59 protein-coding genes (2 of these 59 only partly in view) are annotated in these 56435 nt (G+C 65.4%); 34 read left to right on the top strand and 25 right to left on the bottom strand.

All coding sequences use genetic code 11. The annotated features are described in order from the left end of the window. On the top strand, window positions 1-858 hold the 3' portion of the coding sequence (locus ACTJKO_RS00705) for a hypothetical protein (protein ID WP_440684643.1). The gene continues 648 nt to the left of window position 1, outside the view; only the last 858 of its 1506 coding nucleotides appear in the window; the start codon falls outside the window, past its left edge; the stop codon is at window positions 856-858. A 363-nt stretch (window positions 859-1221) separates the two neighbouring features. On the opposite strand, the gene ACTJKO_RS00700 is transcribed toward ACTJKO_RS00705, so the two are convergent. From ACTJKO_RS00700 to ACTJKO_RS00690, 3 genes are read right to left on the bottom strand one after another with little or no spacing between them, the layout of a single operon-like run. Beyond that, window positions 1222-2646 (bottom strand): MFS transporter, encoded by a 1425-nt coding sequence (locus tag ACTJKO_RS00700; RefSeq protein WP_440684641.1) that lies wholly within the window; start codon window positions 2644-2646, stop codon window positions 1222-1224. A 36-nt stretch (window positions 2647-2682) separates the two neighbouring features. Then, window positions 2683-3393, bottom strand: a complete 711-nt coding sequence (locus ACTJKO_RS00695; protein ID WP_440684639.1) for an NAD(P)H-dependent oxidoreductase — start codon at window positions 3391-3393, stop codon at window positions 2683-2685. 39 nt (window positions 3394-3432) lie between these two features. Further along, complete coding sequence (locus ACTJKO_RS00690) at window positions 3433-3777, bottom strand: ArsR/SmtB family transcription factor (RefSeq protein WP_440684637.1); 345 nt, start codon at window positions 3775-3777, stop codon at window positions 3433-3435. 218 nt (window positions 3778-3995) lie between these two features. Between ACTJKO_RS00690 and ACTJKO_RS00685 the strand changes: the two genes are divergently transcribed. The 8 genes from ACTJKO_RS00685 to ACTJKO_RS00650 all read left to right on the top strand — a co-directional run bounded on the left by ACTJKO_RS00685 (window position 3996) and on the right by ACTJKO_RS00650 (window position 13807). Then, window positions 3996-4316 carry an HIRAN domain-containing protein gene (locus tag ACTJKO_RS00685; RefSeq protein ID WP_440685192.1) on the top strand — a complete coding sequence of 107 codons (321 nt, stop codon included), beginning with the start codon at window positions 3996-3998 and terminating at the stop codon, window positions 4314-4316. A gap of 285 nt (window positions 4317-4601) precedes the next feature. Then, window positions 4602-6341 carry a DUF4209 domain-containing protein gene (locus tag ACTJKO_RS00680; protein ID WP_440684635.1) on the top strand — a complete coding sequence of 580 codons (1740 nt, stop codon included), beginning with the start codon at window positions 4602-4604 and terminating at the stop codon, window positions 6339-6341. A gap of 663 nt (window positions 6342-7004) precedes the next feature. Beyond that, window positions 7005-8186 (top strand): AAA family ATPase, encoded by a 1182-nt coding sequence (locus ACTJKO_RS00675; protein ID WP_440684633.1) that lies wholly within the window; start codon window positions 7005-7007, stop codon window positions 8184-8186. Then, the gene (locus ACTJKO_RS00670) at window positions 8183-9082 is read left to right on the top strand and encodes a hypothetical protein (RefSeq protein WP_440684631.1); all 900 of its coding nucleotides are present in this window, start codon (window positions 8183-8185) and stop codon (window positions 9080-9082) included. The genes ACTJKO_RS00675 and ACTJKO_RS00670 overlap by 4 nt, the downstream gene beginning before the upstream one ends. Before the next feature lie 3054 nt (window positions 9083-12136). Beyond that, window positions 12137-12721, top strand: a complete 585-nt coding sequence (locus tag ACTJKO_RS00665; RefSeq protein WP_440684629.1) for a hypothetical protein — start codon at window positions 12137-12139, stop codon at window positions 12719-12721. Then, entirely contained in the window at window positions 12718-13326 is a 609-nt protein-coding gene (locus ACTJKO_RS00660; protein WP_440684627.1) for a hypothetical protein, read from the top strand. The genes ACTJKO_RS00665 and ACTJKO_RS00660 overlap by 4 nt, the downstream gene beginning before the upstream one ends. Then, the gene (locus ACTJKO_RS00655) at window positions 13323-13490 is read left to right on the top strand and encodes a hypothetical protein (protein ID WP_440684625.1); all 168 of its coding nucleotides are present in this window, start codon (window positions 13323-13325) and stop codon (window positions 13488-13490) included. The genes ACTJKO_RS00660 and ACTJKO_RS00655 overlap by 4 nt, the downstream gene beginning before the upstream one ends. Continuing rightward, complete coding sequence (locus tag ACTJKO_RS00650; RefSeq protein ID WP_440684623.1) at window positions 13484-13807, top strand: hypothetical protein; 324 nt, start codon at window positions 13484-13486, stop codon at window positions 13805-13807. The genes ACTJKO_RS00655 and ACTJKO_RS00650 overlap by 7 nt, the downstream gene beginning before the upstream one ends. Window positions 13808-14073: 266 nt before the next feature. On the opposite strand, the gene ACTJKO_RS00645 is transcribed toward ACTJKO_RS00650, so the two are convergent. Continuing rightward, window positions 14074-14319, bottom strand: a complete 246-nt coding sequence (locus ACTJKO_RS00645; protein ID WP_440684622.1) for a hypothetical protein — start codon at window positions 14317-14319, stop codon at window positions 14074-14076. Between the two features lie 209 nt (window positions 14320-14528). Between ACTJKO_RS00645 and ACTJKO_RS00640 the strand changes: the two genes are divergently transcribed. Next, window positions 14529-14786, top strand: coding sequence for a hypothetical protein (locus ACTJKO_RS00640; RefSeq protein WP_440684620.1), 258 nt, complete (start codon window positions 14529-14531; stop codon window positions 14784-14786). A gap of 556 nt (window positions 14787-15342) precedes the next feature. On the opposite strand, the gene ACTJKO_RS00635 is transcribed toward ACTJKO_RS00640, so the two are convergent. The 3 genes from ACTJKO_RS00635 to ACTJKO_RS00625 are packed head-to-tail and all read right to left on the bottom strand — an operon-like array spanning window position 15343 to window position 17194. Beyond that, complete coding sequence (locus ACTJKO_RS00635; protein WP_440684618.1) at window positions 15343-16020, bottom strand: hypothetical protein; 678 nt, start codon at window positions 16018-16020, stop codon at window positions 15343-15345. Then, entirely contained in the window at window positions 16017-16709 is a 693-nt protein-coding gene (locus ACTJKO_RS00630; RefSeq protein ID WP_440684616.1) for a hypothetical protein, read from the bottom strand. Before ACTJKO_RS00630 ends, ACTJKO_RS00635 begins: the two co-directional genes overlap by 4 nt. After that, window positions 16706-17194, bottom strand: coding sequence for a hypothetical protein (locus tag ACTJKO_RS00625; RefSeq protein WP_440684614.1), 489 nt, complete (start codon window positions 17192-17194; stop codon window positions 16706-16708). The genes ACTJKO_RS00630 and ACTJKO_RS00625 overlap by 4 nt, the downstream gene beginning before the upstream one ends. Window positions 17195-17491: 297 nt before the next feature. Here ACTJKO_RS00625 and ACTJKO_RS00620 point away from each other — a divergent pair, with 297 nt between their 5' ends. Continuing rightward, window positions 17492-17860 (top strand): hypothetical protein, encoded by a 369-nt coding sequence (locus ACTJKO_RS00620; RefSeq protein WP_440684612.1) that lies wholly within the window; start codon window positions 17492-17494, stop codon window positions 17858-17860. A 38-nt stretch (window positions 17861-17898) separates the two neighbouring features. Here the strand turns inward: ACTJKO_RS00620 and ACTJKO_RS00615 are convergent, their stop codons facing one another. Then, a complete protein-coding gene (locus ACTJKO_RS00615) occupies window positions 17899-18519 on the bottom strand; it encodes a hypothetical protein (protein ID WP_440684610.1) in 621 nt (206 codons plus the stop codon). Window positions 18520-19114: 595 nt separating this feature from the next. Between ACTJKO_RS00615 and ACTJKO_RS00610 the strand changes: the two genes are divergently transcribed. The 5 genes from ACTJKO_RS00610 (at window position 19115) to ACTJKO_RS00590 (ending at window position 24578) form a co-directional block, all read left to right on the top strand. After that, entirely contained in the window at window positions 19115-20056 is a 942-nt protein-coding gene (locus tag ACTJKO_RS00610; RefSeq protein ID WP_440684609.1) for a hypothetical protein, read from the top strand. Window positions 20057-20068: 12 nt separating this feature from the next. Then, window positions 20069-21187: a hypothetical protein gene (locus ACTJKO_RS00605; RefSeq protein WP_440684607.1), complete on the top strand. Its 1119-nt coding sequence runs from the start codon at window positions 20069-20071 to the stop codon at window positions 21185-21187. A 529-nt stretch (window positions 21188-21716) separates the two neighbouring features. Further along, complete coding sequence (locus ACTJKO_RS00600) at window positions 21717-23246, top strand: exonuclease domain-containing protein (protein WP_440684605.1); 1530 nt, start codon at window positions 21717-21719, stop codon at window positions 23244-23246. A gap of 275 nt (window positions 23247-23521) precedes the next feature. Next, complete coding sequence (locus tag ACTJKO_RS00595) at window positions 23522-24175, top strand: hypothetical protein (RefSeq protein WP_440684603.1); 654 nt, start codon at window positions 23522-23524, stop codon at window positions 24173-24175. A 148-nt stretch (window positions 24176-24323) separates the two neighbouring features. Then, the gene (locus ACTJKO_RS00590) at window positions 24324-24578 is read left to right on the top strand and encodes a DUF3892 domain-containing protein (protein ID WP_440684601.1); all 255 of its coding nucleotides are present in this window, start codon (window positions 24324-24326) and stop codon (window positions 24576-24578) included. Window positions 24579-24829: 251 nt separating this feature from the next. Here ACTJKO_RS00590 and ACTJKO_RS00585 read toward each other — a convergent pair whose 3' ends face one another. The 3 genes from ACTJKO_RS00585 to ACTJKO_RS00575 all read right to left on the bottom strand — a co-directional run bounded on the left by ACTJKO_RS00585 (window position 24830) and on the right by ACTJKO_RS00575 (window position 26976). Further along, window positions 24830-25309: a hypothetical protein gene (locus ACTJKO_RS00585; RefSeq protein WP_440684599.1), complete on the bottom strand. Its 480-nt coding sequence runs from the start codon at window positions 25307-25309 to the stop codon at window positions 24830-24832. A gap of 36 nt (window positions 25310-25345) precedes the next feature. Beyond that, a complete protein-coding gene (locus ACTJKO_RS00580; RefSeq protein ID WP_440684597.1) occupies window positions 25346-26161 on the bottom strand; it encodes a hypothetical protein in 816 nt (271 codons plus the stop codon). A gap of 110 nt (window positions 26162-26271) precedes the next feature. After that, window positions 26272-26976, bottom strand: a complete 705-nt coding sequence (locus tag ACTJKO_RS00575) for a helix-turn-helix domain-containing protein (protein WP_440684595.1) — start codon at window positions 26974-26976, stop codon at window positions 26272-26274. A 90-nt stretch (window positions 26977-27066) separates the two neighbouring features. On the opposite strand from ACTJKO_RS00575, the gene ACTJKO_RS00570 reads away from it, so the two are divergent. After that, the gene (locus ACTJKO_RS00570; protein WP_440684593.1) at window positions 27067-27399 is read left to right on the top strand and encodes a hypothetical protein; all 333 of its coding nucleotides are present in this window, start codon (window positions 27067-27069) and stop codon (window positions 27397-27399) included. Window positions 27400-27613: 214 nt separating this feature from the next. Here the strand turns inward: ACTJKO_RS00570 and ACTJKO_RS00565 are convergent, their stop codons facing one another. After that, complete coding sequence (locus tag ACTJKO_RS00565) at window positions 27614-28123, bottom strand: hypothetical protein (protein WP_440684591.1); 510 nt, start codon at window positions 28121-28123, stop codon at window positions 27614-27616. Between the two features lie 98 nt (window positions 28124-28221). Between ACTJKO_RS00565 and ACTJKO_RS00560 the strand changes: the two genes are divergently transcribed. After that, complete coding sequence (locus ACTJKO_RS00560; RefSeq protein WP_440684589.1) at window positions 28222-28920, top strand: hypothetical protein; 699 nt, start codon at window positions 28222-28224, stop codon at window positions 28918-28920. 372 nt (window positions 28921-29292) lie between these two features. Here ACTJKO_RS00560 and ACTJKO_RS00555 read toward each other — a convergent pair whose 3' ends face one another. Beyond that, window positions 29293-29529, bottom strand: coding sequence for a hypothetical protein (locus ACTJKO_RS00555; RefSeq protein WP_440684587.1), 237 nt, complete (start codon window positions 29527-29529; stop codon window positions 29293-29295). A gap of 212 nt (window positions 29530-29741) precedes the next feature. Between ACTJKO_RS00555 and ACTJKO_RS00550 the strand changes: the two genes are divergently transcribed. Genes ACTJKO_RS00550 through ACTJKO_RS00520 form a run of 7 tightly spaced genes read left to right on the top strand, consistent with a single transcriptional unit; the run spans window position 29742 to window position 34103 of the window. Then, entirely contained in the window at window positions 29742-30323 is a 582-nt protein-coding gene (locus ACTJKO_RS00550) for a hypothetical protein (protein ID WP_440684585.1), read from the top strand. Then, window positions 30316-30633: a hypothetical protein gene (locus tag ACTJKO_RS00545; protein ID WP_440684583.1), complete on the top strand. Its 318-nt coding sequence runs from the start codon at window positions 30316-30318 to the stop codon at window positions 30631-30633. The genes ACTJKO_RS00550 and ACTJKO_RS00545 overlap by 8 nt, the downstream gene beginning before the upstream one ends. A 10-nt stretch (window positions 30634-30643) precedes the next feature. After that, window positions 30644-31639, top strand: a complete 996-nt coding sequence (locus tag ACTJKO_RS00540) for a hypothetical protein (protein ID WP_440684581.1) — start codon at window positions 30644-30646, stop codon at window positions 31637-31639. A gap of 13 nt (window positions 31640-31652) precedes the next feature. Further along, window positions 31653-31931 (top strand): hypothetical protein, encoded by a 279-nt coding sequence (locus ACTJKO_RS00535; RefSeq protein ID WP_440684579.1) that lies wholly within the window; start codon window positions 31653-31655, stop codon window positions 31929-31931. Between the two features lie 53 nt (window positions 31932-31984). Beyond that, the gene (locus ACTJKO_RS00530) at window positions 31985-32836 is read left to right on the top strand and encodes an antitoxin VbhA family protein (protein ID WP_440684577.1); all 852 of its coding nucleotides are present in this window, start codon (window positions 31985-31987) and stop codon (window positions 32834-32836) included. Beyond that, on the top strand, window positions 32824-33078 hold the full coding sequence (locus ACTJKO_RS00525) for a hypothetical protein (RefSeq protein WP_440684576.1): 255 nt from the start codon (window positions 32824-32826) through the stop codon (window positions 33076-33078). Before ACTJKO_RS00530 ends, ACTJKO_RS00525 begins: the two co-directional genes overlap by 13 nt. Then, entirely contained in the window at window positions 33078-34103 is a 1026-nt protein-coding gene (locus ACTJKO_RS00520) for a hypothetical protein (RefSeq protein ID WP_440684574.1), read from the top strand. Before ACTJKO_RS00525 ends, ACTJKO_RS00520 begins: the two co-directional genes overlap by 1 nt. 69 nt (window positions 34104-34172) lie before the next feature. On the opposite strand, the gene ACTJKO_RS00515 is transcribed toward ACTJKO_RS00520, so the two are convergent. After that, window positions 34173-35042, bottom strand: a complete 870-nt coding sequence (locus ACTJKO_RS00515; protein WP_440684572.1) for a hypothetical protein — start codon at window positions 35040-35042, stop codon at window positions 34173-34175. Further along, window positions 35039-36487: an RHS repeat-associated core domain-containing protein gene (locus ACTJKO_RS00510; protein ID WP_440684570.1), complete on the bottom strand. Its 1449-nt coding sequence runs from the start codon at window positions 36485-36487 to the stop codon at window positions 35039-35041. The genes ACTJKO_RS00515 and ACTJKO_RS00510 overlap by 4 nt, the downstream gene beginning before the upstream one ends. Window positions 36488-36597: 110 nt before the next feature. On the opposite strand from ACTJKO_RS00510, the gene ACTJKO_RS00505 reads away from it, so the two are divergent. Then, window positions 36598-37760 (top strand): IS3 family transposase gene (locus tag ACTJKO_RS00505; protein WP_440684568.1). Its coding sequence is split into 2 segments (ribosomal slippage): window positions 36598-36877 and window positions 36877-37760, totalling 1164 coding nucleotides; the frame shifts between segments, so codons are not numbered across the junction. 248 nt (window positions 37761-38008) lie between these two features. On the opposite strand, the gene ACTJKO_RS00500 is transcribed toward ACTJKO_RS00505, so the two are convergent. After that, window positions 38009-41158: an RHS repeat domain-containing protein gene (locus tag ACTJKO_RS00500; RefSeq protein ID WP_440684566.1), complete on the bottom strand. Its 3150-nt coding sequence runs from the start codon at window positions 41156-41158 to the stop codon at window positions 38009-38011. On the opposite strand from ACTJKO_RS00500, the gene ACTJKO_RS00495 reads away from it, so the two are divergent. The 3 genes from ACTJKO_RS00495 to ACTJKO_RS00485 all read left to right on the top strand — a co-directional run bounded on the left by ACTJKO_RS00495 (window position 41130) and on the right by ACTJKO_RS00485 (window position 43047). Then, window positions 41130-41333 carry a hypothetical protein gene (locus ACTJKO_RS00495; RefSeq protein WP_440684564.1) on the top strand — a complete coding sequence of 68 codons (204 nt, stop codon included), beginning with the start codon at window positions 41130-41132 and terminating at the stop codon, window positions 41331-41333. The two genes, ACTJKO_RS00500 and ACTJKO_RS00495, sit on opposite strands and share 29 nt — an antisense overlap. A gap of 39 nt (window positions 41334-41372) precedes the next feature. Then, window positions 41373-41807, top strand: coding sequence for a hypothetical protein (locus ACTJKO_RS00490; protein ID WP_440684562.1), 435 nt, complete (start codon window positions 41373-41375; stop codon window positions 41805-41807). A 973-nt stretch (window positions 41808-42780) separates the two neighbouring features. Then, a complete protein-coding gene (locus ACTJKO_RS00485) occupies window positions 42781-43047 on the top strand; it encodes a LuxR C-terminal-related transcriptional regulator (protein WP_440684560.1) in 267 nt (88 codons plus the stop codon). A gap of 185 nt (window positions 43048-43232) precedes the next feature. Here the strand turns inward: ACTJKO_RS00485 and ACTJKO_RS00480 are convergent, their stop codons facing one another. The 3 genes from ACTJKO_RS00480 to ACTJKO_RS00470 all read right to left on the bottom strand — a co-directional run bounded on the left by ACTJKO_RS00480 (window position 43233) and on the right by ACTJKO_RS00470 (window position 45579). Next, complete coding sequence (locus ACTJKO_RS00480) at window positions 43233-43511, bottom strand: hypothetical protein (RefSeq protein WP_440684558.1); 279 nt, start codon at window positions 43509-43511, stop codon at window positions 43233-43235. Between the two features lie 443 nt (window positions 43512-43954). Continuing rightward, entirely contained in the window at window positions 43955-44614 is a 660-nt protein-coding gene (locus ACTJKO_RS00475; RefSeq protein WP_440684556.1) for a response regulator transcription factor, read from the bottom strand. Next, on the bottom strand, window positions 44611-45579 hold the full coding sequence (locus tag ACTJKO_RS00470; RefSeq protein WP_440684554.1) for a sensor histidine kinase: 969 nt from the start codon (window positions 45577-45579) through the stop codon (window positions 44611-44613). Before ACTJKO_RS00470 ends, ACTJKO_RS00475 begins: the two co-directional genes overlap by 4 nt. 356 nt (window positions 45580-45935) lie before the next feature. Here ACTJKO_RS00470 and ACTJKO_RS00465 point away from each other — a divergent pair, with 356 nt between their 5' ends. The 3 genes from ACTJKO_RS00465 (at window position 45936) to ACTJKO_RS00455 (ending at window position 48247) form a co-directional block, all read left to right on the top strand. Beyond that, the gene (locus ACTJKO_RS00465; RefSeq protein ID WP_440684552.1) at window positions 45936-46736 is read left to right on the top strand and encodes a COG4705 family protein; all 801 of its coding nucleotides are present in this window, start codon (window positions 45936-45938) and stop codon (window positions 46734-46736) included. Window positions 46737-46829: 93 nt separating this feature from the next. Next, window positions 46830-47480: a DedA family protein gene (locus tag ACTJKO_RS00460; protein ID WP_440684550.1), complete on the top strand. Its 651-nt coding sequence runs from the start codon at window positions 46830-46832 to the stop codon at window positions 47478-47480. Between the two features lie 17 nt (window positions 47481-47497). Further along, a complete protein-coding gene (locus tag ACTJKO_RS00455) occupies window positions 47498-48247 on the top strand; it encodes a COG4705 family protein (RefSeq protein WP_440684548.1) in 750 nt (249 codons plus the stop codon). 40 nt (window positions 48248-48287) lie between these two features. Here the strand turns inward: ACTJKO_RS00455 and ACTJKO_RS00450 are convergent, their stop codons facing one another. Together ACTJKO_RS00450 and ACTJKO_RS00445 are read right to left on the bottom strand one after the other, a co-directional pair. Continuing rightward, window positions 48288-49247: a helix-turn-helix domain-containing protein gene (locus ACTJKO_RS00450; protein WP_440684546.1), complete on the bottom strand. Its 960-nt coding sequence runs from the start codon at window positions 49245-49247 to the stop codon at window positions 48288-48290. Window positions 49248-49688: 441 nt separating this feature from the next. Then, the gene (locus tag ACTJKO_RS00445; protein WP_440684544.1) at window positions 49689-50189 is read right to left on the bottom strand and encodes a hypothetical protein; all 501 of its coding nucleotides are present in this window, start codon (window positions 50187-50189) and stop codon (window positions 49689-49691) included. A gap of 506 nt (window positions 50190-50695) precedes the next feature. Here ACTJKO_RS00445 and ACTJKO_RS00440 point away from each other — a divergent pair. Then, the gene (locus tag ACTJKO_RS00440; protein ID WP_440684542.1) at window positions 50696-51805 is read left to right on the top strand and encodes a fatty acid desaturase family protein; all 1110 of its coding nucleotides are present in this window, start codon (window positions 50696-50698) and stop codon (window positions 51803-51805) included. 717 nt (window positions 51806-52522) lie between these two features. On the opposite strand, the gene ACTJKO_RS00435 is transcribed toward ACTJKO_RS00440, so the two are convergent. The 4 genes from ACTJKO_RS00435 to ACTJKO_RS00420 form a co-directional block, all read right to left on the bottom strand. After that, window positions 52523-52837: a hypothetical protein gene (locus tag ACTJKO_RS00435; RefSeq protein WP_440684540.1), complete on the bottom strand. Its 315-nt coding sequence runs from the start codon at window positions 52835-52837 to the stop codon at window positions 52523-52525. 457 nt (window positions 52838-53294) lie between these two features. Further along, entirely contained in the window at window positions 53295-53825 is a 531-nt protein-coding gene (locus ACTJKO_RS00430; protein WP_440684538.1) for a sigma-70 family RNA polymerase sigma factor, read from the bottom strand. 337 nt (window positions 53826-54162) lie between these two features. Then, the gene (locus ACTJKO_RS00425; protein WP_440684536.1) at window positions 54163-54753 is read right to left on the bottom strand and encodes a TetR/AcrR family transcriptional regulator; all 591 of its coding nucleotides are present in this window, start codon (window positions 54751-54753) and stop codon (window positions 54163-54165) included. 332 nt (window positions 54754-55085) lie between these two features. Next, window positions 55086-55301, bottom strand: coding sequence for a hypothetical protein (locus ACTJKO_RS00420; protein ID WP_440684535.1), 216 nt, complete (start codon window positions 55299-55301; stop codon window positions 55086-55088). Between the two features lie 277 nt (window positions 55302-55578). Between ACTJKO_RS00420 and ACTJKO_RS00415 the strand changes: the two genes are divergently transcribed. After that, window positions 55579-56435, top strand: the 5' portion of a protein-coding gene (locus tag ACTJKO_RS00415; RefSeq protein ID WP_440684533.1) for a helix-turn-helix domain-containing protein. The gene runs 97 nt beyond the window's last position; the window shows 857 of its 954 coding nt (coding positions 1-857); the start codon lies at window positions 55579-55581; its stop codon lies off the right edge, out of view.

Below are 56435 nucleotides of genomic sequence, written 5' to 3'. Positions count from 1 at the left end.
GGTACGCTCCTGTCGGTCATCGCTCTGCTCGACTACACCGAGTACATCTTCGACGGTGACCGCGACTACATGGCCGAGGTCCTCGAGTACCTGACCCGCGCCGACGAGATCGGCAACTGGCCGGAGTTCCACAACCACATCACGACGCCCTGGAAGAAGGTCTACCCGCTCCTGACCATGCTCAACGCCGTGGCCATGTGCGGGCGCGCCGAGTACCTGTACCGACCCATCGACGCACTCGCCGAGGTCACGGCACTCATGGACCAGATCCCGTGGGAGATCCGGGTCCACATGGAGCAGTACGCCGTCATCGCGCTGCACAACCTCGGCCGGTTGGGCGATCAGGTCCCGGACCTCGACGCCCTGCTCGCCGACATGGTCGCGGTCTTCGACCAGATCGACCCGGGCGAGAACTACTCACCGCGTGGCAATGCCTTCCCGTACGTCATCGAGGTCGCCATGATGACCGGCCGGATGCACCTCGTTCCCGACACCGCGCTCAAGCGGATGGCGGACTCCTTCCCGGACCTGATCCGCACCGAGCACGACGTCGCGAACCGCGCGTTCCCCGTCAGCTACGTCGTCAACATCCTCGGCGAGATCGGCCGACCCGAGTACGCCTTCGGGCCACGAGCACGGTACGAGGGAGCGTCGGCCGTCGAATGGTTCGTCGACAACCTCTCCGACGGCGGTGTCGTCGAAGGAGACCGCATCACCATGTTCGACCATGCGCTGATCAGCTCCGCGCTCCGCCTCCGCGGCGCGCACGCACCGGAGACGGCGCTGTACCAGTCCTTCCGGTTCCCGTTCAACGACCGCAACCCGGCACGAGAGGTGGAGCCCGCGCTCGCGGACTGATCAGCCTCCCCGGTCCACGACAGGGCGCCCCGTCAGCTTCTCGGCCGACGGGGCGCCCTGCTGCGTGTGCTGTTCGACCGGCTGCTCCTGAGCGCTCCGTCCGTCACGCCGGCGCACGCGACGTCCTCCCACTGGCCGGTGCAGGTCTCCGGGAGGGGTGCCCGCTCGAGCGGACGCGCAGCCTGCCGACGCCTTCGGGAGGATCCCGCTCCCGCTGCGCAGGCCCCGTCGCCGGACGGACAGCTCGGAGTTGGACGGTCGACGACGGTACCGGTGGCCGCGAGGGCCATCGTCTCGCGAACCCGGGACCAACACAGAGGCGCCCTCGNTCGCGAGGGCGCCTCGTGGGTGGAGGCCCCGCTGTCACACGTCTCGGGTGGCTGCGGGTGCGGCTGGCAGCCTCAGCAGCAGACCGACGACGACGGCGCCCGCGATGCAGAGCGCGGCGTCCACGCCGATCGACGCCTGGATGCCGGGCAGCAAGGTCGCACCGGCGAAGGCGGTGACGATGGCGGAGAGCACCGGGGTGCCGAGGGTGATCCCCACCTGCTGGCTCATGGTGATGAGCCCCGTCGCGAGCCCCTGCTGTTCGACCGGCACGCCAGCGGTCGAGGTGACGGTGTAGCCCACGATGGCGACGAGGTTCGCAGCACCGCCGATGAAGGACACGACGAGCAGCGGAACCACCCAGGCGGAGCTGTCACTGACGAACGCCAACGGCAGGGTCGCTGCACCTTGGACGACGAAGCCGATGACGATCGCACGCTTCGAGTTGGTCCGGCCGATGACCCGGGGGCCGAGGAAGCCGCCGAGGACGGTTCCGACGCCGAGGAACGCGAAGATCAGACCGGCGACGACGGCGCTGAACCCGAGGATCTCCTGCAGGTAGAGCGTCAACGGGAACACCAGGGCCGTCTCGGTGGCGAACGCGAGGAGTCCCGCGAAGTTCCCCCAAGCGACGTTGCTCCGCCGCAGCAGCGCGGGCGAGACGAGCGGTTCCTTCACCCGTGATTCGATGGCGATGAACGTCGCGAACAGGACGGCTGCGACGGCGATGGGCCCCCACGCGGCCGGTGTCCCCCAACCGGATTCGCCCGCGGTGGTGATGCCGAAGACGAGCGCGACGAGCGCGACGGTGACGACGATCGCGCCCGGGAAGTCGAGCTTCGGACGGCGGCCGATGGCTCGGTCGGTGAGGACGACCGGGGCGACCGCGAGCACGAACACGGCGACGATGACGTTGATGAAGAACGCCCACCGCCAGCTGACGAGCCCGGTCAGGACACCGCCGAGCGCAGCACCGGTGGTGAACCCAGCCGCCATCAGTGCGCCGCTGAGTCCGAGCACCCGAGCCCGAGCGGGTCCTTCCGCGAACATCGTCGTGAGCAGGGCGAGTGCGGCTGGAGTGACCATCGCGGTGGCGAGTCCTTGCCCGATGCGAGCTGCGATGAGAACCGTCGGATCGCCGGCGACACCCGCAACGAGCGAGGCGACACCGAGGAGCACGATGCCGATGAGGAACAAGCGCTTGCGACCGAACAGGTCCGCGACCCGCCCGAAGAAGAGGGTGAAACCGGCCGCGCAGAGCGAGAACGCGGTGATGATCCACTGCAGGTTCGCTGTCGTGAACCCCAGGTCACGGCCGATGTGCGGCAGGGCGACGTTGAGGACGGAGAAGTCGACGGCGAGGGTGAAGTTGGCGGTGAGGAGCACGGCGACGGCGAAGCGCTGCCGCCTGCTCGTCCGGACGGGGACTGGTGGAGCGTCGGTGAGTTCGTTGGCAGTCATGGTCGTTCTCCTGTTCTGTGGAAGGCTGCGGGAGGCTCAGCGCACGTCGGCCAAGCGCTGCGACCGGTTCGTCGAGGCGAGCGGCCGGGCGTCGAGTCCGGTCACCGCAGCGTGGACGTCGTCGAGGGCCGCTCTGCGAGCCGCGTCGTCGAGGTGCGCGGGGCCGAACGTCACGATCGGTTCGAGTGCGTCGTACCCGACGAACTCGAGGACGCCGCGGTTGATCGGGAAGAGGAACTGGTCGAGGCCACCGAACGCGCCGTCGGGCGTGAACGCGGCGGCGGGCCCACCCGTGGTGGTGAGGACGACGGCGCGTCGTCCCCGGAGCGCGGCCGTTTCGTACAGCCCGGCGTCACCGCCGCTGACCGCGCCCATCGCGAAGACCCGATCGAGCCACCCCTTCAGGATCGCTGGGAAGGAGAACCACCACAGCGGGAAGGACAGCACGAGCAGGTCGGCGCGGAACACCGCCTCGAGGTCCGTGCGGACATCGTCGGCGAGGGTGCCGGCCCGGAAGGCGTCCCACTGCTCGCGCTGCGGTTTGAACGGCCCGTCGAAGGGGGTGAACTCGCTGCGGTCGAGGATAGGCCCCCAGTCCTTCGCGTACAGGTCGATGTACTCGACGTCGTAGCCGGAGGACCGCAGTGCGTCGACCGCGATCCGTGCTTGCGCGCTGGAGAACGACGCCGGTTCGGGGTGGGCGTGCACGACGAGCGCCGTGCGTCGAGGTCTCTGATGAGTGCTCACGCGCCCATCATATTGATGAATCGCGTTCTGTCGATACGTTTACGCTCTGTCGAGCGCTTGCGACGCGATCGCATCCGCGACACGACGCAGCAGCACCTCGTTGCGCTTGTAGTGCGTCCACTTCCCGATGCGCGTCGAGGTCACCAGGCCAGCGCGTTCGAGCGTGCCCATGTAGGACGAGATCGTCGACTGCGAAAGTCCGGTGCGGTCCTGGATGTGGCTCGCGCAGATGCCGACCTCGACGCGGTCGGCGATCGGGTCGTAGTCGGCGAACTCGACCTCGGGGTCACGGAGCCACTCCATGATCTGCAGCCGCGTCGGGTTCGCCAGCGCCTTCAACGCGTCCACGAGCTCGACCCGGGAGATGTCGGCCTTGTCGTCCACTGCGTCACAACCCTTCGCTACCGTCGCACCACTATATGTCGATGCGTCCGCGCAGAGGCCCAGTCGCCGGCGAGCGAGTCCGCAGGGGAACCGATCGATGGAACATGGCTAGGAGCTCTAGTGAACGCGCGCTGTGAGCGGACGAGCGGAAGCACCGAGCAACTTCCCCTGGTTCGTCGAGGGCCGTTCCGGCTTACCTCGACGAGCAACTCCCCCGCATTGACTCGCGCGAACTGCCGTCGTCGCTGTTCCGCATCGTCGGAACGGCGTACTGGCTGCGCGACGACGAACGGGCTCGATATGGCGGTCAGGAATACGAATTCGCACGTGAACCCGAGAACGAGAATGACGAGAATGCCGTCGCTGTCTACGGCCAAGGGCGGAAGGTCGGGCATCGCAGCGCCGCGAAAGCCGCCGCACTTGCTTCAGATCTGGACCGGCTCGGCCCTGCATCCTTCGTCGTGCCCGGCGATACGAGCATGAAGATGTGGGTCAACATCCCGCGGGTGCCCGGGCTCGGGGCGTTCCAGCGAAGCTAGCTTTCACCGCTAGAGAGCGCATGGAGCTACTGGTAGCCCTCGGGATGCTGTCGGCTCGGTAAGCCTACGAGAGCGACCTGTTGGTCGACTATCGTCCATACTCGATCGGGGTCAGCTTCCCGAGACCGTGTCGGCGTCGCTTCCGGTGGTGCCCTCAATCCAGGTGATGATCGCCACTCAGCGCTCTCCGGGGCTCGACTAGCGTTTCCGGTTAGCAGTTCGCGATCCCGCTGTCGTGCGACGGCTTGCCACGTCGCTGTCGGAGCCTCTCCGTAGGGTTGGAGGGTGACTGAGGACCATTCCGACCGGATCGACGCTGTCGTCGCTGACACGAGCGACTATCACGACATCGCGATGCTGCTGCAGGACGCCGCTGATGACGATCGGTTGGTGCTGCTGCTCGCAGACGTCATGCAGATGATGTTTGCCGCCGGTGTCGACGGTGAACGGTTCATTCCGTTCGCGACGTTCACGGACGGGTCCGCGACGTTATCGCCGAGTCGCATCACCGAGGACGACATCGCTCTCCTGCGGACAGTGCGGTCCGCAAATGCTGCCGTGGAGGCGCGCGTCGCGGATGTGTTGTGGGGGCGAGTCCGGGGAGCGGAACGCGTCGCGCAGGCTCACCGCGCCGTCGATGCGTACATCCGACTGGCGGAGACGACCGAATGGCATGACGCCGCCACGTACCTGCGCCGGGCGCAGGAAATCGCTTCCCGATTCCGAGGCGCCGATGACAATGCACGTGAAGACCGAATTCAGACGATTCTGCGGACTGCCCTCAACAAAGCCGGCACCGTCCGCCAACTGATCGGTGCAAGCAGTCTGCTCCGTACCGGTACCGTCGATCAGCCGCTGCGGACAGAAGCGGTCGAAGCATTGACGGCAGCGTCCGCGTCGGCAGAACACGAGGAGGACTTCCCGCTTGCCCGAGATGTAGCGTCTGAGCTTCGAGCGTGGCTGCCTTCTGAAGATCCCGCCCGTCACGACATCACATCCCGTATCGCCGACTTGTGGGTGCTGGAGGCCGACTCCCGCTTCGATGGGATCACCGGTAGCGCACTTGTCGCCGCGTCGTTCGTTGAGAACGCAATCCAGACGTTGCGGTCCATCCCACGACGTCATCGTCTCCGCGTCGATGCCGAGAATAGGATCGAAAATCTGCGCCGAAAGATGGGCAACCTGAACGAAGCGGCGATGGATGAGATGACGGCGGTCGAGTCGGACCCGGTCGACCTCAGCGGAGCGGCAGCGGAAGCGAAAGCACGCGTCTCTGGTTTCGAGGCGCTCGAGGCGCTTGCGCAGTTCGGGTACTTGTTCCCGCTCGCCGATAATGCAACCGATCGTGCCCAAGCGGAACGCATCGTGGCAGGCTCCTTCTCGAGCCTGCTCTCCACGACCACATTCACTCGTGATGGCCGCGTCGCGGACAAGTCATCCACCGAGGATGCGGTTGACCGGCAGATGGGGCAGGACGGACAACTGCGTCGGCATCTGTACACCGTCGGGATGATTCTGCCGGCGTTGCACCAGCTGCGGCAGGAGCATTCTCTGTCGCTGCCCCACTTCCATCGCATCGCGCTCGCGTCTGCTGTGGTTCCACCTGGCCAGGAGCAACTAGTCGCTGCGGGTCTGCACGCTGGATGGAATCTCGACATGGGTGTCGCCGTGCACCTGCTGGTGCCACGGTTGGAGGCGATCGTCCGCCACCACCTACAAAGCGCCGATGTATCGACCACGGAGTTGAAGCCGGACGGCCGAGAACAGGAACTCAGCCTGCCAGCGCTATTGAGCAAGGCTGAGACCGCCGAGGTGTTCGGGGACCGTGTCGTATATGAGTTGGAGGGTCTGTTCGCGGGACGGTTCGGCGCGAACCTGCGCCACGATGTCGCTCACGGTCTGGTCGACGACACGACCGCTGGCACAGTGCTCTCGGTGTACGCGTGGTGGCTGGTGTTGCGCCTCGTGCTCACACCGTTCTTCAATCAGCTTGTCGCTACGCCCCCACCAGAATCGGCGACTTGAACCGGCAGGGCCAATTTGAGGTGACTGTGTTGCTCGCGGTCGGAGGCGTCCGCCCGGACCTGGGATGCTAACGCGCCGACGACGGAAAGTGGTCGTACCGGTGGTGCGGTTAGAGTGAGCCTCCGTAAGCTCTGGGCGGATTAAGGGTCGGCAGCGCGCTCCACGAGGCGCAGCTGCTCTGTTCTTGACCGCGGGGCTGGAACCGCTTGAACCTTACCCGGGGGTTGACGCGCCCCGGCGGAGCCTGCATCTGCGATGCGGCGGAGAGACGTCGCCGACGTACACGAACGTTAAGGCCGGGAGCCGCGGATGCAACGCGTGCTTCAGGCGAGAGCTCGCGGAGCAGCTCCGGATGCCTGAGGCGGACGCGCTCGTGATCATGCTGGAGAAGGGGCTCGACCGGCAACCTGTGCCCTTAGGGTCCGGGTTCGTAGTGACCTCTCGCACCAGCGACTGGTCGTCCGGGACCGTCCTGAAGTGCCACGGCGCCGGCAACAGCTCACCATCTCTCAGCGACCGGCGCTCCGAGCAGCTTGCTCGCGTCTGACGAGCGCCCTCCTGGCTAATCACCAGAGTACGCAAAGGCTTCAAGCGCACTACCACTCGAGGCTCGAACCGAATAGGCTGCTTTCGACTCCGCCGACTCACTTTCGAGGAATCCCTTTGACGACAATTCGTGAGATTCGTATTTCAAATCTAGCCGGGCGCTCAGAGGAACTTCATGAGTTTCTAAGACCAGACGTCAATGTGTTCTGGGGCCTGAATGGAACCGGCAAAACTACTCTACTCAAAATCCTCCATGCAGCGCTGCGGAACGAGACTGCCACGCTGAAGCACCTACCCTTCAGCCGCGCGGAGATTCGCTTCTATTCCGAACATCGTGACGCGGATATAGTCCGAACCTACGACAAGACCGGGTTGAGCATCGAGTCGAACGATCAGCCGACATTGTGGACGTCATCCTTCACCGAGCTCGACGCTGACGACGACAGAGTCAACGGCCAGCTAACTCCGGACTCAGGGTGGGATACGAAGTGGCTTGTTGAAGGGGATGAGAGCACGCCCCTCGACCGGACCTTCAAGCACGCCTACCTGCCGATCTCTCGCATGCTTGGTGACCGTCAAGGATTCCGGCAGCACGAGGACAACGACCAACGTTTCGCCCGCCACGTGAACCAAGTATGGAGTGCGTACAGCTCGAAGAGCCTAGCTAGCGTTCGCGATACGCAGCAATACGGCCTGGCGGAGATTCTCGCGATTCTCTTCAACGGCTCGCCCGCTACACCACTGGCTCAGCAGGAAGAATCACAACCGGATCCGGAGGCGGCAGCCGCGTATCGTCTGGTCTCGGACTTTATGTGGGACCAACAGCTCGTCCTTCCACTCGGCCAAGAGGACTTCACCGCCCGTTACGAGCACAGTGACAGCCACCGCTTGGTTGTAAGCAAGATTCGCGAGATCATGGCTGAAGTCGATGAGATTCTCGCTCCACAACGGGAGCTACAGGCAGTCATCGACGACTCATACATCGGAAATAAACATCTCGTGCTCTCGCGGAGCGAGACAGTCAGACGCAACATCGGCATCGAAATCAATCGAGAGACAATTCCCCTCGGGGCACTGTCATCTGGGGAAAAGCAGCTTTTGCAGATCTTGCTTGAGACTCTAGCAGTTGAAGAGTCGACCATCATCATCGACGAGCCCGAGCTATCTCTTCACCCCGACTGGCAGCGCGGCCTCGTCGCCTCCATGCGCCGAGTGAACAGCCGAGCACAGTTCATTCTCGCAACTCATTCACCCGACCTCCAAGTCGACGTCGACGACGAGTCGATCTTCGAGCTGTGACTAAATTGAAGCGCGACGCCGCATTCTGGGCGCGACGCATGCGGATGAGCCGTGTCCGGACGTGGGCGATTATTGAGGGCACCCATCACGACGCACCGTACTACGAAAGCGCATTGGTCTCTGGCGCAAAAACAACTACCACAGTTCTCGAAGCCGAAGATATTCTAGTAGACGGCATCGCGGCCGGCGGGAAGGTGCACGCGTTGAAGGTTTTCAGCGAACTCGATCGCCTGAACGCTCTCCAACAAGAAAATCGTCAAACAAAGATCGACGTTATTGTGTTTGTGGATCGCGACGACGATGCCTTTTTGAACCGCATGATTACTCATCCGAATCTGCACTACACGCTGAACGCAGATGTTGAATCTGACATTGTTTCGGCGGCCGACCTGCAAACGGCGGTGGCGCACAGCTATTCCATTCCTAGAGCGGACGGAGTCAAGTTCACGCCGTCGGCTCCGCATGAAAGCCTTGCGAGCCGGTGGGCTGAATGGATTATCCTGCGCTTGGCGTCCGCCGCCTGCGAGTGGTCGGACACTCGCTTTGCTCAGCCATCACAGGTAAACGTTCCGCGGTTTAGTGACACCGTCGACACGGATGTGGTCAATAGAATCAGTGACCGCGTGCGCAAAGCCTCGACGCAATGGGACACGGAGTACAGTAGAGCGCGGGCGTTCTTAGAAAGCGAACAGCGAGTAGGCCGGCATGGAGCGCACGTCAAGGGAAAATGGCTCGCGCCCTTCATTCTTCATGAAGTCGAAAAAGCAATGCGCCCGTTTCGCGCCATAAATCAGGTAAAGAGTTCGACGCTACTGGTCAGTTGCCTCGGAACCATCGATTTCGAGCGGCTGTGGGCTGCTCGGTTTGCGCGATTGGACGTGCTCCTCACGCGGTAGTTTTGATTGGTTCGTTTATCACGGACTGCGTCATCACCATGCTTTAGCTCGTCGCTGCGTATTGGCATCCCGCCGGCCGGGCCGCTTCTTCGCCGAGTCGGAGTCGGTGACGGAGTCGGACAGGGCCGAGATGGTGCTGCCGTTTCCCCTTGCTGCTCGAACCCTCCGGGAGGCCTACATCTGCGGAGGTTGACCAGTGGTGGCACCTCTCGCAGGTCTCGCACGGCGCCCTCCGGGCGAGCGGGTCGCTGGGTGACCTGATCGCGGCGCGGAGCCGTGCCGAGCTTTCAGACGTGTCCGCGCCTGACCCCGATCAGATGCTCGCGTTCTTCGGCGCGCAGGTGGAGGGGCTGCTGCTGCTCTCGGACAGCGTGGGAAGGCCTGATGACCTGTTCGCATGGTGCTTCACGACTCGCGGTGCTACGGAGCGTCCTCGGGCGCTTTGTCGTCCCCGCTTCGCGCAGCCTGACCCCTACCGAGATGTCGTGAACAACCTCACGGCGGTCCTCGCTTGGGCGCAGTAGCACGAACCTGACGACACCACCGAAGTTCGGCCCGGGATGGCGCGTGCAGACGTCGACGCTGTTGTCTCGACGCCGTCGTCCAACCGCGACGCCAAGCGCGCGGGGGCCGGCATCAGAGTTGTCAACGTCGGGGCGACGTACGGCGCGCCGAGCCGGGGAGGACGAGCCTGCCAGCCAGGTCAGGCCGCACATCCAACGGGCGCACTGGCGACGCCAGCGTTTCGGGTCCAGCCTGAGAGGGAGCAAGCAAATCCGCATCGCTCCGGTACTGGTGAACGATCACCGGGTCGACATCGCTCCTCGTGAGTACCGACTTCGACCGCGCGAGGTGACCCACAGCGCGATGACCGAGGCAACGGGTAGCTGGGGTCGGAACTCGATGAACAGCGGCCGGCTCGCCGAGAAGGCGCCAGCGAGCGCGTGGGCCCCGATGCTGGATAGCGGGACCTTCGTGATGGAAGTGGGTCAGAACGGCAGCCACGCCTAGGGCGGAACGCCGCCCCTAGGCGCCGAGCTCGACACCCTTCCGCTCGGCTTCGTGGGGCAGCAGGTCCATGCCGGGGCGTCGGAAGGGGAAAAGCGCGGCGACGCAACGACGAGCGTTGGGAACCCAGGACCACGCCCGTACAGTTGATGATTTCTTCCTCGTAAACGCGCCCTCTTGGCCCAGCCCGCCGAGACCGCGCCGAAGACTCCCTCGACGCCGCCTAGTCTCCTTGCCCATGAGCACACCAAGTGAATCTCGCAACTCACCGAACCCGCAGTGTACGTGCGCGCCCACTCCCCACAGCGCAGCTGAGGACGAGCTCCTGGCCGCCATCCGCGCGCTCGGTGCCGAAGGCGACTACCTCGTCCGCGGCCTCGCAACCGTGATCAGAAGCATGCCGCCGATCCCGCCCAGATCACGTCAGTCAGTGCACGCCAAGGCGCAAGTCGACACCGGGGCTATGACAGCCGAAGCCGTGGCTGCCGCTGAAGACAGGCTTGCGATGGGCGGGCTCCAGCTCGTGCAAGTAGCCGGTTGGATCGTGAGCGCTTGGGAGACGGTGTCGCTGGATACGGCATCCACGTTCCTGCACAGGACGCCACACGACATCGTCCAGGCCGCGGATCGAAACGAGCTCCTGATGGTCGAGCTTGGCGGTGAACGACGGCGTCCGAGAGCACATCGGACATATGACGTTCGGCCCGTGGACCGGTCAGTGGCGCGACAACGTCCTCATCGAGCGACGGAGCCATCGAGCCGGGCTCTGAACCCCGTCACCTCTGGTCCGGCTCGCTCTGATCGCCGGCGGAGTCGTCCTCGTCGAACACCCGGCAGTCGACGGATGCCACTCGCGTACCATGACACCCTCATCCGGGGTCGTCCGCACTGCGTCGTGCCAGGGCAGGCAATCCGGGCACGGCCAGATCGTCTTGCCATCCGGCGCGTAGTCGAAGGGCAAGACCGGGGCGGAGTCGGTGACGCGACGCTTCTCGGCCACTGCACGGCTCACTTCCTGCGGCGACCTCACACCGCCGCTCGCTCGAATCGTAGGCGACGCGCGGTCCGGCAGCGTCGGATGCACCTTCGCGACAACCTACGCCTCACCACGACAACTTGGCCTTCGCGATCGACGCTGCACCCGCTCACATGCTCAGCTGCATGTCACTTCAAGGGTCACGATCCACGCCAGTGATAGTGCCCCTTATCCGAAACTTCCGGAGCCCCCCTCGGATGCCCGCAGACCGGCCACCACGCCCGCAAACCGTCATCGTCGCGGCCGACTTGTCCCCACTCAGCGAGGGGACGGTTCGCCCCGGTTGGACCAGGAGGACAACGCGCGCGACGCGCCCGCCTGCCGACGCACCCTCGCTGCGAAGGACCGAGGACGACCCATGGGAGACGGAGGCCGTCGACATCCATCGCGAGTCTGACGACCTCAGCCATGCTGAGGAGTTGGTCGCGACGTCAACCCTGCCGTCGCGGGCATGCACCGAGACTGCAAAAGGTCTCGTAGCGGGATGGCGCACTCTTGGAAACGATGCGACGCTAGCGGCATGGCGTCCTCGACTCCCAGCTTTACGCGCTCCACGCCGCCGGCGCCGGTGCCGCCCGGATCTTTGCCGACCAGATCGGCGGCAAGCTCGACACGCGCCCCGGCCTCGCAGTCGCGCTCGGCGACCTCCCCGACCGCGAGGACGACGTCCTGGTGGTCGACCAACATCGACAGGCTCGGCCGGTCCGTCCAGGGTCTGGTGCGCGTCGATTACGAAATTAGGTCGCGCGCATTCCAGTTCCGTTCGCTGCGAGCGGCCATTGACACCACCGGCGTCGGCGTCGGCCATGTCGCGCGCCGCATTATCGGCCGATGCACTCACGAGGGCCTAGCGGCCGCGCGCGTCCGATGACCGCCAAGTGGGTCGACACCGCCGTCGAGCTTCGCCCCAAGGGGCGAACACCACAGCAGATTGAATCGACGCCCGGTGTCAGCCGATCGACTGTCTCTCCAGCGATCAGCGAAGTGCGTGGAGCAGCGGAGGCGAGTGTATGACCGGGCACGACGTCCACTCATTTGGCGTACCGGTGTCCAACCCTGACATGTTCTGGTTCGGCACCCTTGACGACGTCCACTGGTTCGCGGACCCTGCCGACGATCGCTACGCCGACGATGTGGAACTGCGTTGGGACCGCATGGTCGATCCTCTCGCGTCCGTCACCGAGGCGCTCCGGGCAGGCGACTGGACGGCTCACCCGGACGGAGGCTTCGTCATTGCCGTCGTGATCTCCGGGCTCAGCGTTGAGGAGGAGTCCGTTATCGTCTCGCTGTTCTCCGGGCATCCGATCCAGGCTGACCCGTGGGACACCGAACTGACCGATGGACGGCATCGAACGTGGGGCTTCTGGTCCTACGACCCGGGGCTCGTTCTGCCTTTCGAGTCGAGGTTGCTCGGCGACGAAAAGATCGTTGGCGATCCGGAATACACTCCACCCCATCTCACGGCGCCGCTTCGCACCGACCACCGCGACGAAGCATCGGAACAACTTCCTCAACTCCCAACGGGCGTCGTGGAGCGATCACCGCGATACGTCGCCGCCCTGACGCGACTGGCACGCTCCGAGGACGTTTCGTGACTGACTGGGCCAACCTGCTCTCAGGGGTGGTCGGCGGTCTCGTCGGCGCCAGCGGCGCCGTCGCGACAACGCTCATCACTACCCGGAGCGATCGCGCCGCTCGCAAGGCCGACCGTGACGAGGACCGGACGGATCGCGACGCCGTACGTACGCAGGAGCGCGCAGCGCGCCGCCTCGATCAGGGCCGCACAGCCGCCCGCGACGCGCTCGCGATCACATCCAAGTTCTTCACCAACACCGTCGATCGGCCGGGCCCCAACCACGGGGACAGCTTCATCGGCTACAGCGGGTGGGATGAGATCCGGCGCATCGACGATCTCGCCGAGCTCATCGACAGCGAAGACGTCCGCGGCGCGGTCAGGTCAATCGTGCGTGCTATCGGCACCGCCGGGTACGTAACGATGTTGATCCGCGAGTACGACGACCCCGAACAGTGGGATCTAACCCGACGTCGAGAGCGGGACCTGCTGCTGCTGATGCGCCGGACCCTCGGTTCGTATCTTCGCGACGAGGAAGACCAGTACGCCAACTTCCGCGCAGAAGCGACCAAGGAAGAAGCAGCGGGCGTCAAGGCGTACGACCAGGTTCAAGGGGCTGGAGCATGACGGCCCCGACCGACTACCGCGCCATCATCCGGCGGCTTCTTGCAATCTGGGACACGGAGACGAACCGCACGACGATTGAGCTCCGGGCGGACATCGACTTTCAGGTCACGGTCCTCGTGCGCGCCTTGCCGCCCACGCTGCTGACTGCGGCCGGGGCGTGCTAACGCTCTACGAGACGAGCCAACCGGTCGCGGCCGTCCCGGTGATCAGGTCGCTGATGGCGGACGCAGTCACGGCGGGATGGGTCCTCGTCGTGCCGGATGGCTGGAAAGCCCTCGTCAGCGAGGGAAGCCGTACACGGGCTGCCGTGCTCGGAGACGCGTTGGCGGCGAACGCACAGTGCCCTGATGCCGCCTCGGAGGCTCGTCGTCAGGAGTACGCCGAGCAGGTCAAGGCCTTGGGCGCAGCACCGCCTAGCTACAAGCGGTTCGAGCAGCGGCTCCGCGCACTCGAGGGGACCGAAAACATGTACATGGTGTAGCGGTACCTCAGCGGGCTCAGCCACGCGAGTGCGGAAACGGTCGACCTCTATACGGCCCCCAATCCGGGCTCTCCGCTACAGGTCAGGTACCGCCGACAGGCTGCGCACACCATGGCAGCTAACCTCTTGATCTCCGCCGTGAGCTCGTTGCTGCATGCACTCATTGCGTGGGATATGACACAGGTTGGCCGCACACACCGAGACTCACTCGACGTGGTTGCGAGCGAGCTCGATGTGAGCAATGAGTGGCGCCCGAAGACATCTAGCTAGCACCTGGGCGGCCGCATACTCACCGGCCGACCTCGGCGCGGACGCGCGCTCGCTTCCTGCTCGAGGAGACGGATCCGTTTCTGCGCTTCCCGCAGCTCGGCCTGCTCGACCGCTTTCACCGACGGGGACGCTGACGACCCGTTGCCCTCGATCCGCAAGCCGCAGCCACCGGGCCAGTTCTCGCGCTTCCGGGCAACCGCGACCACGTCGCGGTGAAACTCGTACGGATACGCCTTCACCATGACGCACATCCTTCAGCAGGAGCCGATGCCCCTACTTGTCAGGAGCCAAGCAAACCTGCACCAGTCCCTGCAGATGGAATGACAAGCGCGCGGTCGCTTTTCTTACCTGAGCAGAGTAGGCGACAGGCACCGCGTTTCGGGACAAATGCCAGATCCCTTCGGAACGACGGGCCCCTCGGTAGACTGGGCCCGTACGAAACGGAGCCCCGATGCGCCAGGTCACCCGCTTCCAGGCCTTCACAATGTCGCGCACCGCAAAGCAGCGCGAGACCGCGTCTGCACACTCCGCCGTCGAGATCCGGCGCGCTATCACCCGCGCTGACGCTGCGCTCGGCGCGGCCGGCCATCAGGTCACCGACGAGGAAACCCGGGAGCTCGGCCGACAGATCGCCGCCGGGACGGTGTCCGGCGACGAAGCAGCGGCTCGCATCATCGAGAAGTTGCGCGCGACTCACCATCGAGGTTGAACAGCTAACGCCAGTAGAGCCTGCGACCCGAAGTGCGGTTGCTCACACCTGCTGCGAGAAGATCCGTTACCGCCTGGTTACCGGAGGAGCTTACAGGATGAAGCGGAAGAGCCCCAGATCCCGTTGTAACGGGGATCTGGGGCTCTTTGCGTTGGCGGGCCGTTTGTGTTTCTCCAAAAGCCCTGTTCAGGGACGAGTGGCGGGGGTCTTGAACCTGGGTTTCCCCCGAGGAGGATCCCGTTTTCCCGCGGGCGGATGAGATGCGGATGGGCGAGCGAGGCGACGCCAACCTGTGACACATGCGGGCCGGAGGGGCTGGTGTGCGATTGCGATCGGTGGGAGGGCGGCCCTGGCCGCGGTTTCGCCGGGTCTCGGCCGGCTGAACGCGACAGTCACCTGAACGAGACCGGTATCCCGATGCTTGGCTTACACGCAGCGCCACCCTGCGATGAGCCCGTCGACCGCGCTGAATGCAGCCCCGGCCTGGACCGCAACTGTTGGCGCGGACCGTTGACTTCGGGCAGAGCTCTCATCGGCCTGAATTGGCTCGCCGACCTCAGTCGCCGAGCAGCGGCTCCACGGCGTCGAGCACGGAAGCTACGTCCGACGATCGAAGCTCGTCCACAAGGAAGATCTTGCTGCCGATTCCGTTCAGCGACGTACCTACGACGAGCCCTCTTTTGCGGTCAGCGATCCAGAACCGGTCATGGAAGTCTTCGGAGTAAGCGACCACGAGTCGTGATCCGGATGACTCGGCTGTCAGGCGTGAGAGGACGGCTTCTTCAACCCAGGAGTGGCTTGCTTGTGCGCTGACGATCATTCGGACGACCATCGATGAGGTGAGGAGCGGCGTAATCAGCCGCGCGACGGTCTCGGCGTATTCAGCAGCGTTGTGGCGGCGGGAATACGTGAATAGGTAGGGATCTACGATGAGCAGTTCGTGTTCTGGTTTGAGCTTGACAAGTCGCGCTTTGAGGAACTCCTCGGCGTCTCGTGGCGGTGCTTTCGGAGAGATGTCTTCCGCGGCGACCATCATTCGCATGAAGGCACTCGGCCCGCGATCGGCGAGGGTTGACTGCACTTGTTCAAGTGTGAAGCTGAGTGGGCGGCGCGCGAAGAGCAGCCGGTACCCGAGCTCATCCGCCGCCTGCGACAGACGCAGCACGTCTTGGTGCGTCGGACTCGGCCTGAGGATGAACTGATTCTCTTCATCGGGGTACGGGTGGTCGGTCATGACCGTTCTTCCCTCGCGCGCTCCCGAAGCGCTTCCAGCTGCGCTCGACGAGCGTTGTCTCGGGCATCGCCGTCGCGGGTGAACACTGCGAGGCCTCCACGTGCGCTTTCGGTCCACTTCTTGAGCTCGCTCCGGATGTCACGAAGCGCTTGAGCTGCGTCGTGGATGGACCTGACCTCAACCCAACGGCGCGTCTTGTAGACACTCCAGTCGAGAACTACGTCAGAAGTTCTCGACTCATGGCCGATGCCTTCGTACGTGAGCTGTCCCGTGAGCCGATCCGGGAGATCTGTGTCGCGGCGGTCGTTCGAGCTGTCCCACACCGTCCGCCACTCCTGGCCGGGAGCAAGGACCGGGATGACGTCAGGAAGCGCGACCGGCTCCGACTCCGCAGTTCCCGGATCGGGCGAGCGTTGCGGCCAAGGGTCCAGCGCGATTCTGACGTTGGTGGCGCTGGTCTGTCCGTAGTTGCGGATTACCAGATCGATGAGTAGTTGGGTCGCGCCGCTGGGCTCCGTGTACATGACGACGTACGGCTGCGCCCGTTCGGTCTCGAGAGCCGCAGCTTGAGTACGCGCGGCTTTCGCCTCGAGAATCTGCCCGCGAGCGAAGAGCAGGGCGACGAGTGCCACCGCGAAGGTCGCGACCGCAGCACCCGCGCCGATCCAGTCAGTCAGGGACGGGCTCATCTCGCTCCTCCGGAGGCATCCGACTCATGGTTCCCAAAAACCGGGAAGGCGCCCTCCTGCTTCGCTCGCTTCGCCACCGACCAGTCATGGAGAACATGAGTGAGCACCAGACCGCTCCGTGACGGCATCGGCTTGACGTCGCGTTGCCATACCCGCAATACCCGAGCTCGCGGCGTCTGAAACGACACATCCGGCAACGAGGCGAGATCATCATCCGGCTCAAGAAGGTCGCCCTCGACTTCGACCAGGTATAGCCATCCCCAACCCTGTGTGACTCCGTCGAAGCTCCACCCACCCGCAAATACCTGGGCAAGCTCCCGGTCTTTGGTCACGTACACGCGATCTCGCCGTTGCAGTATCGGGCCCTCGACCTGCTCTATGGCGGAAACATCCGCCCTGGTGTACTGGAGTCCGGTCTCCGTCGGAGGAAGAATCAGTTCACCTGGCTCTCGCCCAGGCGCTCCTCCATGCCAGAGTTCGTTCACGCTGCCAGCTTTCCATAGTCGATGGTGTCCACTAATGCCTGCAGCTCCAGCTCGACTCCGTTGCCCGCATCGCGGCCAACGCCCGGGGCTAGCGGTGCCGATATCAAAGCATAGTGGGAGCGTACGCGGCAGACGTTAACTGCCGGTCCGCTACAGTCCCAAGCTGCGAGAGTGAGAACAGGCCACCCTCTCGGGCTCACCCATCGGCGCTGCTTGTCGAAACCATAAGCATCCCCGACGCAGAGGCGGCGTGGGTGAGCGACGATCGATTCGTCGGTTTCCCGCTACGCTGCCTGCATGCGCGTTATCGACATCTCAAAGCGTCGTGTGCAGGTCCTTCTCGACACGGCAGCTCGCTACGAAGCAGTCAACGATGCCCGGAGTCATGCCGAGAACGAGAACCCGACCATCTTTGATCCGAACAACAATCTCGGTGCCATTGTTTGTGATGCGTGGCGCATCGAGACTCGCTTCGCTGTCGACGCGTTGAGTGCCTATTACAGCGCGTTGACGGAGGAGTCCAATCGGTGTGGAGCGCCCGTTCCGCCAATCTCTGCGGTCATCGAGGGGATGAGACAGTCCGTCACTGGCTCTTTGTCTACCGACATCGACGTTGAGGCGTTGCTTGAGCGACTCCGCGAATTGCCGGCCCTGCGAAGCGTCTGAACCGACTGATGACCAACGACGCTTTGCGGCCGTGACCCTCACTCGACCTTGACGAAGCCGGCAGCGGAGGCCACGTCGGTCACCTCCTGAAGGCGCCACGGGGAGACGAACATGCATTCCGCGCTTTGCACCTCTTCAATGAGACGCGATCGTCCGCCGCTCCGGGCGCGTGACACAACAAGGTTGAGCGAAGCGAAGTGTGGGATAGCTTGTTTGCTGACGAGCCATCCGCGCGCCTCCGCCTCGAATGCGGGCAGCATGTCCGGTGCCATCCGTGACTGCGAGAAGCTACCCAGCCTGGCTTGCCCTTCGCTCCCCCGGACGTCGGAGATCGAGTACGGATCGAACCAACCTCGGTTCCACAGTTGGGTGGCGACCTCGCGAAAGCGGCGCCCTTCATCCCAGGTTAGGTCGAGATCGCGGAGCGGATCTGTCACGAGAAGGCACGCATCGCCGCACGCAGCTTGCGCCGCTTCAAGCATCGCAACCCAGTCCTTCTCGCGCACGAAGGTTGTCAACTCAAGGACGGTGCGGAAGACGCCGGCCGCGTCTCGGTAGCACGTCGTTGACCGGATACGCCCATGGGGATGCCCCGGGTCAAAAAGCGGAACGTTGAGAGCGAAGGGCGTCGGGGTCGCGGTGGCAGCGTGCTCGGTCACTCTAATGCTTATGCGGCGAATCCGTGAGGTGGAAGCTGACATTGCGCCGCAGAGTTGCTCCTGAGATGACGTCATCGTTGACGCTGCAGCCTCTTGACTGCCACGAGTACTGCTCGAGTCGCTCCGGGTGGGTCGGTTCCGCAAGAAGCGCGACCTAGCCCAGTCCCGGGTACCGAGCTGGTGCAACGCCGTCGTGAGAAACCGTCGGGCCCCTCGCAGTCGAGCGGCCTTCCGCGACTTGTCAAGCGACACGCCGTCCCAAGTTGACGCTGCCGAGGGCGGCCGCGTACTGTAGGACGCAATTCCCACCAACCGTGGGAACCAACAACTGCATACGCCGTCGGCCCCGTCGGGGCTCGATCAAACCACAGACATGCACGACCCGCTGGCAGCAATCCCGGCGGGGATCCTGCTTGTCGGCCTCAGCACTCGCGTCTGACGCGTCAACTGAGGCTGTCACCCCACGGGGATCCTTGGAGGCGTCGCTTCGCGACGATGGCAAGGGTGTGGTCACTGGAAAGATCTGCAGTCGGCGACTTTTCAACGGATACCTCCTCATTCTGTGAGGGGGTATCTCAGTATTAGGAGTCGCCTCATGGAACCGCAGCCCATCGCTGTTGACCGCGCTGCAACGTTCTCCCACCTGGTCACCACTGTCACCGAGTTGTTCACGGGGGCACCCGGCACGTCCGCCGCGCATTTGAAGAGCGTGCTGACCGCCGGTTTTCCGACGTTCCCGGACGACCAGCGTCGACTCGGTTACAAGAAGTTCATCGACTTCCTTGACGCGGCCGAGCAGGAACAGCTCGTCCGCATCACTCGGGTCGGTGACAATCGTCATCCGTTCGTCAGCCCGTGGGACTCCGCTGCGGCGACGCCCGTTACCCGCGAGGATCCGCCGCGTGAGCATCAGCGGGTGCGTGGGGCGGTGTGGCCCATCGTTGTCGATTGGGAACCGTCCTACGTGCGACTTTGGGACAGCGTTGCATCGCGGGCGTTCATGTACCCGGCTGCCGAAGACGGGTCACCCGCGTGGGTTAGCGATCCCGATCGATTCGTCGCAGTCGAACCGGTGACGCAGGAGATGCAGTTCGAGTGGATGCGCGAGTTCGCGCGTTCGCTGCCGGCGACGGAAACCGACCAGTTGCTGCCGACGATTGGCTTGAATGCGGCGCGCGGCGCGTTCCGAAAGGTGTTGACGGCGCTCGGGCGAGATCGTGCGTGGGCATCCGAGCTGCAGGCGCGAGTCGGCGACCACGTGCGACGCTGGGCGGTCCGCAACGAGGTCAACCCTGGAGCGGTGCTGGAACGCCGGCGGAGTCCTGAAAGCAGAAAGGCCTCCGCTTCTGCGCCGCAAGTCGTCGGAGCTGCTCCGAGCGTGGACGGGCTGCAACCTGCCGAGCAGCCGACACATGACGCGCCCGGTGGTGACATTGTGAGCGATCTTCGTGCGAGACTGCACTCCGTCATCGACCAGATGAGTGCCACTGAACTGTCCGCGATCCCGATTCCGGCGGTCTATCTCATCCAGAAGTGAGAGACCACCCGAATGGGCAAGAAGCCACACAGATCGCTCAGCGATCACGCCCGTGACTACCTCACGGCGCAAGACCTAACTGGTGTGCACGATGCGCCAGCGGCGGTCCAAGCAGCCATCCGCACCTCCGGTGCACCGCTGTTGAACGCATTGAGCGTAGTCTCCGACATCGCCTTCATCGACGACATCATCGGACAGCTGGAAGCCCAGGGACTCGAGCCGGATCTCGCTGCTGCCGCAGCGGTGCACGTCATTTCGAAGCCGTCCCTGGCCCTGCAGCGCGGGGACATTCCCCTGGAGGTCCTCCAGAGCGTCATCCTGCAGCAGGAGCGCGAACGTTCCGACCTGCTCGCCGACAGCGACATCAGGATCGTGCTGCGCGCGTCACTGCTCCCTCAGGTAGAACAACGCGGCGCACCTCGGCAGCCGCCGCGCGTCGAGTCCGTCGATGTGGAGATGGACTTCCTCGACATCACCAACGACGACGACTTCGGCGACGTCGGCCGTCAGTCGCTTGCCTACTTGCGTGAGTACCCGATGCCGCGTCGGGCTCGCCGCGAACGCGACCCGGTGATCATCGTCGCCGGAACCGCGGACATACCAGGAAACGTCGACGTCCCTGCCACCTGGCGTGATGATCTGGGCATCGTCGGTAGTTCGTTCGCCATCGACTTGCGCCTCGAGAGCCAGAGTACGAACGCGCCGGTTGAGGTTCCGAAATCAGCGCATGTCGTCGTCCTCGACCCGGCCGCAGCGCAGCGCGTGCCGAACGGAATTGAGGACCGAACGACACATCTGGACCCGCGGGAGTTGCCCTGGCAGGTGCTTCTGCGCCGCCTGATCGTGACGATCATGGGAGTGACCGACGAAGTTGATCCGCCCCGCAGCCGCGTCCTGGCCGACGGGGAGCGCGTGTTCCACCGGAAGATCCGGAACTCACGAAAGTTCGACGTGTTCGATGCCGGTGCGGACGCACCGCTTTGCGCACATGGCATCGACAGCTTTGAGCCGTGGAAGAAGAGCCCAAAAGCGGCGAAGGGCATGGAGCGCCGCTACGACAACTTCGAGGCGGGCATGCTCCGGCATTGCAACAAGTTCCCGAACTGCAACGTGTACGCCGTGTTCGCCTGAATCACGCCCAGCGAACGACCGAGCCGGAACGGACGAAGATGCTCGGAATCAGTCATCGCCTGCGCCACGGACGGTGGCTCACACGTCGATGCGGCGCCCTCGGGCGTGGAGCCCGAGTTCAACCTGTTCCACCGCTGAGCCGAACGCGATGAGCGCCGACCCAGTCTCCGGACTTCCGCCGGGTAGCCCGGCTCCTCCGTCGGTGGACTTCACCCAGCCCACAATGAAGCAGACCGCGGTCGGGCGTGCTGCAGCTTTCCGGAACGGGCAGTCTCGGTGCGAGCGAAGACCAGGGCGATAGCGTCGTCACGGTCTGGGGCAAAGCCGCTGCTGACCAAGTTCAGTCCAAGGGCGGTCGATACCCCGTTCTGGGGTATCGAGCTCGGACTGCAAGCAAGCGCCCTTCTTCTACCGTGGTTCGAGCGTCGGTCTTGTCCTAAAACGAGGCATTTGCTGCTGAAGGGGTGATGTTGTGGGTCTGTGGAAGTGGCTACTTGGACATCGGGGCCGCCCTGCCAATCCGGAGCCCGTGACCCCGCCGGTCCGGGTTGCTCCCGCTCCAGAGAAGGTTCCAGCCTTCGCCGTCATCGACGTTGAGACCACCGGCCTGTCCCCGCAACGCGACCGGATCTTGGAACTCGCCATCGTGCGCCTCGACGAGTCCGGCGCGGTCGTGGATGAGTGGGTGTCCCGATTTGACCCCGAAGGCCCCGTCGGTGCTACGCACATCCATGGGATCACGCAGGCGGATGTTGTCGGGCAGCCACGGTTTGCAGACGCAGCACCGACCGTGGTGGCAGCCCTGTCGGGTCTTGCGGTGGTGGCGCACAATGCGAAGTTCGACTTGGCGTTCCTCCGCAATGAGTTGAAGGCCGCCGGGTGGAGTGTTCCGTGGATCGCCGCGTACTGCACCTTGGACGCCAGCTACGCGTACCTGCCAGACATGGACCGTCGCCGCCTCGTGGACTGCTGTTGGGCGGTCGGAGTGCGTCTCGACGACGCGCATTCTGCGCTCGGGGACGCTCGGGCAGCAGCGGGTCTGCTCGGCGCGTATGTGACGGTGAACGGCGGTCCGGACCCGATTCTGCTGGAAGCGTTAGCCGCCGCTCGAATTACTGAATGGCCCACGTCGCCAGCACGGCAGCCGTTGACGGCGGAGCAACGCGCTGCCAGCAGCAGTACACGCGCCCGGCCGTTACGGATCACCCCGCCGAAGCCGTCCACGCCACCGTTGCTGCAGCAGCTGACCGCATTGTCTCTCCTGGAGGTCGTTGAGGAGGGTGCGCCGGTTGGCACGACCGCGTACGTGGAGATGCTGTTCGACGCGCTCGAGGACGGCGACATAAGCGACGCGGAAGCGGACGCGTTGCAGGAGCTGATCGCCGAGTTCGAGCTGTCCCCGTCGGACGTGCACGCAGCGCATGAAGCGTTCCTGCTTGCCCTGGCGCACCGAGCGGTCGACGACGGACGTGTCTCCCACGATGAACGTCGTGAGTTGAAGACGGTTGCGTCGCTGCTTGGTGTTGCGGACTCGAAGGTGAAGCAGGTCCTTGACCGGGCGGACGCCGCTCGGCACGCTCGGCTTGGCGCCGGCCTTGGCCCGCTTCCAGACCCGTGGCCGCACGGTGAACCGTTGCGGGTTGGTGACCGGGTGGCGTTCACCGGCTGCGACGAGACGCAGCGTCTCCGCCTCGAACAACGAGCCGAGGAACTCGGCGTCCGGGTGATCAGCTCGGTGTCCCGACTCACGGTGATGCTCGTGACCGACGGATCGTTGTCCGGTGGCAAGCTCGCGAAAGCGCAGGAAATCGGCACCCGCCACGTTCACCCGGACATCTTCGACACGCTCCTACAACATCTGCAGCCGGCAACGGAACGCACCGCCCAATCAACCACCCGCCCTGCCGCACCGGCGCTGATACCAGCGCCCAGTGCTGAAGCCACTCCACCCTCCCCCTCAGCCGTCCGCGCATGGGCCGTCGCGGCCGGACTCGAAGTGGGTGTGCGCGGCCGGCTACCGAAGGTAGTGCTCGACGCGTACGCGGCAGCCCACCGCTGACACCGGCTACGCGGCGGTGAGGTTGCTGCCTGCCTTGCGGCAAGGTCGCTTTGTCCGCAGTGCCTTTGCGCCCTTGAACTATCGGCCGCCATGCGCGAATGCTAACCGCCACCTAAGAAGACCTTCCTGAGCGACGCACCCATCGATAGGCAGGGAAAGGAGGCGGTCGCGAGACTGTCGGTGGCGGCGTGGATCATTCAGGCGTGACGACTCCTCTCACGCACAGGCTCCAGCACCCCCGGACGAGACAACTCCTCGAGCGAATCCGACTGTGGGTGAGCGGCATCGTCACGCTTTCGACGATTGGCGCAATCATCACCGCAACCCTCACTGCGGGCGTAGCACCGTCCATCTCGAGAGGTCTTTGGGCCACGCTGGGGATCGTGCTTCTGCTCTGGGCACTTTCAACATCGACGGTCGGAGTCGTCGCCGCTGCGTTCCTACCTCCGCTCAAACCCTTGCATCAGACGTCTGTGCTCGGGCAGCGCGGATATTCGTTCTCGAAGTGGAGCCTCGCCGTCGGAGCGCTCTTCGGGACGACCATGCTCAGTGCGACGACCAGCTCTATGGTGACCGCATCGGCTACTAGCGGCGACCTGCAGGTTGCTATCACTTCGGTCGGCACAGTGCTGCTCAGCGTCGCCGCATGCGGCGCGTTTTTCTATTGGCTATGGATCCCGTTCGACCTTTGGCGGGCGGGGCGAACCCGGCGGATGCTGGCTGTGCTCCGCGCTGCCGCCGCCTATCGACGAGTTGCCGCCGACCACGAATGGATTCCACTGCCGCCCATCGTTTGCCGGGCAGCAGCGGCCGCTTCACGCTCCGCGACCGGCCTGCTGTTCGCCTTCTACACGAGCGCGGCCGCGGTGCTCATCGCGTTCATCTTCCGCAGTGAATTTCTCGCCCTGATCACCGCACACGTCGTCTGATCTGTTTTTGCCCGCGTCCCACCGGTATGCCGGCCCTCGGAGCGTGTGTGTTCGCCCACCTCGCTCGCTTTTGCAATGTCAGTGGTGTGACTTACCCTCATCTCTACCGCGACGGGCGACGGCCGCTCGAGCTTCGAAGGAGAAGAACATGGCAGATTCAGTGATCAAGAACGTCGAGAAGGACCGTGACGGGGACCTCACCTACGTGGGCGTCTCCGGGCAGTGGAAGTGGACGGTCGCCCAGGTTGCGTCGTCGATCGAGTCGAGGACGAACACGTTCTACGTGATGTGCCCGCAGCGAGCGGACGTCGTCGTCCGGAGCACGGCTGGCGGCCGCAAGTTCTTGAAGACGACCGCTGACACCACCACGAAGAACAACCTCGACAACCTTCCGCCGTTCTGATGGGGATGGGATGCCGCCATGAAATCGTGGCGGCATCCCTGCGGCGCCCGATAGTAAAGCTGAATGGCAGTTGCCCTATGGGGGGGGAGGCCGTCAGTGCATTAGGGCGCGGCTCGCAGTCCAAGGCAAGGCGTCACGATGGCGACATGAACTCAAAAGCGCAACGCCGACGTCGACTCGGTGGACCTCCCGACGGGAACGGCGTGCCCGCGAGCCCCGTCCCGGCTGTCGAAGTCGATGCGGAAGCGGTCTCAACACACTTGGTGCGAACCCCGTGCCGCGGACTCGTCGATCACGAACGCATGGAGCTTCGGCAGCGGTGTGGCGAGGTTGCGGACGACGTGATGCAGCATCTCCTCGACGGTTCCACTGCTGGCAGCGGCGCTATGCAGTAGCGGGATTCTGTTCGTCGTTGCGGCTGCTGCCGGCTCCGTCACGACGAACGCCGGGATCTCGGGGTTGTTGCCGCCGCTGCGGATGAGGCTGAAGCCGGTGCCGGTGAGCGCCTCTGCAACACGTTCGGCGAAGAGCGGGTCTTCTTCCTCGTAGGTCCTAAGCGCAGCGTCTACGTGCCGTTGACGCAGTGGGTGCCACCACGTCCCGTTGGTCTGCCGGCCAACGAACGTCCAGGCGACCCCATCGGTGAAGCCCACGACGACCTCACGGGTCATGTTGCGCACGTCAGTATGCGAAACGGGCTGCAGGAAGACGTCGCCGGACCGGATCGTCACCGTAGATTCGTGCACGCTCCAATCACATGCGGCGAGTCACACCGTCAGACTGTCCGACTTCTTCCGAGCCCATGCCTGCTCAGCATCCGAGAGCGCCTTCGCAGCGAGCGGTTTAACACACTCGGTCCATACCGTGTCACCTGGATGGGTCGCCCAGTCGGGGCAGCTCATCGCGCCAGCGATTCGCAACGCGAGCACATGCTGCTTGCCCACGAGCGTATCCACAACATGCTCGGCACCGACGCCGGCTACGGCGACACAAACACGGCGCAGAGCCGCCTGCTCAGCATCGTCCGGGTCCGATTCGGTCAGCTCAAACGCAGCGTCGACGACGCTTCCGGCCACGGCCTCAGCGGTGACCTTCGCCGCTTCCTTCAGCCGTCTGAGCATGCGCAACGTGCCAGCACACAACGAGCAGAGCACATGTCCATCTCGGACGGCCGCAACAAGTCGCCGTCGCTGACTACCGTTGAGCCCGTCCTGCCGCGCGATAGCGTCGAGCATGGCGTCGTCCGCTTTCGAGAACACGTCGCTCAGACAGGACAGCGCAGCATCACGGTCCGTTTCCGGCCAGTCATGTTCGAGGTGCCAGGTGAGCATCTTCGTTGTCAGGTAGGTCGTGACTTTCGGTCCAGCGTCGGCAGCTCGCGTAGCAATTGCGGTCGCCGCCGGCTTGCGTCTGTCCTGCAGCAGCTTCGCGCGCCGAGACGCTGTCGCAGCCGACGAGAGCGTGAGATAGGAGTACTCGGCCGCACCCTCCCATCCGTGAAGTGCGCCATGGCAGGTTTTGCATTGGCACGGCTTGCCAGACTTGTCTTCGCTGCATTTCCGACTATGCGCCCGATCCCCCATCACTGCATCGTAGTGGGAACATCAGCAGGCAGAAGGCGCCGAGCGTCAACACGAACCACTGGGTCCGCGCGAAGTGGTCAGCGTGAAGCGTGAGAATCCTCGACCTCTAGTCAGGGTTTGCGCGGCGCCCTGCCGCGCACGACAGTTATCCGCACTTGCACGCCGATGTGATAGCGGTCGGGGAAGTAGAGCCGACCAAGCTCGTCTGACATCTTGAAGGATGCGACACTGTCCCCTTCCGCGTATTGCGCAAGGCAGGGCATGTGGATGCTGACGACGTCGCCCGGCTCAGTGTCGTCGATGCGGGTCATTGGCGGGGTGGTGATGAGCCCACCTCCAGAGCTGTCTCCGAGACGTCGAAGGTAGCGATTCCGCCACGGTTTCGTCCCGGAGTTCCGGATCGTCCACGTCTTGGTGAACGGCTCACCTGGCGCCATCAGTTGACCGTCATGGATGGTCTCTGCGATGAACGTTGAGGCGTCGGAAAGTGGGTCGGCGTCGGGCGCTGCGGTCAGGGTCGGGAACGACCGGTAGTACCGGTTGAGCCGTTTCTCTCCGACAACACCGTCGTATCGGCTCGCGATGAGTCCCTTAGCGTGCAGTGTCTCGTCGAGACGGTGGATGACTGCCTCTGATGGCAGCTCTCTTCCGTCTTCGAGCGCCCGGACGACGCGGCGGTCTCTGCCAACTGCGGCGGCGACAGCTTCGACGCTCAGCCCAAGCGCCTCCCGGCGCTGGCGAACCTCCCAGCCGAGCTGCTGCTGTTGCGTGTCATGTCGGCCTGGTTCGGGTCGGGGTCGCGGCATGTCGGTCATTCTGTCGTTGGGGGGAGGTATCCCTCAACGGACGCGACTCTTCAAGCTGTGCTCACCCCTCGTCGGGAGGGCCAACGTTAGGAGTCGAACATGAAGAAGGCAGCGCTCACCCGCCTGGCGGCGGTCCTCGTCGCAGCCGGAGTTGTCGCCGGGGTGTCCGTCGCCGCAGCCGCCCCGGCGTCTGCGGCGACCCGCCTGGGTGGCATGGACCTCGGACGTGTCTGCGCAGTGCAGAACAATGACTCGTGGTGGGTGCCAACACTCGTTGCGCAAAACGCGTACGGGTGGCGGTGCTACAACGACAAGGTCCACCAGTTCCGGTCGATTGACCTCAACGGCGGTTGCCGCATTCTCTACGGCGGAGCCGCCTGGGCGTCTACGAGCAACAGCGCCTCGCCGTACGCGTGGTCCTGCTACCGCTGATGGGCGCCGTCCCCTAATTGCAGCGCCCGGCGTTGGCCCCTCTCCTGCCGCGAATGAGCCGACTTCCGGGAAGCTCCAGGAACCGCTGACACCGCGCGTCAGTCAGCAGACGCACGACGCGTCGAACTGCAGACTGTCTCGACGCTGACAGGCTCGCTACATTCGAGCCGGACGACCGGGTCGCCTCCCCCAGGGCGACCCGGTCGTTTCTCTTTCACGCTGCGAGGTACTTCCCGGTGCTCGCGTGTCGCCGCTGAGGACGCGTTCGTCTGGTCCATGAGGCTTTGAGCGCCAGCCGCCGCGCTTGGTCGGCGCAATCCGGGCAGCCGCTGGGTCCGTGAATGTCGAGGTGGTTCGTGGGGCGTTGCGTGAACGGGCCGTGCGTTCGGCAGAGGATGGTGACCTCCGTGTGCTGGTCCACGAATACGACGGCCGAGTAGTCGTACCGGTCGCCGTGCATCGCGATGGCCTGAGCCTCGAATCGTGCACGGCGGACACTCGCTCTCGAGTTGCGTCGGCCGGAGCAGTCCGGGCAGCGCTGCCCCCGCTTGTGCTCGTTCGGCTCCTGGTCGAAGTCACCGTGGTCAGGGCAACCGATGGTGACCTTCGTGTGGGCGTTGACGAACATGGCGGGCACCTGCTCGTAGTCGTACCTTCCGTCGTGCTTGACGGTTGCAGCGTCGATGAAGGCTTGCAGGCGGACTTCCCGGGACTGGGCTGGCATGGGCGGTGGCTCCTTCTGAAGTGAGGTACCTGCCCTATGCGCGGTCGTGGGGGTGAGTTGTGCGAAGCGGTCGCGTCGTAATCGATACGGTCGTTGCCGTGCATGAGAAGATCGCTCCGTTCCAGCCCGCTCGCCTCCGAGAGGTCTGGCGGTTGGCCTGGGTAAAGGCGGTGGCATTCGCTCCGTTCTTCTGGCCGGCGTCCTGCCGGCGACTCGTGGGTGTTGTGACCTACGTGTCCGCACTGGTCTGGCTTGTCGGCTGGGCTCCGACCGGCCACCTGTACTCCACCCGACGACGCGAGCTCGTCGTCATCGCCGAGGCGACAACGCCGGGGTTCACAGCACAATTCGGTGTGTTCATCGTGGGAGCACTGTTCGCCGTCTTCGGAGTAACGGGCGGATGGGTCGGCGCAGGCATCACCGTCGGTGCCTTCGCTGTCCTCGTCGCCGCACCCTCCATCGTGGCAAGCGTGCAGGCCGTCCTGGACCGAGACGTTCGAAGGGCCCTTGGCGAAGTTCGGGAAGGCATGAAGGCACGGGGCGGTGGGCACACGGTCCTCAGTGCGGCGAAGCCCTCTGGGTGTGAAAAGGGAACGATCAAACGGATTGCGCAGTTCGTCCGGACTCGCCCGGACCTGCAGCCGGCGTTCGCAGTCGCCGCGAACGAGAAGCTTGCCGAGGAGTACGCGGAAGAGATGATGCAGATAGGGGTAAGCGGCTTGGCGTTCGTGGCTTCAGCCGAAGAAGGCCCGCGTCAGCTGAGCGAGCCCGAGCGCTCCGAGACCCACCGCCGGTAGGACCCACCACCAACGCAGTCCGCGCGCTCCGGAGCGGAGAGAGATTGCCCCGCGATGCAGGGCAGGAAGATCAGCAGCACCGCGGACCACACGAGTTCCGGAGCTCGAGCTGCGCCGACAAGCATCCCCGCAAGCACGGCTTCGACCGCGGCTAGCGGAGCCAGGGACACCAAACCCGCGCACATCACCACCAGCGCCGAGCCTGGGTCCTGCGCCGTGCGCCGACTGGCGCGCAAGCTAGCATCACGAGCTGGGGTGCGCGCCGCCTGCCCGCTCGGGCCAGCGCCGGGCGGCGAGAGCGGCTGGTCGAGCAGAGCGAGATGGCGTGTCACAGTCCGTTTAGATGCGGCGAACGGCGGTGGCGATCCGCGTCTACCGTCGCGCATCATCGTCCGGGTTCGCCGTCCCTGCTCCGCGGGCACGGAGGATCGTGATGGCTTCGGTGAGCGCGGCGACAACGTCGACCGTGTCGTCGTAGTCGAGTGTGGCGATCCCTGTGCAGCTGACGATGGTGACGGTGGGCCGTACGTGGATGCGTACTTCGAGGTCGTCGGTGAGCGTTGCGATCTGCGTTCCGTCCGCGGCGGAAGCAAAGCGTGTCGAGTTCATCATCGGTCCGTTCTGCCGGCGCGGGGTGCGGCGGCGTCGACCGTATGCGCGGATCGATCCCGTTCGGGGAGACGCGGTAGGGCTTCGCGACGACAGCAGCAGCAGCAGTCGCGTATACCTCTGGACGCAGATTCGTATGCTCGTTACAATGAGCGTAGAGCGGTAAGGAGTGCAGCGAGGCGGCCGCCGCTTCGTGGTGAGGAGGCGTGTCGATGACCGATGAAGCCGACGCTGCAGGCGCTGAGAGCCGGAGAGCTTCAGAACAGACGGTGGAGCGCGTTCCCCTGTCGTCATTCCGTCATGGAGCGCCGGCACACCTCCGGGACCTCTTCGTCGAAGTCCGTGACGGCGAGGCATTTATCCCCGGCCTGAAGATGGGGCTCGGCGCCCTCACCGTGCAGCGGTGGGATCCGGTTTATGCAGCCGCCGGTTGGACGCTCTATGGCGCGGACCTCACCCTCAACCAGGGGCACCCCTTCGGGTCGATGTTCTACCGCAACGACGCCGACGGCCGTGTTCTGCGCGTCGGGGTGAAGTGGCATCCGCCGGTGCAGCAGCTCGAGTTCCCGGCCCTGCACCCATCGAAGCCGGAACTGACCTCCGACTGCACTGCTGAGGAGGTCGCCGCGGTGGTGTTGGATGCGCGGAGTCGGATCGGGACTCTTGTCGCGGTCAACGCGCAGATCGGGTCGTTCGTCGCCACCGAGGAGTCCGAGAACGCGATCCTCGACGCGTCCGGGCTCGGGCTCGAGCGGCTGTCCGAGGACGACCCACGGTTGGCTGGCGATGCCTGAGCGTGGGGCGGCGCTGCGATTCGAGCCGGTGCCGTTGCGGCTGTTGTCGTTGTCGGCGCAGTTCGACGCCGGGATCTGGCCGACGTTGGCCGGAATGACGTTCACGAACTCTACCGGGCCGAAGATTCTGCAGCGGACCGTCAACTCTCGCACCAGCGAAGACGGGTGGGTGTTCACGCTCCTGAACGGAACACCGTTGTCGGATCCGGCTGACCCGCTGCTGGAAGCAGCGACACAGGTGATGGACGTGCTGTCGGAGCTTCGTGCGGTGGGCCGTGGTTCTGAGGCGGCTGGTGCGGCTGATGTCTGACCGGCGGTGGGTGCAAACCATCCGGCATGAGCAGGCGATGCTGTCGTTGCCGTTCGGGCTTGGCTACACGATCGACATCACCGAGACCCTCACCGCCCTCGCTGCTGCCGGGTTGACCGCACGAGTGGAGGCGTTCGACCGGCTCCGATTCGACGACGGCCGCACGGCGCTTCTCGCCACCCCGGACCCGACCACCACCGTCACCGACGGCGATGGTGGTGAGGGCCGGGTGGATGATGTGATCCTTCTGCCTGGCGGGTCCGAGGGCGGGGTGCTGTCACTGGTGCGCCGATACCCCGACCTGGTGGTCGTGAACGGGAAACGCGGGCGGGTGTGGGGTGACGGGCGGCAGCTGTCCGGCACATCGATGCAACGGGAAGCGACCCCAGGGTGGCGGAGCGTGTTCGCGATCGCCCGCAGCATCGTCATGCACGGCGGCGGCACGCATGCCATCGCGGACCGCATCGGCATCCCCTTCGATGAGGTCCGCGCCGCTATGCCGGCCCTCGGCGCGCACGTCTTCCACACGCCCATCGGGTGGGAAGCCAGGGACCGGCCCGCACTGGTCGACTGGGCCCTCGCGGCATATCCGGGATACGGAGGGATTCGCACCTGCTGGCGCAGGGACACCACCATCGACCAGCAGGCGGACCAGCTAATCGGGCTGGGTGGGGTGATGTCGGACCGGTGGGCGGCGCAGCAGTCCGGCGTACTCGTCCCGCCAGACCGGTTGACCGCGTTCTTCGCCGAGCATCCCGACATGGCCGCGCTCGGCTACGAGCCGGCGTCGGCGGATGACGCGACGGTAAAGGTCGTCATCCCGCAGGACACCACCGTCCTGACCGGCGCTGAGGGGTGCTGCACGGACGACGTCATCACCGCGCATGTCCTCTACGAGGACAGCTGGGTGGCCGCGAACACGAACGCGGTGAATGGGCTGCGGCAGCTGCTGCACTTCCGGTCCGACCTCGCCCACGACCTCCGCTGGCACCCCAGCAGCAGCTGACGAGAGCCCGCTGATGACCTTGCAGCTGCTGTCACTGACGCTGGCCTACGACGACACCCGGTTCTTCGGCTCCGTCATGTTCACCGACCCCGACCACCCCGACAATCCACCGCCGACGGTCCTCATCGACCACGCCGACGGACCGCCCTGGTTCCGCCTCACCAACGTCGACCCGACTGCGCAGGACCCGTCGGTGCCGGCGATGGTCGAAGCGGACCGCATCATGCGGTTCCTCCTCCGCTACACGGCCGACCGCATCGGCCGCACCGCCGCTGACTTCCTGCAGTCCTGATCCGTCCTGCTCCCACCCGTTCCCTCTGGAGGTAGTTGCTGATGATGCGCCTGGTGTCATTGCACCTGTCGAACGACCGGATCCTCTGGGGGCACGTGCTCCTCGAGGACACCGAGAATCCGGACGCGCACCTGGCGCAGATCCTCGTCCGCGCCGTCGACGTCGAGCCGGGGTACGAGCTCTACGACAAGACCAACACGGTCTTGTCGGATCTGAGCGTGCCGGCGGTGCGGGAAGCGAACCGCATCGTGCAGACCCTCCTCATCCCTGCCTCCGAGATCGCGAAGCGGGAGAAGGCCGTCCGGGCGGTGATTCACTCGGGCTATTTGGAAGGGTTCCCGGACGACATGCCCTGGCAGTCGCAGCTGTGGATGTACGCCCGAGGTGAAGTCACCCGCGAACAACTCAGCGCCTACGCCGACGAAGGCCGACAGATTCCCCGCCAACCCGAACACTCCGCCGTCGGCCCGGCAGACGTTCCCGAGGACTGGTGGCAGACCACACGAGCCCGCATCCGCCGGAACCTCCTCAACACAACCCTCACCGAGCCGGAAGTCGCTGCGGCCCTGCAGATCAGCATTGAGGAGGTCGGGGAGCAGTTCGAAGCGAACCGGCTGCTCAGCTTCGACCTCGACGGCGAGGAACGCATCCCCGACTGGCAACTCGTCAAGCCCGCCCTCCCCGAGTTCGGCGACCCGTCGTCGCTGCTGCCAGGCCTCGACGTCCTCTACGCGGCAGCCCCGCAGCCGCTCCTCGACGCGGCGGCGATGACGGAGTTCATGACCACGCCCCTCGACTTCCTCACCGTCGACGAACAGGTCCTGACACCGCTCGACTGGATGCGAGAAGGACGGCCACTCGCGACGATCATCGCGCTGTTCCGCGGACGCCGGTGGCGACCATGAACCCCCGGCCCGACGTGTTTCTCCTCAACGTCGCGTTCGACGTCACCGGTGTGCATGGGCACGTGTTCTTCCGCGACCCACCCAGTACGGAGCTTCGGCAGGTCATCATCCGCAGCACCACCACCGACACCATCTGCGAACCAGCCCACGGCGACACCCGCACCGGGTGGGAACCGTTCCTCCAAGCGACCCGACGGCTCGTTGCACTCATCCGACCCGACACTCCGGGAGAGCGCAGCTGATGGGGGCCCGACTCGAATGGGTCGCTGCCGCGTACGCCGGCAGGCCGCAGATCACGATGCCGTACGGGCTCGGCGACTCCACTGACCTCACCATCGCCCTCTCCGTCCTCAAACTCGCCGGGATCCCCGCGATCATCGAGTCGCACGACACGATCCGCCTCCCAGACGGCCGCCGCGCACGCTTCCCCTCGCTGACGCAGCGACCACGCGGTGAGGAAGCAGACGCAGACCTGCTGCTGCTGGCGCCGCGCACCGTGACCGCGACGCAGATCGTTCTCGCCGAGCAGACCGAAACCGTACTGCTCGTGGACGTCGACCGGCGACGGGTGTGGATCGACGGCGAGCAGGTCCTCGGCGTGCGCGACCGGTGGAAGGACGCCGAACCCATCTACGTCACCTTCGCCGTCGCACGAATGCTCGCCGTCGACGGCTCCACCTTCGACGGACTGGTCCGGACCGGGCTCACCCCCGGGCAGGTGGACGACGCGCTCGCACGACTCGGCAAACGCGTACACCGCACCGACATCGGATGGGAAGCCCGGCAAGTCGGCGGACTCGTCGACTTCGCCATCGCCTGCTACCCCGGACCAGGCGGGGTCCGGACACGGTGGACATCCGACCTGCCGCTCATCAAGCAAGCGGAACGACTCATCCAAGCCGGATGCCGCATCTCCGGCCGCGCCATCTCCGACCGACCCGGCTACCCAGCCATCAGCAAACGGAACATGCCATACCGGGTCGTCGCGATCACCGAGCACGAAGTCGATATGGCGGCGCTTGGCTTCGAACCCGACATGGTCGGCTTCGCGGGGACGGAGCTCGTCCGTCCCGCGGACCCCACCATCGTCCTCACCGCAGCCGCCGCCGGCTATACCGACCGCACCGACGACATCATCACCGCCAACACGCTCCTCCGCGCCGACCTGCGCAACGACGACGACGCAGCCTCGCTTGAGGAAGTACGAAACCGGCTGCAGTTCCTCGCCGACACCGGATACGACCTCAGACATAACCTGCCGAGCTGACTCGCTGCGGGCACTTTTCGTTGCGGGAACTTGCTGACTCTGGGCGGGAACCCGCTCGGCCAGGTTTCGTTACGGGTAACTTTGCCCAATGGCTGCCGCAATGGACCCAACCGTCGGAACGTAGTGTCGCCGGTTCTTCATCCGTACAGTGCGGAGGCTCGGTAGCGTCATAAGCGGGGAGAGGTCGCCATCCGCGATATCGGTGCTCTCCCACATGAGAACCTCTTGCAGCGCTGAGTTGCCGGCGATCGGAGAGATACTTGCGATCGAGCCACAGTCGGCAATCGCGAGGCTTATCAGAGCGTTGAGCCTACTCGTGAACCCGATATCGTCGAGCTTCTTACAAGACTCGATCCACAGTCGAGTCAGCCCGTCATTGATCCCCTCGAGTGAGCCGAAGTCGTGAAGCTTCCGGGCGCCAACGATCTGGAGCTCTTCGAGCTCGTGGAATGCTTCGACGCCGCGGAGCGATGCCAGTGCTGGGCGATCTTTCAACCGAAGTCGTCGAAGACCGGGCGCGTCAGCTAATGGCTGGAGGTCCGCCTCCCCGTATCCGCCAGCGTAGAGATCTCGAAGTCCGGGAAGTGCATCGATAGAACTCGCAATCTGGCTCCAGTTCTCGATACTGAGTCTTTCGACGTGAGGCAAAAGTTCCAGATCGACATTGACTCGCGGCGCAATCGCTAGGGTCGCGCTCCTGAGAACATCTCCGGTCGCGTAAAGGGCGCCGAGGTCCTCAACAGTGCGATCGATCAGCGTGAGATCGGCAACGGTGAGGCCGTGGAGGAAGTCGATTCCACCCACGAAGCCGCGAGCGTAGTTCAGCTCAAGCGCGTCGAAGTCGCCTCCTTCCCACACAGCATGAGCCTCAGCACTCCAGGCCCCTCGGAGGACCAAGCGCTTGTATCCCGACGATCCCTCTTCGATATCGAAACTCATCGAGTGTATCCAGGCCCCATCAAGGCAATCCGTCTTTGACCGATGGGATTCACTTTGTTCAACAAGTTTCCGACTCCACCGAGTTCATCGATCTTCCTTTGCTCCGCAACCTCGCGTGCAGTTTTCCCGCCGGTGACTTCGAAACGCTCCGCCGACGATACTTCATCAAGACTGAACTTACCCGAGACGACGTGCTCTGCCAGGCGACGATCGATGTTGCCAGACTGGCCCACGTAGGTCCCGCGCGCAGTTCGAATCACGTAGATGCCCTCGGTGGGCGTTGCCGGCACAACTACTCCTGGCACTACGTCCGCTTCGTCGGGAGCCTCGCTGCTAGTGCCGCCGTCTCCGTACGCATCACTGCTCGCGCCTTCGTCGCCGTACGCACCTCCGTAAGCCCCCGCTACTCCCTCGAGCGCCCCCACGTGCCCGTGTTCCCACTCCGCGGCCGCCTTGATCCAAGGCCACGCTTGACTGGTCGCCATCGCGTGTTCCCAGAGCGCCTCGTCAACGAGGGCTTGCAAGTGCTGGCGTCGTGCCTGAGCGGGGTCGACTTGCGGAGCCGCCATCCGCGTGTAAGCCTCCGTCGGACACCACAATGTTCCGCCGTCGTACGAGCATCCGCCTCCGGAGTGGACAGGTGTCGGCCGTGGGCGTGCCCGGTAGCCCGGCGGCGGCGTGTACTTGCTCCCATACGCGCCAACCGCGGCGTTACTCCCGTGGGTGACAGGCTTTTGGATACCCCCAGCGCAGTTGGTGTGGAAGTCGAGGGAATCGCTGTATGCCAGGTAGCAGGCGCCTGACGGATCGGCGTTTGTGATGGGACTGTTTGCGCTATAGCTGTACCCGTTGTCCTGCTGGGGATTGTTTGGCGCGAAGACGGGGTCTACGGAAAGGAACCGTCCGAGGGGCGCGTCGTAGGCACGCGCACCGAGTTGGGCGAGCCCAGTGAGTGCAGATTCGCTCTTGTTGAGGAAGCCGTGCGTTGAGGACCAGTTCGTTGTAGCACCTCGTTCGTTGCCGAACGGGTCAACCCATCGACGGGTGATGGTCTGGTCGCTCGCGCCGATCTCAAGGTCGGCGGTGCCATCGATGTCGGTGTCGAGCGAGAAGACCTTGTTGCTCCCACCGTCAGTGGTGCGTTCGTCGACCGATGCTCCGTCGAGGGTGTAAGTCCGTGTTGCGGTGGTCGTGCCGTCAGGGTGGTTGTGCAGCTCGGTGCCGCCAAGGAACAGAGTGGTTCCGGCGTCCGGGTCGGTCTGAACGAGGAGGGTGCCGTCGGCGTCGTAGGTGTCAGCCTGTGTCTTGCCGTCCTTCGTGACGGTAGCGATGCGCCCGTCCGCGTCGTATGTCAGGGTCTGCCCTGGCATGGCGGTCGTGTCGCCAGCCTGGTCGTAGCCGTAGGTGTCGTCGCTGCCGGTGTCGCTGGTGCTGATCGTTTGCACGCCGTGCGGGTTAGCTGCACCGGATGCTGGGTACGAGTAGGGGGACTGCTGTCGGTTCGGTTGACTCCTGACAGGTAGGGGCATGGGCTCCTGCTGGAAGGATGTGCGCCATGGTGAAGGCGTATCCGGAAGAGTTCCGCCGTGACGTGATCGCGGTCGCCCGCAAGGGCGAGACGTCGGTGCGGCAGGTCGCGAAGGACTTCGGGATCTCAGAGACCTGTCTGGCGCGGTGGCTCCGGCTGGCGGACCGCGACGACGGCAACGGATCGGCAGCGTCTGCGTCGGCGAAGGCGGTCGAGCAGGCCGAGCTGCGAGAAGCGCACAAGCGGATTCGGCTGCTCGAGCAGGAGAACGAGATCCTCCGCCGGGCAGCGGCGTATTTCGCCCAGTCGCAACTCCCAAAATGATCTACCCGCTGGTCCTCGAACTCGCCGCAGACCGGATCCCGGTCGCGGTGGCCTGCCGGGTGCTGGGGTTCTCGAAGCAGGCGTTCTATCGATGGCGCGCGAGCCCGGTGACCGAGCGCGATTGGGCGGATGCGCACCTGACCAACGCGGCCGTCGACGCGCACCGCGACGACCCGACGTTCGGCTATCGGTTCATCGCCGACGACCTTCATGCAGCCGGCCATACGACGTCCGAGCGGCGGGTATGGCGGTTGTGCTCGCAGCAGCGGCTCTGGTCGCTGCATGCGAAGAAGCGCGGCCTGCACCGCAAGGCGGGACCACCAGTGCACGACGACCGGGTCCGACGGGCGTTCACGGCGCCGGATCTGGACCGGTTGTGGTTGACGGACATCACGGAGCATCCGACCGGTGAGGGCAAGCTCTACCTCTGCGCGGTGAAAGACGCCTGCTCTCGCCGGATCGTGGGGTACTCGATCAGCGATCGGATGCGGTCCTCGTTCGCCGTCGCCGCTCTGCAGATGGCGGTGCAGCGACGGAGCCCGGCCGGGACAGTCGTGCACTCGGACCGCGGCAGCCAGTTTCGTTCCAAGCGCTTCGTCCGGGCAATCGAGGACGCCGGGCTACTCGGATCGATGGGGCGGGTCGGGGCGTGCGCGGACAACGCGGCGATGGAATCGTTCTTCGCCTTGCTGCAGAAGAACGTCCTCAACCGAAAACGATGGGCGACCCGGGACGAGCTCCGACTCGCGATCATCACCTGGATCGAGGCGACCTACCACCGGAAGCGACGCCAGCGCGGTCTGGGGAAGTTGACCCCGATCGAGTACGAGACGATCATCAACCCACAGGTCGCACCCGCGGCCTAAACGAACGAGTCAACCGAACCTGCAGCAGTCCCCTTGGTTGACCATCAGGCGGGCCCCGGGCTCACCAACCGCTCGCTCCCGCCCATGTCATTTGTCGCGTCGCTGTCGAACGATAGCAATCGTGATTGCAATTACCGCGACGACAACAAATACAACGAGGGTAAACGTGGGCCACACTTGTGCTGCAGCAAACATAGAAACCAACCTTTCTTCGCCGTGCGCCAACCGTGTCGAGCGTTGATGCCAGGTCAGTCAGACAAGTAACCGGTTCCAACTTCGATGCCCGTGTAACCCGTGGCCGTGAGGGTTTTTGCGAGTGTTGGCACTTCGAGTCCTTCTCCCAACCCTCCAAGACCTAGCGTCGCGACTCCAAGGAGCCCAGCTCCCACGGCTCCGCTCGTATCTCCGACTACCTGCCGGGAGCCTACCGATGCAACGGTTGATCCAGCTCCGAGGGCCAGCCCGAGCGGCGCTCCGACGCCCGTCGCGGTCGCAACAATACTTGCAACTCCGAGCCCAAGTGAAAGTCCGGCCAGGATCTCAGATTGCGTTTCATCACTGAGCCGACCGGTAGGGTCGCCGCCATTGATGGGATCATCGCCGGCGTAGGCGTATCGGTCGGCGTTGTTGGGGTCAAGTGGCGCGTCGAGGGTGTCGCGTTGGGTCCAGGTCCCTGTGGTGGGTAGGTACCAGCGGAGCCCGAAGCGGACGATGTCGTTTTGTGTTTGGCTGGCTCGTGCTCCGACCTTGAACCCGAACGGGTTCTGCGTCCAGAACGGGCTGGTGCTGCCCGTGGTGACGTCGCCGGTGCCGTATGGGTCGTAGCTGACGGTGAAGGCGTTGCTGCCGGTGTCGGTGAGTGCACCGACCTGGTTGCCGATGCCGTCGACGACGAACGCCGCCGAGTCGCCATTCGCGTCGGTGAGGTTCAAGACCTGCCCGGACGGGTCCGCGAGGACGCGAGAGGTCGATCCGTTGCTGGTGAACGTGTCGACGCCGGACTGCCCGTACGTGTACGACGTCGTCGTTGATCCGGTCGTGGCAGTCAGCAGCTGGTCCTGGGCTGCTCCCGCGTAGGTGTAGTTCGTGGTTGTCCCGTTCAGGGTTTCGGAGGTGAGTTGCTCTGCTCCGTTGTACGCGTATGTGGCGCCGGGTGATGCGGTCATGTTGCCCGCTGCGTCGTAGCTGTACCCGGCGGAATCGATCTGGTCGTTCACGTTGTACGTCAGGGCCTGGTTGAACGTCGTCGCACCGGACTCGGTCGCGGCGGTTCGGTTCCCGTCGGCGTCGTAGGTGTACGCCCAGTTGACGTCGTCCGTGCCCCCGGTTTGTGTAACGCCGGTGAGACGGGTGGTGGTGTTGCCGTTCGGGTCGACGTACCCGTAGTGAGTGACCTTCCCGGTGAGGGTGTCCGTGGCGCTTTGGAGCTGATCCGAGGATGCGCCGGCAGTGGTCGTGTAGGAGTACGTCGTGTCGAAGGCCTTGGATGCGTCCTGGCCGGTGTACGCAACAACTTCGCTCTCACGGCCGGTGCCCTGGTCGTAGGAGGTGTGGACGTGTCCCTGGAATGACGTCGGCTGCGTGTTCGTTGCGTTGGTGGTGCTGGTCGCGTTCGCGCCGGCTGCCGTGTAGGCGTCGGTGAGTCGGCTTTGTGAGTCGATCTTGTACCGGTCGGTTTCCGTGCCGGACCCGTGCGGGTATGTCATTGCCCAGAGCACGTTCGCCGCGTCGTAGGCGTAGGTGATCGTGCCTGCACCGTTGGTGCTGGTGAGCTCGTTGCCGACCCGGTCGTACGTGTACGAGATCGTCGACCCGCCGGCGGAGTTCTGCGTGCTCGTCAAGTGGCCGACCGGATCGTAGGTGTTCGTGATCGTCCCACCCGCGGAGGCGCTGGTGAGCTCGTTGCCGTTGCCGTCGTAGGTGTTCGTGACTGTTGTGGTGCCATCCGAGAAGGACTCCGTGAGCTGCCGGTCATCGTTGTCATACGTGTACGAGGTCGTGTGGCCGTTGCCGTCGCTCTCGGAAGCCATTCGCCCGTACCCGTCGTAGGCATACGTCTTCGTCCCGAGCTGCGTTCCGGTGTTCGCCGCGATCGTCGGAGGTGTCACGGTCTTCAGCTGCGAGTTCGTGTCGTAGCTGTACTGCGTCGAGAGGTTCGCTGCTTGGTTCCCCGGCGACGTAGCGCTCTTGAGGGTGCCGTTCGTGTTGCGCGTCAGGGTTGCCTGCGACGCCGAGCTCGGTCCGCTGCCGCCGCTGCCGTTCACCGAGCTGCCGCTGATCCCACCCTGCGTGTCGTAGGAGATCTTCGTGGTGTTGCCGTCGCCGTCGGTCGTCTGACTGGGCAGGTACGCCGCCGCGCCAGAGTTGGCGTACGTCGCGGTCGCCGCTGGGCCGGTCGTCTGGCTGCCAGACGCTCCGGACGTGGATTGCACCTGTGTCAGCGACACCTTCTTCGACGTCGCAGTGTTGCCGCTCCATGTCCCGTTCGTCGTCGTCGACTCACTACCCGAGCCCGCTGTCGTGGAGGCTGCAGCGTTGTTGTCCGGGTTGTAGGACGCCGACCGGGTGTTGCCGTCCGGGTCAACCGCGCTCAACACATCGTGGGTAGACGGGTCGAGGGTGTAGTCCGTGTGTGCGACGGACGCGACTGTTTGGGTGCTGTCCGTGTTCGGGGATGCGACCTGCGTTTCCGTGCTCGAGACGTAGCTGAATCGGGTGGCCGCGGTAGCGGATGTTGCGGTGGGCTGGTCGACCTCGGTGACCTGCTCGGAGCTGTTGTAGGTGAACGTTGTCTTCCCGCCGTCCGGTGCTGTGACCGAGGTCAGGTTGGTGCCGGAGTAGGTGAAGGTGGTGGTCTTCCCGTCGGCGTCGACGAACGAGGTGATGTTGCCGCCGCTGTCCTTCGACCACGACACGGTGCGGGTGTTGGTCCCGTCGGTCTGGCTGATCGTGGTCGTGCCGTTGCTGTACGCCACCGACGCAGTCCGAGCCGCAGAAGGGCCAGCGTTCGTGACGACGGTGCTCAATAGGTAATTGTTGTAGTTCAGGTCCACCTCGTTCGAGTAACGGTCGACGACACTGGTTGGCTGACCGGCGAGGTTGAAGTGGACGACCTGGTTGGAGGTCCAAGACGTCAGCTTGTAGCCACCCGATGTTTGCACGAGCGTGGCGCCCAGGCCGGCCGGGGCGGTGAATGTCCCGCCGGCGCCGGCGGTGAACTGCCACGTCGACCCGTCCGGCCCGGTGTAGACGACTCCGTTGGCGTTGTTCGACAGGGACCCGGCGCCGTCGAGCGCGTAGGACCATTTGTTCGCGTCCGGCGCGACCGTGCTGGACGTCTCCGTTCCGCGGGAGTTGTATGCGGCGCCGATGGCGACGGAACTGGTGACGCCGGTCATCGTCAACGCATTGGTCGAGAGCAGCAGATTGCCGGTCGCGACGTCGACCTGCGCGCTGGTGCGGTCATCGACCGGGAACGACAGGTTCGTCGCCGACGACCGCGACCCGGTCAGGTTCGTCGTCGACGGGCCCGTGGGAAGCGCGTTGTACCAGCCTTCGACGAGCACCTGGTAGTCGGTGGTCGATGACGTGTAGAGGTCGATCTTCCCGTTCGTGCCGACCGCGACGATGATCGTGTTCGACCGGATGTCGTTTCCGCTGAAGTTGATCGACGTGGTCGGCGGCTTCGCTGCCCCGTCCGCCCACATCTCCGCGTTCCCACCGCTGCTGCCTGAGTTGATCGCAGTGAGCTGCAGCGCGACGGCGGAGACCCCGTGGCCGAGGCCCGGGACGCCGGCGACACCATCAGCGGTGATGACGGTCGTCGACCCAGCAGTCGGTGTGGTGTTCCCGGACGCGCGGCTGTCGTACAAGCCGGCTCCGGACGCCGGGGTAAAGGATCCGCCGACAGTGGTCGCGGCGAAGTACCCCTGCACGTCGATGACGATGTTGACCGTGCCGCCCGTGTTCGCGATCGTCACCTGCCCGGACGAGCTCAAAGCGACCTGCACCGTGTTCGACGTCGCGATCCCAGAACCCGCGACGTAGTGCAGCGACTCGGAGGGCTTGGTTCCGCCTGCCGGATACGGCGTGACGTACCCTGCTGTCGACGACCCGTTGACGACGATGATGTTCGCCGCGACCGCTGACGCGGTCGACGCAACACCGCCCTGACCGCCGACCTGCACTGTCAACGACCCACCCGACGGAATCGTCGCTTGCGCGGCACCAGTTCCGTTCCGCGTATCGACGATCCGCGTGCCGGGGAGCGGAACGAAGCCGCCCGGAGCAACCCCGGCGCCTCCACCAGTAGTGGTGTAGTAGCCCTGTACGTCGAGGTACAAGATCCCGCTCGTGTCTGCTTCCACCTGGATCGTGCCGTTCGCGCCGACCGCGAGGGTCGACGTGTCCGACGCTGCCCCTCGACCGTCACTGTTGTAGGTCACCATCAACGTCGAGTTCGTCGACGAGTCAGGACGGCCGTGCAGCTGCCCCTCGCCGCCAGCCGACGACACCGTCGCGTTCAAGACGACTGCGCCGGCAGACCCATCCGACGGCACACCAGCAAGCCCAGCGACCTGCACAGTCGTCCACGTCCCCGCCGTCAGCGCTTGCCCACTGACGATCCGACCCGACGTGACCACGAACTGTCCCCCGGTCCCCGACGTCGACGCGTGAGCCGGAGCCGCCGCGACGAACGTCGAGGTGAGCATCGCGCCAAGCACCGCGACAACCGCAAGCACAGCAACCCAGAGCAGCCGGAACCGGCCAGACGACAACGACACGTGAGCCCCTCACTTCGCGAGCGCGAGCATCGCGGAGTTCTACCTGGGCCGCCCCGAAACCTCAGAAAGAAGTTCGCGCCCAGAACTACGTGCACCGTATGCGCCGCCGAACAACAACCGTTACGGGATCGGGCGAAGACTACGTGATCCGATAGTCCCCAAGCGAGGCGATGACCCCACAACGGGGGGTTCGGTGCATATATCGGCCGCATCGCCGGCGGTCGTACTGTCAGCAGGTGGGGAACGAGGACCGAGGCGCGGCACGGCGGAAGCTGTCAGCCGAAGAGCTCGCTGTGCTCAGAGGCATCGCCCGCGGGGACGATTTCAACACCATCGGCCGCAGACTCTCACTGGCTCCCGCAACGATCGCCTACCACGCGACAAAGCTGCGGAGGCTTCTCAACGCACCAAACCTGCCAGCTCTCGTCGCCATCGCGTTCGTTGTCGGGCTCCTCACCAACGACGTCGTCGGGCTCGACTTCCTGCTCGACCTCAGCGAGTGATCAGCTCGGCCCGACGGCTTCGCCGGCGCCGACGACATCATCACCGCCAACACACTCCTCCGCGCCGACTACCGCAACGCCGACGACGCGGCATCGCTGCAAGAAGTCCGCAACCGGCTGCAGTTCCTCGCCGACACCGGCTACGACCTCCGCCACAACCTGCCCAGCTGACGGCGCGAGATCGATCAGACCGGAGTCGCACCCGTCTGCCGTCGGTGCTTCACCGAACTGCGCCATACCCAGGCGGCGAGCTTGGTCTCGCCGCGGCCTGCTTCCACCCAAACTGCATCTCGAGTGAGGCGGTACGCCTGGGCGTCACTTCGACGAATCAGCCGGTCGGGCAACTGGAACCACGCATGCACCGGGAACGGCTCCGACAATTCACGCACCTCAGTGCCACGAGCGTCTTCCTCAAGCGAGAACGGCGAGCCGAGCAGCCAGCGATCCGAAAGACGACGACCCACGACCCGACAGTAGGAGTCGGCACAGACGTTCGCATAGCATCCCCTCACCGGAATGTTTCCCGGACCAGTCATCTGAGACTGATGAGGCCGCCCAAAGGACAGACCTCGCCGCGCGTCCATCGACGGACCGTCTAGCGAGACGTCTTTAAGGGCAGCCCTCGTGGTGATCTGTTTCTCAACCCGGGGTCGTGCTGGGGTGCATGAGGCGACGAGCCGCGCTGGCGAAGCGACGCGACTGGGTGATTTCTTGGTGGGTTGTCGCGATGGTATGGGTGGAGGTGGTTCTTGTGGTGCTGATCGTGGTTGCCGCAGCCGTGGTGCTGTTGTTGGCTGTCGTCGGAGCAGCCGGGGCTGCGTTGCTGGCGGTCGCATCGGAATCGGAGAAGGAAGGTCTCTTGGACGACTAGGTCCTTCTCGCTCGCTCGCTCGCCTGCGCTGCGCGGTCAGGTGGGTGTGCCGAGGCGGTAGCCGATGCCGCGGATGGTGCTGATGAGGTCGCGGTCGGTTTTCCGGCGGATGTAGTGGACGTAGGTGTCGACGGTGCCGAGCTGCTCGCCGTTGTCGAACACTGCGGAGAGCAGGTGTTGTCGGGTGAAGGCGCGGGACGGTTCGCCAGAGAGCAGCCGGAGCAGGGCGGTCTCCTTCTCAGTCAGCATCACCCGGCCGGTGTAGGGGGAGGTGATGCTGTGGTCGTCGGGGTGGAACGCCCACCCGCCGATCTCGATAGTGGCGCCAGTGCCGGTGTAGTCGCGGGTGAGCGCCCGGAGTCGAGCGGTGAGCTCGTCGAAGTCGAAGGGCTTGACGAGGTAGTCGTTCGCGCCAGCGTCGAGGCCGGAGACCCGGTCGTGGACTTCGCCAAGCGCGGTGAGCATGAGCACGGGGGTGCTGATGCGTCGCTGCCGGAGGGTCGCGACCACCGTGGTGCCATCGATCCCCGGGAGTCGGCGGTCGATCACCATGACGTCGAAGTACTCCTTCGCAGCTGTCTCGAGCGCGGATTCCCCGTCCGTGCAGAGCGTGACGGTCCACTGCTCGCCGAGCTCGTCGGCGACGAGTGGACCGAGCCTGGGGTCGTCCTCGACGAGGAGGAGTCGGGGCATCATGCGCGGTCCTTCCGGTCGTGTTCCGAGCCGCTGTCCGGAGCGGTGGGCAGGTGGAGTGCAAAGACCGTTCCGCTGCTGTCCGTGCGTTCGATGACTGCGTCGCCGCCGGCTCGGACGGCGATGTCGCGGACCAGAGCCAGGCCGATGCCGTACCCGGTGCGCGTGTTCGTCGCGCCGTCGGCGGGGGTGCCATGCGCGAAGCGGGCAAAGACCCGAGCCGGTTGGATGCCGACGACGCCGGGGCCGTCGTCTTCGACTCGGATCGTCGTACGGCTCGCGGTGCTCGTCGCAGTGACGCGGACGTGTCCTCCGGGCGGGGTGTGACCGATCGCGTTGTCGATCAGCGCGACCATGCAGCGGCGCAGCTGCGTCTCCGACACCCGCACACGGGCGTCGATCGTCTCGACGTCGAGCGCGACCCCCCGCTCCGCGGCGAGGACGCTCATGTCGCGGTGCACCGAGGCCGAGGCTGCCCGGAGGTCGGCGCTCCCGTCGGGGTCGGTGGAGCCGGCGGCGGCTTCGAGGAGGTCGTTGACGATGTTGATCAGGATCTGGGTGTCTTCGCGCAGATCCTCCACGACGGGACGCCGTCGGTCGTCGACCGGGGTCATGCGCTGCAGCCGTTGCACGCGGGCGTTGAGCACCGTCAGCGGGGTGCGGAGTTCGTGGCTGGCGTCGGCGACGAAGGTGCGTTGCATGCGCGCTGCTTCCGCGATCGGCCGGACTGCACGGCGTGCGATGAGCCACGCGGCGACGCCAGCGAGGATTATCGCGAGGCCGCCGATACCGATGACCGCGATGCTGAGGTCGATGGTGTCGAGGTAGATGTGGATGTCGGTCGGGCCGGGTTGTTCGTGGAGCTGGTTCGGGGTCAGCTGCCACAGCACGTAGGCGACGACGAGGACGATGATCGCGATCACCAGCGCCGCCGAGACGACCGCAACACGCAGTGCGATCCCGATCACGGACCGGCGGTACGCCAACCGGTCCGGATCGGTCTCCACACCAGACCGGAACGACCAGCGTGCCAGTCCGTCCGCGATCGCTGACCGCCATCCAGCAGACATGTGGCCCCTTCCGTGCTGGTGACGCCGGAACGCGAGGGGGGAAGCGTTCCGGCGTCACCGCGTCGGCTCGATCCTGCCTCACTCAGAGCAGCACCGGCCCCCAAGCCTCAGCGACACCAGCCAAGGAACAGCCAAGAAACGTCGCACGGGCGGCCGGTCCAATTCTTGGTGGAGTCTTGCGCGCCGTTTTCTACCGTCGGAGCATCGCCGACCCCGCACATCGCGGTACGGCCCATCCTGACGAGGAGAACGCCATGTCCCACTCGCCCGCAGCGCCTGTGCCGACCCGGAGCCGCTCGAACAAGGTGCCCGACCCGACCGCGTCGTTCTGGATCATCAAGGTCCTCGCGACCACGGTCGGTGAGACCGCCGCTGACCTCCTCAGTGACACCGTCGGACTCGGACTGCCGCTGACGACGCTGATCATGGCGGTCGCGTTGGCGGTGTTCCTGGTCCTGCAGTTCCGGTCCCGCAGCTACCGGCCGCCGGTGTACTGGATCACCGTGGTCCTGATCAGCATCGTCGGGACGTGCGTCACCGACAACCTCACCGACGGACTGGGCGTCCCCCTCGCCGTCAGCACCACCGTGTTCGGCGTCGCGCTCCTGGCGGTGTTCGCGATCTGGTACCGGACCGAGGGGACCCTCTCGATCCACAGCATCGACACGCTCCGCCGGGAAGCGTTCTACTGGCTGGCGATCCTGTTCACCTTCGCCCTCGGCACCGCCGCCGGAGACCTCATCGCGGAACAGACCGGCCTGGGGTACTTCCCGTCGCTGCTCCTCTTCGCCGGTGCCATCGCGGTGACCGCCGCCGTCTGGTTCATCGGCCGACGCGGCCCGGTGCTCTGCTTCTGGATCGCGTACATCCTCACCCGCCCCCTCGGCGCGTCCACCGGCGACCTGCTGTCCGCGTCAACGAAGGACGGCGGCCTGGGTGTCGGGACGATCACGACGAGCATCGTGTTCTTCGTCATCATCGCCGCGATCATCAGCTACCTCGTGATCCGCATCCGCCGCGACGAACCCGCGCAGCGCAGCCGACTCACCGTCTGACCCGTCCACTGGTCCCACCGCCGACTTGAACGCCGGTGGCACCAGGCCCTCCGCTCGTGAAAGGCCCTCGTGCTCCACACCGTTCCGCTCGCCGTGAGCCTGTTCGACGCAGCATCCGTGCTGCACGCATTCGGCCCGTACGTCCTCGCCGGAATCGCGCTGCTGATCTTCATCGAGTCCGGGGTGCTTTTCCCGTTCCTGCCCGGCGACTCCCTCCTGGTCACCGCCGCGATCATCAGCAGCACCCTGGGCGTGACGCCGTGGCAGGTCGCCCTCGTCGCATCCATCGCCGCCGTCGCCGGCGACCAGGTCGGGTACTGGATCGGGAAACGCTACGGACGTCGCCTGTTCAAGGACGACGCCCGCATCCTCACCACCGCCAGACTCGACGAAGCAGAGGCGTTCTTCACGAAGTGGGGCGGACTGAGCCTGATCCTCGGAAGGTTCGTCCCGATCGTCCGGACCTACGTGCCGCTCGCGGCCGGGACCGCGCAGATGCACTACCGGCGGTTCCTGCTGTTCAACCTCATCGGCGCCATCTCCTGGGCCTGCGGCCTGACAGCAGTGGGGGTCCTGCTCGGAGGCATCCCGCTCGTCGCCCACAACATCGACGCACTCATGATCGTGATCGTCGTCGTGTCGGTCCTGCCGATCGTCATCGGCGCCCTGCGCCGCCGTCACGTCGCCCGGAAGCGCACGTCACCGGCGGCACGAACCGCGGAGCGGACGGTGGGGGACCGGTGACGGGTGGGACCGGAACGGTGAACCGTGTCCCGGGACCGACCGCGTCGTTCTGGCTGATCAAGGTGCTCACGACCGGGATGGGTGAGGCGCTCTCCGACTTCCTGGTCACCCGCCTCGACCCCGTCCCCACGGTCCTGGTCACTGCGGCCGTGTTCGCCGTCGTGCTCGTGGCGCAGCTCCGCGCCGACCGGTACCGGCCGTGGCTGTACTGGGGTGCTGTGTCGATGGTCGGGGTGTTCGGCACGATGGTCGCCGACGTCACCCACGTCGCGCTCGGCGTGCCGTACGCGGTGTCGACTCCGGTCTTCCTCGCCGCCCTGGTCGCCGTCTTCGTCCTGTGGCGACGGGTCGAGGGCACCGTCGACGTGCACACGATCACCAGCACCCGGCGGCAGCTATTCTACTGGGCCGCCGTGATCGCCACGTTCGCGATGGGCACCGCGGCCGGTGACCTCGCCGCGAGCACGTTCCACCTCGGCTACCTCGGTGGCGGCCTCGTCTTCGTCGCCGCGATGATCATCGTCGTCCTCGCACGCCTGACGGCGCTGCTCGGACCGGTCACGGCGTTCTGGACCGCCTACGTCCTCACCCGCCCAGTCGGCGCATCCTTCGCCGACTACGTCGCGGTGCCGCACGCCCGAGGCGGCCTCGACGTCGGCACCGGCCTCGTCAGCGCGGTCCTCGTCATCGCCATCGCCTTCGCGGTAGCCCTGCAGGAGAAGGTACGGCAGATTCCGTCAACCGAGACGGCCTCGAGCGTCCGCTGACCCACCGGCTATCGGGACCCAAGCCTGTGTTGCTGCAGAGTCACCGTGACGGTCTGCGGAGCGTGTCGGATCGTCGTTCTCCGAAGGTGTCGGCGTAGTAGCTGGCGAATCGTCCGAGGTGTCCGAAGCCCCAGCCTCGTGCGACGTCTGCGATGACGGTCGTTGGGGCTTCGCCTGCGACGAGCTGTGCACGGACTCGGTGAAGCCGGATCTGGCGGAGGAAGGCCATGGGGGTGGTGTCCGCGTGGCGTTGGAAGGCTGCTTGCAGGGCGCGGGCGTTGATGCCGGCCGCCTGGGCGACGTCAGTGCTGGTGATGTGTCGGTGAGCGTTGGCGACCATCCACTCCTGTGTGAAGCGCATCGTCGCTGGGCCGTCGTGGAAGACGATGTCGACGTCGGGGGTGGCGTGGAAAGCGTCGACTGCTGCTTCTGCGACAAGCATGTTCACAGCTGCTCGTCGCCACCGGTCCGTGTCGGGGTGCAGCAGCTCGGGTGCTGCTGCACGAATCACCTGTCTGAGACGCTCTATCTGGTCCGGGTCGGGAAGGTTCCGGAACTGCAGCGGACCGGGGATTGCGCCGAGCTGGGCCGCGGCGACGTTCTCGAGGAAGGTGCCGCCGAAGCGGATCATGTGCTGGGTACCTGGCGCAGCGTTGAACTCGAACGGTCGCCCCGATGGGTACATCACGGGCACGTTCGGTGGCATCGCGATCGCGTCTCGCGTGTCGACGTCGAGGACGATGCCCGGGGTGGTGGTCCAGGCGAGAATGTAAGTGCCGTGTTGGCCGATGGTGCCCCATCGATTCGCGTCGACAGCGGATGTGCCCAGCGTGAGCTCGTCGTCGCCGACGGCGCGGTACCGCCATGTGAATCCGTCGGCGGTGGGCTTGCCGATGTGAATGTTCTGGCTCGCGTAGACGTCTTCGTAGAACGCGACCGCTTCGTCGACATTCGTGCCTCGGCGGTCGACGGCGACTGGGGGCAGGTTGTCCGACGGCATCCGCGAGTCAGTATGCCGCCAACCGCCGACATCGTTGCTCGCGGCTGGAACCGTCTCACGCTTTCCGGTGATTCGGCGGTCTGCGACGGAGCTGTCAGGGATGTTCCGGGGAAGCTTTCGGGGGTTGCAGGAGCAGGTACTGGTAGCCGTTGCGGGCCATTGGTCGGTGTAGCCGGTGGTGGGTGGCTGCCCAGATCTGCCCGTTGTACTGCAGCGTTTCTGGGGCGGTTCCGCGGAGAGTGAGGGTGATGTCTGGGTGGTCGGGCTCTTGGAGGACGAGGGTTCGCAGCACTCCGGCAGGGTCGAGCGTGACGTGGGTTGCGTGATCCGGCATGCTGTTCTCCTTCGTCGCCTCCGTCAAACCGGCGATGGTCAGCCCATCCGGACGGAGCCGCATCCTGGACGGTTCCGCACGGACCGTCACTGCCGGAAATGGCTTCCTCACCGGGTTGCGGGCTTTGGCTCTGCGACCTTGTCCGGCGCGCCGCTGCCAGGCGTGTTAGACGCGTCGGGGGTGAAGTGGACGCGTTCGGCTGCGCGGGTGATGTCTTGGGCGCGAGCAAGTTGAGCATCTTGCGCGGTCTGCGCGTCAGCTCGTGACTGGCGGATCGTGGCGAGGGCGTTGCTGCTGATCTGGTGCACCAGATTCGCGATTGCGGTCGCGAGACCCCGTTCGAGTTGGCCGAGGTTGGTGTTGCCGATGATCAGACGCCGGTCGTGCACTGCCAGCGTCACATCCGGGTAGCCGGCGCGCTGTAACGAATGGTGACTTCCGGAGCCTTCCAGCGCTGCGATCTCTTCCGGATTGGGTCGTCGGTTGAAGACGGCGGGGACGTCGTAGAACCGCTCGGCGGCGTCGGTGCCGAGCGATGCCGGCAGGCCGGATGCGACGACGCTCGTCAGGGCGAGGTGCTGGTCAGCGGTGGTGGATGGGCCGGTCATGATGACTGCTTCCGTTGACGGTGGTGACCGCCAGGATGCGTGCGCTGCGGCGAGCATCGTGGTCGGAACCGTCTGAGATGAGTCTCCTCCTGCCAGTTGGTCGCAGCATGCAGGTTGCAGACGGGTCCGTCCGGCGGTTCCTCTGTTGCCGGTCATCTGCGTACGAGGAGGCTCAGCGGATGACCACACGACTCTGTGCACGCGGCCGATGGGGATGGCCGATCGGCGAGGTCGGGAAGCGTCCGGTTGGCCGAGTTCGGCCGCAGCGGGATGGGTTTCGGGCGTTAGCTCATCAGGAAGACGGTGTCGTCCGGCTCCTCGGCTTGTTCGATAGCAGGAGCCGCGCAGCCGCCGCCGTGGAGACAGCAGACCGCAGCTTGAGGGCGGAGGTTCCTGCCGACTCACGGGTGGCATGCATCCCGGCGCCGTAGCGTGAAGGCAAGCGCGGATGCGTGAACTCTCCGGACCGGTCGAAGGATCGCTCAGCACCAGAAGGTCGGTCCTCGATGACGACGATCCCGCTCGCCCCCGGCTTCACCCGCACCCGACCCGGGAACGGCGGCCGCTCCGGCACCTCCACCTACTCGGCGCTGCTCGCCCAGGTGAAGGCCGCCGGTCTCCTGCGTCGCCGTACCGGCTTCTACTGGTCGCTGTTCGGCGGCCTCGTCGCCACCCTCGCCCTGGCGTGGGTCGCGTTCTCGTTCCTCGGCGACTCGTGGTTCCAGCTGATCGTCGCGGGGGTGCTCGGTGTGCTGTTCACGCAGTTCGCGTTCCTGTCGCACGAGGCCGCGCACCGCCAGGTGTTCGCGTCGCAGAAGTGGAACGACCACGCGGGCCGCTGGGTCGGCACCTTCCTGGTGGGCTTGAGCTACTCGTGGTGGATGAACAAGCACACCCGCCACCACGGCAACCCGAACACGGTCGGGAAGGACCCGGACATCGCTCCGGACGGCATCCGGTTCCTGCCCGAGGATGCCGCCGCGGCGAAGGGTCCGCTGATGCGGACGTTCCTGCGGTTCCAGGGGTGGCTGTTCTTCCCGCTGCTCACGCTCGAGGGGCTGAACCTGCACCGCTACGCGGTGACGTCGATCGTCACGGGCACCGGGACGAAGGCCGACGCACGGCACCGCTGGCTCGAGGGCAGCATGCTCGTCGCCCGGTTCGGCATCTACCTGACGGTGGTCTTCTGGTTCCTGCCGTTCGGGATGGCGTGCGCGTTCCTCGGTGTGCAGCTGACCGTGTTCGGCGTGATGATGGGCGCCTCGTTCGCCCCGAACCACAAGGGCATGCCGACCATCGCCCACGACGCCAAGGTCGACTTCTTCTCCCGCCAGGTCCGCACCTCCCGCAACATCCGCGGCGGCTGGTGGGTGTCGTTCCTGATGGGCGGCCTGAACTACCAGGTCGAGCACCACCTGTTCCCCTCGATGCCGCGACCGGCACTGAAGCAGGCCCGCCTGCTGGTCCGCGACCACTGCGAGACGCTCGACGTGCCCTACACCGAGACGACGCTGCTGCGCTCGTACGGCATCGTCGTGCGCTACCTCAACCGCGTCGGCCTGACGGCCCGGGACCCCTTCTTCTGCCCGATGGTGGCGCAGATGCGGATCCACTGACGTGGGCGGGGAACGGATCTCACCGTTGCACTGGAGCTCGGATGACGCGGAGCTGTGGACTGCGACGGACGCTGCCGGAGCGGTCGTCGGCTCTGTCATCGCTGCAGGCGATTACACAGCGGTGACCGTCGATGGCTCTGTTCACGGCACCCACCACTCGCTCGAAGCCGCACAAGACCAAATCGACGCCTGGCACCGCTGGACCACCAGCACCTAACCGGCGTCCATCCACATCACGGCGACAATCGGTTCGGACCGGCGGTCTGACGCGCCGTTCACCGCTGACGGTACTTCGCAGCGATCTCAGCCCGTGCCTGCTCTGCAGTCAGGTCGCCGGCAAGGATCTGTGCAATGCGGTCAGTGGTGTCCGCATCGACGACATGGCCTCGTGCCCGCAGGGCACCGACCACGAACGATATCGTCTCAGCCGGGCTTCCTCCCGGTTCAGCTTCCATGGGCCTTCCAATCTCCGATGTGCAGTAGCCGCTCGGGCTCTGCCCGATGATCTGCCCAGCGAGCGCAACGATGCAGCTCGGCTCCGTAGCAGGCGTGCCCAATGCCGCGCACACTGACCGCCTGCATGCCGATGCGCAGACTGCGGCTTGTCTTCACCATGACGTCACAGGTCGAGATGGAGCGACGGTTGACGGTACACAGGTGTTTTGCTGGTGCCCCGGGAGCCGCTACAGCTCTTCGCGGCACCTCTGGTGTGCCTACTCATCTGCGGTCCCGGGCACCGGGACCGGTTGGGGGAAGGGCGCTGATTCTCCAGCGCGCATCCGTGAGGAAGCCCTGAGCGGCAAGGTCGCCTGCGTCCTCGAGGGCATCCTCCGGCGCCGGCTCCAACAAGACCGGGATCGCCGGAGCGAGCATGAACTGCACCGTCACCGGTAATCCCGCATCATCAACGGTCGGCACTGCGACGGTGTCAGCGACCGCGGCTTGCGCCAACGACGCGCTATAGGCCAGCACCACTTCGCCGACCATGTCGGTGACGAGGATGCGGGTATGCCCGTAATGGAGGTACTGCACGATCAACCGCTCTCGCCGCGGGACAAGGCGGGATTGAGAAGACGGCGACCGTGAAAATCATCCCCGACGCGCCCAGTCCAACGACGCTCCTGCACCGTACGCGCCGCTCCCGGAGGCACACCCAACGGTGTCCCTCATGCGCGGGCCGAGGAGACGCGGCCAGGCTAATTGTGCTTGACCTCTGTTCAGTTCCGAGTCACGCTCATCGCAGCGGGCGATCGGATCAGGGAGTCCGCTCAAGGCTGGGCGCTTTCCAGACTCACCACCTGTCGACGAGCGTCCGATCCGGGCCAGCCAGCCGACGCGCACGAGTGTCCCAGCTCACCTCCGATCAGTCAGATCCTTCACATGGATGACTCGACCGCGTCACGGGCGCCTTCACGATCAACGCAGTGACCCTGCTTGACGAGCGAGGCGTCCGGTGGACCATCGGTGACCGGACGATGTTGTTTGGTCGTCATGGTGTTGGCGTTCGTGGGGTGAGTGTGAGGCGTAGTGCGTGCACGCCGTCGCGGACGCGGGTGCCGGCGGTGCTGATGCTGATGCCGAGGTGCTGGGCGACTTCTGGGATGGTGCGTTCGCCGAGGTAGCGCAGGAGGACTGCTTCGCGTTGCTTGTCGGTCAGTCTGGCGAGGGCATCCCTGAGTCGTGCCCGGGTGTAGAGGGCGTCGCGGTCGTCCGCGTGGTCGACGTTGTCGTGGTCGCGGATGCCGATGCGGAGGTCGCGGTGCCGGGCCGCTTCGAGGCTGCGGATCCGGTCGATCGCGCGGCGGCGTGCGATGGTTCGCAGCCAGGACAGCAGGTCAGCACGGGTGGGGTCCCACTGCCCCGGGTGGAGCAAAAGGTCGAGGAAGGTTTCGTGGACGACGTCCTCGGCGAGGTGCGGGTCGATGATGATCGTCGACACGAACCCACGCAGCCCGACGGCGTGGTCTCGGTATGCCTCGGCGCAGAAGCCTTGATGCCCCTGCACCGGATCAGGCGTCATTGGTCAGACGGGTCACGTCGACCCCGGCCCGTGTCTCGGGGTGGATTGCGGAAGAGAGTCCGAAGAGTCCTGCCGGCGGCGTTGTCGTTCCACTTCGTGGTGGCTGCTGGTTCGGTACAGCAGTGCAGTCCGTTATGACCGGTGGGAAGGGTGCAGCGCCACCGATCGAAGGAGCTGGGGCACGGGGTGGAAGGAACAGCTTCGGCCTGTTCTGTTGATGGGACGGTCACGGCGAAATTTCGGCACCAGCCGGTGTGCGGTCTGTCGGAGCCGCCGCCTTCGAGGATGTTGCTGGGCTGTGGCGCGCGGCAACCGGTCGGGCATCCGTCGCCGCGGATCAGAAAGTAGGTCGGCTCTCGTACACGGACATCAGCATCGCTGCGGTGAGGCGAGCTGAGCGGGCCGGCTGCGCAGAGCGCTGGACAGCGGACTCGACGCGGGCCCCCTCGATCAGCAGCGACAGGCCCTGCGCGACGTGTGCGGGCATGCCGCCGCGCTGGCAAACGAGCGTGAGGTGACGTTCGATGTCGAGGAAGTGCTCGCGGGCCAGGGCTGCGATGTCGGGGTCTTGTCGGCCGAGTTCGGCGTGGCCGTTGATGAACGCGCAGCCGCGCCAGCCTTCGTCCGCGAAGCACTCCTCGAGGTACCCGAAGATTCCCAGCACTTCGTCGCGTGGGTCGTCCGAGACGGTGGTGATGTGGTCGAGTGCGCGCCGCCAGGACTCGTGCCATCGCTGCAGCACCGCGACCACGAGCGCCTGCTTTGTCGGGTAGGCATCCAACAGCTCGGCGAGGGTCAGCCCAGCACGGTCCGCGACCTGCTCGAGGGTGACCGGGATGACGCCGTGCTCGGTGAAGAGCGCGTCGGCGGCGCCGGACGCGGCGCGCTGCGTCGTCGTCTCGCGGGTGCTGAGGGTGAGAAGCGTCATAGACCTGGTGGTGTCGGTGGTGAGGCTACCGGTCGGGGTCTGACCGGGTTGCCGGTGGTCACTGTCAGGGGTTAGGCGGCGACGAAGAAGTCCGCGTAGGACGGCTCCGCGGTGTGCTGGGTGTTGCTGATCTAGCGGTGGCCGAGGCGTTCGGTGACGAGCTTGTCGATGTCGGCGGGGGCGCTCATGCCGCGGCGGTGCCACTCGGACGGGTTGAGGCGGAGGTCGGCGAGGGTGTGGCGGTTACTCATGGGTGCGGTCCTGTTCTGCGAGGAGCGTGGTCATGTTGATCGGCTGGGTCATCACGTCGTCGTACGTGAGCGTTGCGGTGCTCATGCGGTGAGGGTGAGGACGATCGCGGCGGACGCGGCGACGGTGACGGAGAGGATCCCGGTGCTGACCGCGGCGACCTGGAGCATGTGCTGCCGGCTGGCTTCGCGGACCTCGCTGAACGGGCTGCGGTGCGTGGACCGGGTGCGGCGCGGGGACACGGCGTCGTGTGCGGTGCGGGGTGCGACCTGGAAGTCGGTGGCGGTGATCGTGGTCATGGTGTCGTCCTCGTCTGCTGGCGCCGGAGCGGCGCCGGGCGATGATCTGACCGTAGAAGGCGTACGCCTCGTACCGCGAGCCGGTCTGGTGGTTGTGTCGATTCCCGGATGTGGGAGCGTCGGATGCGTGTCATCGGGCGGATAAGCAAGCTCCGAGCGTCGCCGGAAACGGTGCGGAACGGCGGCGGAGGAGAAGCGACGCCGCGCGCTGGTCGTGACGTTCCGTGGATACTGCCCCGGATCCAGGCAGGTCGTCGGGCATGCTGCTGCCAATCCCATGACTGACTCGCAGCCGCCCCGTGTGCAGGAAGAGACGCAGAGCACCGACCTCGATGTCGCTCGCGACTTCCTCGCTGAGGCGTACGCGGGACAGCAGTGGAGCGCCGACCAGACCCGGCAGCCGTTCTCGTTCCGGTACACCGCCGTCGGCGACCAGGCGATGACACTCCGGACGATCCGGTTCGACGGGCACCTCGACGGTGTCATGACGCCGTCCGAGGACTTCGTGGTCCAGTGGACGAAGAAGGGCCGTGGCAGCATCACCACCGATACCGCCACGATCGATATGGAGCACGGTCGGCCGCAGCTCTGGCCGCAGCAGGGTGCTGCGTTCTCGTACGACGACTACGACCAGCGGATCGTGCAGATCAACCGGACCGCGCTCGAGACCGTCGCCGGTGAACGCGGTATCGAGGCCGGGAACCTGCAGCTGGACCACACGATCCGGCCCGACGACCGGGCTCTGCAGGTGTGGCGCAGCAGCGTGCAGCTGATCTCTCACACCGTCATGGACCGGCACGCCTCTCCGCTGCTGCAGGCCGAGATGGGCCGGCTCGGTGCCCTCGCCCTGTTGGAGCTGTACCCGGTGGCGTCCGCAGCGCTGCCGGACGAGCTCCTGCTGCCGAAGAACAGTCACATCCGTCTCGCGGTCGAGTACATCCACGAACACGCGCACCTGCCGATCACGACCGACGACATCGCCCAAGTTGCGAACCTCAGCCTCCGGGCACTCCAGCACGCGTTCCGGAGGCTGTTCCAGCTGAGCCCGAACGCCTACATCCGGCGGGTGCGGCTCGACCGGGTCCGGGACGCCCTCCTCGCCGGCGACCCGGCCACGACCAGCATCGGCGATGT

The sequence above is a fragment of the Curtobacterium sp. 22159 genome (assembly GCF_052045775.1).
Taxonomy (GTDB): Bacteria; Actinomycetota; Actinomycetes; order Actinomycetales; family Microbacteriaceae; genus Curtobacterium.
This window is presented reverse-complemented; position numbering and strand designations above follow the sequence as displayed.

Coding starts and splice junctions, on each gene's coding strand:
- ACTJKO_RS00640 (WP_440684620.1), top strand. CDS start 14,529: ATGCGCCAGGTCACCCGCTTCCAGGCCTTCACAATGTCGCGCACCGCA.
- ACTJKO_RS00465 (WP_440684552.1), top strand. CDS start 45,936: ATGTCCCACTCGCCCGCAGCGCCTGTGCCGACCCGGAGCCGCTCGAAC.
- ACTJKO_RS00495 (WP_440684564.1), top strand. CDS start 41,130: ATGGCGACGGAACTGGTGACGCCGGTCATCGTCAACGCATTGGTCGAG.
- ACTJKO_RS00570 (WP_440684593.1), top strand. CDS start 27,067: ATGAAGAAGGCAGCGCTCACCCGCCTGGCGGCGGTCCTCGTCGCAGCC.
- ACTJKO_RS00565 (WP_440684591.1), bottom strand. CDS start 28,123: ATGCCAGCCCAGTCCCGGGAAGTCCGCCTGCAAGCCTTCATCGACGCT.
- ACTJKO_RS00430 (WP_440684538.1), bottom strand. CDS start 53,825: ATGACGCCTGATCCGGTGCAGGGGCATCAAGGCTTCTGCGCCGAGGCA.
- ACTJKO_RS00605 (WP_440684607.1), top strand. CDS start 20,069: ATGGGCAAGAAGCCACACAGATCGCTCAGCGATCACGCCCGTGACTAC.
- ACTJKO_RS00555 (WP_440684587.1), bottom strand. CDS start 29,529: ATGAACTCGACACGCTTTGCTTCCGCCGCGGACGGAACGCAGATCGCA.
- ACTJKO_RS00515 (WP_440684572.1), bottom strand. CDS start 35,042: ATGAGTTTCGATATCGAAGAGGGATCGTCGGGATACAAGCGCTTGGTC.
- ACTJKO_RS00590 (WP_440684601.1), top strand. CDS start 24,324: ATGGCAGATTCAGTGATCAAGAACGTCGAGAAGGACCGTGACGGGGAC.
- ACTJKO_RS00630 (WP_440684616.1), bottom strand. CDS start 16,709: ATGAGCCCGTCCCTGACTGACTGGATCGGCGCGGGTGCTGCGGTCGCG.
- ACTJKO_RS00645 (WP_440684622.1), bottom strand. CDS start 14,319: ATGGTGAAGGCGTATCCGTACGAGTTTCACCGCGACGTGGTCGCGGTT.
- ACTJKO_RS00580 (WP_440684597.1), bottom strand. CDS start 26,161: ATGGGGGATCGGGCGCATAGTCGGAAATGCAGCGAAGACAAGTCTGGC.
- ACTJKO_RS00500 (WP_440684566.1), bottom strand. CDS start 41,158: ATGACCGGCGTCACCAGTTCCGTCGCCATCGGCGCCGCATACAACTCC.
- ACTJKO_RS00535 (WP_440684579.1), top strand. CDS start 31,653: ATGACCTTGCAGCTGCTGTCACTGACGCTGGCCTACGACGACACCCGG.
- ACTJKO_RS00620 (WP_440684612.1), top strand. CDS start 17,492: ATGCGCGTTATCGACATCTCAAAGCGTCGTGTGCAGGTCCTTCTCGAC.
- ACTJKO_RS00450 (WP_440684546.1), bottom strand. CDS start 49,247: ATGCCGTCGGACAACCTGCCCCCAGTCGCCGTCGACCGCCGAGGCACG.
- ACTJKO_RS00700 (WP_440684641.1), bottom strand. CDS start 2,646: ATGACTGCCAACGAACTCACCGACGCTCCACCAGTCCCCGTCCGGACG.
- ACTJKO_RS00425 (WP_440684536.1), bottom strand. CDS start 54,753: ATGACGCTTCTCACCCTCAGCACCCGCGAGACGACGACGCAGCGCGCC.
- ACTJKO_RS00445 (WP_440684544.1), bottom strand. CDS start 50,189: ATGACCGGCCCATCCACCACCGCTGACCAGCACCTCGCCCTGACGAGC.
- ACTJKO_RS00610 (WP_440684609.1), top strand. CDS start 19,115: ATGGAACCGCAGCCCATCGCTGTTGACCGCGCTGCAACGTTCTCCCAC.
- ACTJKO_RS00520 (WP_440684574.1), top strand. CDS start 33,078: ATGGGGGCCCGACTCGAATGGGTCGCTGCCGCGTACGCCGGCAGGCCG.
- ACTJKO_RS00635 (WP_440684618.1), bottom strand. CDS start 16,020: ATGACCGACCACCCGTACCCCGATGAAGAGAATCAGTTCATCCTCAGG.
- ACTJKO_RS00545 (WP_440684583.1), top strand. CDS start 30,316: ATGCCTGAGCGTGGGGCGGCGCTGCGATTCGAGCCGGTGCCGTTGCGG.
- ACTJKO_RS00575 (WP_440684595.1), bottom strand. CDS start 26,976: ATGACCGACATGCCGCGACCCCGACCCGAACCAGGCCGACATGACACG.
- ACTJKO_RS00550 (WP_440684585.1), top strand. CDS start 29,742: ATGACCGATGAAGCCGACGCTGCAGGCGCTGAGAGCCGGAGAGCTTCA.
- ACTJKO_RS00440 (WP_440684542.1), top strand. CDS start 50,696: ATGACGACGATCCCGCTCGCCCCCGGCTTCACCCGCACCCGACCCGGG.
- ACTJKO_RS00655 (WP_440684625.1), top strand. CDS start 13,323: ATGACGGCCCCGACCGACTACCGCGCCATCATCCGGCGGCTTCTTGCA.
- ACTJKO_RS00475 (WP_440684556.1), bottom strand. CDS start 44,614: ATGATGCCCCGACTCCTCCTCGTCGAGGACGACCCCAGGCTCGGTCCA.
- ACTJKO_RS00665 (WP_440684629.1), top strand. CDS start 12,137: ATGACCGGGCACGACGTCCACTCATTTGGCGTACCGGTGTCCAACCCT.
- ACTJKO_RS00420 (WP_440684535.1), bottom strand. CDS start 55,301: ATGACCACGATCACCGCCACCGACTTCCAGGTCGCACCCCGCACCGCA.